The organism is Paenibacillus sp. GbtcB18 (assembly GCF_019091125.1).
Lineage (GTDB): Bacteria > Bacillota > Bacilli > Paenibacillales > NBRC-103111 > Paenibacillus_F > Paenibacillus_F chitinolyticus.
Genome location: NZ_JAGXJX010000007.1, coordinates 1 through 57,671, shown reverse-complemented (window position 1 = coordinate 57,671; position 57,671 = coordinate 1). Strand labels below are relative to the sequence as shown.

The 57,671-nt window shown below is 46.0% G+C and carries 60 protein-coding genes and 1 pseudogene; 19 read left to right on the top strand and 42 right to left on the bottom strand.

What is annotated here, in order from left to right; genetic code table 11:
* Positions 1 to 142: 142 nt before the first annotated feature.
* Both deoD and KVT34_RS19970 read left to right on the top strand, forming a co-directional pair.
* Positions 143 to 859 carry a purine-nucleoside phosphorylase gene (deoD, locus tag KVT34_RS19975; RefSeq protein WP_217560589.1) on the top strand — a complete coding sequence of 239 codons (717 nt, stop codon included), beginning with the start codon at positions 143 to 145 and terminating at the stop codon, positions 857 to 859.
* A gap of 30 nt (positions 860 to 889) precedes the next feature.
* Positions 890 to 2,227, top strand: coding sequence for an MFS transporter (locus KVT34_RS19970; RefSeq protein ID WP_217560588.1), 1,338 nt, complete (start codon positions 890 to 892; stop codon positions 2,225 to 2,227).
* 172 nt (positions 2,228 to 2,399) lie between these two features.
* On the opposite strand, the gene KVT34_RS19965 is transcribed toward KVT34_RS19970, so the two are convergent.
* Complete coding sequence (locus KVT34_RS19965) at positions 2,400 to 3,608, bottom strand: hypothetical protein (RefSeq protein WP_217560587.1); 1,209 nt, start codon at positions 3,606 to 3,608, stop codon at positions 2,400 to 2,402.
* A gap of 186 nt (positions 3,609 to 3,794) precedes the next feature.
* Here KVT34_RS19965 and KVT34_RS19960 point away from each other — a divergent pair, with 186 nt between their 5' ends.
* The gene (locus KVT34_RS19960; protein WP_217560586.1) at positions 3,795 to 4,361 is read left to right on the top strand and encodes a DUF4062 domain-containing protein; all 567 of its coding nucleotides are present in this window, start codon (positions 3,795 to 3,797) and stop codon (positions 4,359 to 4,361) included.
* A gap of 76 nt (positions 4,362 to 4,437) precedes the next feature.
* On the opposite strand, the gene KVT34_RS19955 is transcribed toward KVT34_RS19960, so the two are convergent.
* The 8 genes from KVT34_RS19955 to KVT34_RS19920 form a co-directional block, all read right to left on the bottom strand.
* A complete protein-coding gene (locus KVT34_RS19955; protein ID WP_217560585.1) occupies positions 4,438 to 6,144 on the bottom strand; it encodes a S41 family peptidase in 1,707 nt (568 codons plus the stop codon).
* Positions 6,145 to 6,240: 96 nt separating this feature from the next.
* On the bottom strand, positions 6,241 to 7,608 hold the full coding sequence (locus KVT34_RS19950) for a HAMP domain-containing sensor histidine kinase (RefSeq protein ID WP_217560583.1): 1,368 nt from the start codon (positions 7,606 to 7,608) through the stop codon (positions 6,241 to 6,243).
* On the bottom strand, positions 7,605 to 8,282 hold the full coding sequence (locus KVT34_RS19945) for a response regulator transcription factor (protein WP_217560582.1): 678 nt from the start codon (positions 8,280 to 8,282) through the stop codon (positions 7,605 to 7,607). Before KVT34_RS19945 ends, KVT34_RS19950 begins: the two co-directional genes overlap by 4 nt.
* A 147-nt stretch (positions 8,283 to 8,429) precedes the next feature.
* On the bottom strand, positions 8,430 to 9,089 hold the full coding sequence (locus KVT34_RS19940; RefSeq protein ID WP_217560581.1) for a DUF4386 domain-containing protein: 660 nt from the start codon (positions 9,087 to 9,089) through the stop codon (positions 8,430 to 8,432).
* A 68-nt stretch (positions 9,090 to 9,157) separates the two neighbouring features.
* Positions 9,158 to 11,203, bottom strand: a complete 2,046-nt coding sequence (locus KVT34_RS19935; RefSeq protein ID WP_254635024.1) for a winged helix-turn-helix domain-containing protein — start codon at positions 11,201 to 11,203, stop codon at positions 9,158 to 9,160.
* A 385-nt stretch (positions 11,204 to 11,588) separates the two neighbouring features.
* On the bottom strand, positions 11,589 to 11,999 hold the full coding sequence (locus KVT34_RS19930) for an EVE domain-containing protein (RefSeq protein WP_309244119.1): 411 nt from the start codon (positions 11,997 to 11,999) through the stop codon (positions 11,589 to 11,591).
* A 169-nt stretch (positions 12,000 to 12,168) separates the two neighbouring features.
* Positions 12,169 to 12,765: a DinB family protein gene (locus KVT34_RS19925; RefSeq protein ID WP_217560579.1), complete on the bottom strand. Its 597-nt coding sequence runs from the start codon at positions 12,763 to 12,765 to the stop codon at positions 12,169 to 12,171.
* A gap of 211 nt (positions 12,766 to 12,976) precedes the next feature.
* Positions 12,977 to 13,171 carry a hypothetical protein gene (locus KVT34_RS19920; RefSeq protein ID WP_217560578.1) on the bottom strand — a complete coding sequence of 65 codons (195 nt, stop codon included), beginning with the start codon at positions 13,169 to 13,171 and terminating at the stop codon, positions 12,977 to 12,979.
* Positions 13,172 to 13,190: 19 nt separating this feature from the next.
* On the opposite strand from KVT34_RS19920, the gene KVT34_RS19915 reads away from it, so the two are divergent.
* A complete protein-coding gene (locus KVT34_RS19915; protein WP_217560577.1) occupies positions 13,191 to 13,517 on the top strand; it encodes a nitroreductase family protein in 327 nt (108 codons plus the stop codon).
* Positions 13,518 to 13,643: 126 nt separating this feature from the next.
* On the opposite strand, the gene KVT34_RS19910 is transcribed toward KVT34_RS19915, so the two are convergent.
* Positions 13,644 to 14,015, bottom strand: coding sequence for a winged helix-turn-helix transcriptional regulator (locus KVT34_RS19910; protein WP_217560576.1), 372 nt, complete (start codon positions 14,013 to 14,015; stop codon positions 13,644 to 13,646).
* Between the two features lie 213 nt (positions 14,016 to 14,228).
* Between KVT34_RS19910 and KVT34_RS19905 the strand changes: the two genes are divergently transcribed.
* Positions 14,229 to 14,585: a DoxX family protein gene (locus tag KVT34_RS19905; RefSeq protein WP_217560574.1), complete on the top strand. Its 357-nt coding sequence runs from the start codon at positions 14,229 to 14,231 to the stop codon at positions 14,583 to 14,585.
* Between the two features lie 120 nt (positions 14,586 to 14,705).
* On the opposite strand, the gene yeiL is transcribed toward KVT34_RS19905, so the two are convergent.
* On the bottom strand, positions 14,706 to 15,377 hold the full coding sequence (gene yeiL / locus KVT34_RS19900) for a transcriptional regulator YeiL (protein WP_217560573.1): 672 nt from the start codon (positions 15,375 to 15,377) through the stop codon (positions 14,706 to 14,708).
* Positions 15,378 to 15,458: 81 nt separating this feature from the next.
* Between yeiL and KVT34_RS19895 the strand changes: the two genes are divergently transcribed.
* On the top strand, positions 15,459 to 16,631 hold the full coding sequence (locus KVT34_RS19895) for an MFS transporter (RefSeq protein ID WP_217560572.1): 1,173 nt from the start codon (positions 15,459 to 15,461) through the stop codon (positions 16,629 to 16,631).
* A gap of 217 nt (positions 16,632 to 16,848) precedes the next feature.
* On the opposite strand, the gene KVT34_RS19890 is transcribed toward KVT34_RS19895, so the two are convergent.
* From KVT34_RS19890 to KVT34_RS19830, 13 genes are all read right to left on the bottom strand, one after another.
* On the bottom strand, positions 16,849 to 17,367 hold the full coding sequence (locus KVT34_RS19890) for a DinB family protein (protein ID WP_217560571.1): 519 nt from the start codon (positions 17,365 to 17,367) through the stop codon (positions 16,849 to 16,851).
* A 135-nt stretch (positions 17,368 to 17,502) separates the two neighbouring features.
* The gene (locus KVT34_RS19885; protein ID WP_217560570.1) at positions 17,503 to 18,474 is read right to left on the bottom strand and encodes a helix-turn-helix transcriptional regulator; all 972 of its coding nucleotides are present in this window, start codon (positions 18,472 to 18,474) and stop codon (positions 17,503 to 17,505) included.
* A 167-nt stretch (positions 18,475 to 18,641) separates the two neighbouring features.
* On the bottom strand, positions 18,642 to 19,178 hold the full coding sequence (locus KVT34_RS19880; protein ID WP_217560569.1) for a nucleotidyltransferase domain-containing protein: 537 nt from the start codon (positions 19,176 to 19,178) through the stop codon (positions 18,642 to 18,644).
* A 68-nt stretch (positions 19,179 to 19,246) separates the two neighbouring features.
* The gene (locus KVT34_RS19875; RefSeq protein ID WP_217560568.1) at positions 19,247 to 20,440 is read right to left on the bottom strand and encodes a winged helix-turn-helix domain-containing protein; all 1,194 of its coding nucleotides are present in this window, start codon (positions 20,438 to 20,440) and stop codon (positions 19,247 to 19,249) included.
* A 133-nt stretch (positions 20,441 to 20,573) separates the two neighbouring features.
* A complete protein-coding gene (locus tag KVT34_RS19870; RefSeq protein ID WP_217560567.1) occupies positions 20,574 to 21,041 on the bottom strand; it encodes a DinB family protein in 468 nt (155 codons plus the stop codon).
* 349 nt (positions 21,042 to 21,390) lie between these two features.
* Complete coding sequence (locus tag KVT34_RS19865; protein ID WP_217560565.1) at positions 21,391 to 22,209, bottom strand: M55 family metallopeptidase; 819 nt, start codon at positions 22,207 to 22,209, stop codon at positions 21,391 to 21,393.
* 4 nt (positions 22,210 to 22,213) lie between these two features.
* On the bottom strand, positions 22,214 to 22,645 hold the full coding sequence (locus KVT34_RS19860; protein WP_217560564.1) for a rhodanese-like domain-containing protein: 432 nt from the start codon (positions 22,643 to 22,645) through the stop codon (positions 22,214 to 22,216).
* Positions 22,646 to 22,738: 93 nt separating this feature from the next.
* Entirely contained in the window at positions 22,739 to 23,626 is an 888-nt protein-coding gene (locus KVT34_RS19855) for a LysR family transcriptional regulator (protein ID WP_217560563.1), read from the bottom strand.
* 262 nt (positions 23,627 to 23,888) lie between these two features.
* The gene (locus KVT34_RS19850) at positions 23,889 to 24,125 is read right to left on the bottom strand and encodes a cupin domain-containing protein (protein WP_309244118.1); all 237 of its coding nucleotides are present in this window, start codon (positions 24,123 to 24,125) and stop codon (positions 23,889 to 23,891) included.
* 216 nt (positions 24,126 to 24,341) lie between these two features.
* On the bottom strand, positions 24,342 to 25,463 hold the full coding sequence (locus tag KVT34_RS19845) for an acyltransferase family protein (RefSeq protein ID WP_309244114.1): 1,122 nt from the start codon (positions 25,461 to 25,463) through the stop codon (positions 24,342 to 24,344).
* A gap of 437 nt (positions 25,464 to 25,900) precedes the next feature.
* Complete coding sequence (locus KVT34_RS19840) at positions 25,901 to 26,209, bottom strand: DUF6022 family protein (protein ID WP_217560561.1); 309 nt, start codon at positions 26,207 to 26,209, stop codon at positions 25,901 to 25,903.
* A complete protein-coding gene (locus tag KVT34_RS19835) occupies positions 26,196 to 27,524 on the bottom strand; it encodes an SMI1/KNR4 family protein (RefSeq protein ID WP_217560560.1) in 1,329 nt (442 codons plus the stop codon). Before KVT34_RS19835 ends, KVT34_RS19840 begins: the two co-directional genes overlap by 14 nt.
* A 20-nt stretch (positions 27,525 to 27,544) precedes the next feature.
* Positions 27,545 to 28,054: an endonuclease V gene (locus tag KVT34_RS19830; RefSeq protein WP_217560559.1), complete on the bottom strand. Its 510-nt coding sequence runs from the start codon at positions 28,052 to 28,054 to the stop codon at positions 27,545 to 27,547.
* A 184-nt stretch (positions 28,055 to 28,238) separates the two neighbouring features.
* Here KVT34_RS19830 and KVT34_RS19825 point away from each other — a divergent pair, with 184 nt between their 5' ends.
* Complete coding sequence (locus tag KVT34_RS19825; RefSeq protein ID WP_217560558.1) at positions 28,239 to 28,808, top strand: RNA polymerase sigma factor; 570 nt, start codon at positions 28,239 to 28,241, stop codon at positions 28,806 to 28,808.
* Positions 28,789 to 30,480 (top strand): DUF4179 domain-containing protein, encoded by a 1,692-nt coding sequence (locus tag KVT34_RS19820; protein WP_217560871.1) that lies wholly within the window; start codon positions 28,789 to 28,791, stop codon positions 30,478 to 30,480. The genes KVT34_RS19825 and KVT34_RS19820 overlap by 20 nt, the downstream gene beginning before the upstream one ends.
* 106 nt (positions 30,481 to 30,586) lie before the next feature.
* On the opposite strand, the gene KVT34_RS19815 is transcribed toward KVT34_RS19820, so the two are convergent.
* Positions 30,587 to 31,420, bottom strand: a complete 834-nt coding sequence (locus tag KVT34_RS19815; RefSeq protein ID WP_217560557.1) for a hypothetical protein — start codon at positions 31,418 to 31,420, stop codon at positions 30,587 to 30,589.
* A 100-nt stretch (positions 31,421 to 31,520) separates the two neighbouring features.
* Here KVT34_RS19815 and KVT34_RS19810 point away from each other — a divergent pair, with 100 nt between their 5' ends.
* The gene (locus KVT34_RS19810) at positions 31,521 to 32,408 is read left to right on the top strand and encodes a nucleotidyltransferase domain-containing protein (RefSeq protein ID WP_254635022.1); all 888 of its coding nucleotides are present in this window, start codon (positions 31,521 to 31,523) and stop codon (positions 32,406 to 32,408) included.
* 12 nt (positions 32,409 to 32,420) lie between these two features.
* Complete coding sequence (locus KVT34_RS19805; RefSeq protein WP_217560555.1) at positions 32,421 to 33,038, top strand: Cap15 family cyclic dinucleotide receptor domain-containing protein; 618 nt, start codon at positions 32,421 to 32,423, stop codon at positions 33,036 to 33,038.
* A 104-nt stretch (positions 33,039 to 33,142) separates the two neighbouring features.
* Here the strand turns inward: KVT34_RS19805 and KVT34_RS19800 are convergent, their stop codons facing one another.
* The 3 genes from KVT34_RS19800 to KVT34_RS19790 all read right to left on the bottom strand — a co-directional run bounded on the left by KVT34_RS19800 (position 33,143) and on the right by KVT34_RS19790 (position 37,086).
* Complete coding sequence (locus tag KVT34_RS19800; RefSeq protein ID WP_217560554.1) at positions 33,143 to 34,180, bottom strand: NAD(P)/FAD-dependent oxidoreductase; 1,038 nt, start codon at positions 34,178 to 34,180, stop codon at positions 33,143 to 33,145.
* Between the two features lie 160 nt (positions 34,181 to 34,340).
* A complete protein-coding gene (locus KVT34_RS19795) occupies positions 34,341 to 35,930 on the bottom strand; it encodes a helix-turn-helix domain-containing protein (RefSeq protein WP_217560553.1) in 1,590 nt (529 codons plus the stop codon).
* A 151-nt stretch (positions 35,931 to 36,081) separates the two neighbouring features.
* On the bottom strand, positions 36,082 to 37,086 hold the full coding sequence (locus tag KVT34_RS19790; protein WP_217560552.1) for an ABC transporter substrate-binding protein: 1,005 nt from the start codon (positions 37,084 to 37,086) through the stop codon (positions 36,082 to 36,084).
* A gap of 349 nt (positions 37,087 to 37,435) precedes the next feature.
* Here KVT34_RS19790 and KVT34_RS19785 point away from each other — a divergent pair, with 349 nt between their 5' ends.
* On the top strand, positions 37,436 to 37,858 hold the full coding sequence (locus tag KVT34_RS19785) for a tetratricopeptide repeat protein (RefSeq protein ID WP_217560550.1): 423 nt from the start codon (positions 37,436 to 37,438) through the stop codon (positions 37,856 to 37,858).
* Between the two features lie 108 nt (positions 37,859 to 37,966).
* On the opposite strand, the gene KVT34_RS19780 is transcribed toward KVT34_RS19785, so the two are convergent.
* From KVT34_RS19780 to KVT34_RS19765, 4 genes are all read right to left on the bottom strand, one after another.
* Complete coding sequence (locus KVT34_RS19780; protein WP_217560549.1) at positions 37,967 to 38,389, bottom strand: hypothetical protein; 423 nt, start codon at positions 38,387 to 38,389, stop codon at positions 37,967 to 37,969.
* Positions 38,390 to 38,487: 98 nt separating this feature from the next.
* Complete coding sequence (locus KVT34_RS19775) at positions 38,488 to 39,129, bottom strand: hypothetical protein (RefSeq protein ID WP_217560548.1); 642 nt, start codon at positions 39,127 to 39,129, stop codon at positions 38,488 to 38,490.
* A gap of 58 nt (positions 39,130 to 39,187) precedes the next feature.
* A complete protein-coding gene (locus KVT34_RS19770) occupies positions 39,188 to 39,559 on the bottom strand; it encodes a hypothetical protein (protein ID WP_217560547.1) in 372 nt (123 codons plus the stop codon).
* A gap of 91 nt (positions 39,560 to 39,650) precedes the next feature.
* Positions 39,651 to 40,616 carry a helix-turn-helix transcriptional regulator gene (locus tag KVT34_RS19765; protein ID WP_309244113.1) on the bottom strand — a complete coding sequence of 322 codons (966 nt, stop codon included), beginning with the start codon at positions 40,614 to 40,616 and terminating at the stop codon, positions 39,651 to 39,653.
* 178 nt (positions 40,617 to 40,794) lie between these two features.
* Between KVT34_RS19765 and KVT34_RS19760 the strand changes: the two genes are divergently transcribed.
* The 5 genes and pseudogenes from KVT34_RS19760 to KVT34_RS32975 all read left to right on the top strand — a co-directional run.
* Positions 40,795 to 41,274, top strand: coding sequence for a hypothetical protein (locus KVT34_RS19760; protein WP_217560546.1), 480 nt, complete (start codon positions 40,795 to 40,797; stop codon positions 41,272 to 41,274).
* 22 nt (positions 41,275 to 41,296) lie between these two features.
* Positions 41,297 to 41,773, top strand: coding sequence for a GyrI-like domain-containing protein (locus KVT34_RS19755; RefSeq protein ID WP_217560545.1), 477 nt, complete (start codon positions 41,297 to 41,299; stop codon positions 41,771 to 41,773).
* A 217-nt stretch (positions 41,774 to 41,990) separates the two neighbouring features.
* Positions 41,991 to 42,578: a TetR/AcrR family transcriptional regulator gene (locus KVT34_RS19750; protein WP_217560867.1), complete on the top strand. Its 588-nt coding sequence runs from the start codon at positions 41,991 to 41,993 to the stop codon at positions 42,576 to 42,578.
* Between the two features lie 135 nt (positions 42,579 to 42,713).
* Entirely contained in the window at positions 42,714 to 43,880 is a 1,167-nt protein-coding gene (locus tag KVT34_RS19745; protein ID WP_217560544.1) for an MFS transporter, read from the top strand.
* A 91-nt stretch (positions 43,881 to 43,971) separates the two neighbouring features.
* Positions 43,972 to 44,082: pseudogene (locus tag KVT34_RS32975) on the top strand (tetratricopeptide repeat protein); the annotation flags it as partial.
* A gap of 267 nt (positions 44,083 to 44,349) precedes the next feature.
* On the opposite strand, the gene KVT34_RS19740 reads toward KVT34_RS32975, so the two are convergent.
* From KVT34_RS19740 to KVT34_RS19730, 3 genes are all read right to left on the bottom strand, one after another.
* Complete coding sequence (locus KVT34_RS19740) at positions 44,350 to 44,754, bottom strand: VOC family protein (protein ID WP_217560542.1); 405 nt, start codon at positions 44,752 to 44,754, stop codon at positions 44,350 to 44,352.
* 197 nt (positions 44,755 to 44,951) lie between these two features.
* Entirely contained in the window at positions 44,952 to 45,854 is a 903-nt protein-coding gene (locus tag KVT34_RS19735; RefSeq protein WP_217560540.1) for a hypothetical protein, read from the bottom strand.
* Positions 45,855 to 46,380: 526 nt separating this feature from the next.
* Positions 46,381 to 46,917 carry a hypothetical protein gene (locus KVT34_RS19730; RefSeq protein ID WP_217560538.1) on the bottom strand — a complete coding sequence of 179 codons (537 nt, stop codon included), beginning with the start codon at positions 46,915 to 46,917 and terminating at the stop codon, positions 46,381 to 46,383.
* 456 nt (positions 46,918 to 47,373) lie between these two features.
* Here KVT34_RS19730 and KVT34_RS19725 point away from each other — a divergent pair, with 456 nt between their 5' ends.
* Positions 47,374 to 48,753, top strand: coding sequence for a DJ-1/PfpI family protein (locus KVT34_RS19725; RefSeq protein WP_217560537.1), 1,380 nt, complete (start codon positions 47,374 to 47,376; stop codon positions 48,751 to 48,753).
* Positions 48,754 to 48,883: 130 nt separating this feature from the next.
* On the opposite strand, the gene KVT34_RS19720 is transcribed toward KVT34_RS19725, so the two are convergent.
* The 5 genes from KVT34_RS19720 to KVT34_RS19700 form a co-directional block, all read right to left on the bottom strand.
* The gene (locus tag KVT34_RS19720) at positions 48,884 to 51,490 is read right to left on the bottom strand and encodes an ABC transporter permease (RefSeq protein ID WP_217560536.1); all 2,607 of its coding nucleotides are present in this window, start codon (positions 51,488 to 51,490) and stop codon (positions 48,884 to 48,886) included.
* On the bottom strand, positions 51,487 to 52,170 hold the full coding sequence (locus KVT34_RS19715; RefSeq protein ID WP_217560535.1) for an ABC transporter ATP-binding protein: 684 nt from the start codon (positions 52,168 to 52,170) through the stop codon (positions 51,487 to 51,489). The genes KVT34_RS19720 and KVT34_RS19715 overlap by 4 nt, the downstream gene beginning before the upstream one ends.
* A gap of 84 nt (positions 52,171 to 52,254) precedes the next feature.
* Positions 52,255 to 53,256: a sensor histidine kinase gene (locus KVT34_RS19710; RefSeq protein WP_217560534.1), complete on the bottom strand. Its 1,002-nt coding sequence runs from the start codon at positions 53,254 to 53,256 to the stop codon at positions 52,255 to 52,257.
* Positions 53,249 to 53,935: a response regulator transcription factor gene (locus KVT34_RS19705; RefSeq protein WP_217560533.1), complete on the bottom strand. Its 687-nt coding sequence runs from the start codon at positions 53,933 to 53,935 to the stop codon at positions 53,249 to 53,251. The genes KVT34_RS19710 and KVT34_RS19705 overlap by 8 nt, the downstream gene beginning before the upstream one ends.
* A gap of 24 nt (positions 53,936 to 53,959) precedes the next feature.
* Positions 53,960 to 54,328, bottom strand: a complete 369-nt coding sequence (locus KVT34_RS19700) for a MerR family transcriptional regulator (protein WP_217560532.1) — start codon at positions 54,326 to 54,328, stop codon at positions 53,960 to 53,962.
* 131 nt (positions 54,329 to 54,459) lie between these two features.
* Here KVT34_RS19700 and KVT34_RS19695 point away from each other — a divergent pair, with 131 nt between their 5' ends.
* Entirely contained in the window at positions 54,460 to 55,098 is a 639-nt protein-coding gene (locus tag KVT34_RS19695) for a nitroreductase family protein (RefSeq protein WP_217560531.1), read from the top strand.
* A gap of 454 nt (positions 55,099 to 55,552) precedes the next feature.
* Here KVT34_RS19695 and KVT34_RS19690 read toward each other — a convergent pair whose 3' ends face one another.
* A complete protein-coding gene (locus tag KVT34_RS19690; RefSeq protein ID WP_217560529.1) occupies positions 55,553 to 56,275 on the bottom strand; it encodes a DUF4386 domain-containing protein in 723 nt (240 codons plus the stop codon).
* 90 nt (positions 56,276 to 56,365) lie between these two features.
* Here KVT34_RS19690 and KVT34_RS19685 point away from each other — a divergent pair, with 90 nt between their 5' ends.
* A complete protein-coding gene (locus KVT34_RS19685; RefSeq protein WP_217560528.1) occupies positions 56,366 to 57,235 on the top strand; it encodes a helix-turn-helix transcriptional regulator in 870 nt (289 codons plus the stop codon).
* A 239-nt stretch (positions 57,236 to 57,474) separates the two neighbouring features.
* Here KVT34_RS19685 and KVT34_RS19680 read toward each other — a convergent pair.
* A partial coding sequence (locus KVT34_RS19680) for a hypothetical protein (protein ID WP_217560527.1) occupies positions 57,475 to 57,671 on the bottom strand: 197 nt, incomplete at its 5' end.

Sequence of the window (57,671 nt, the reverse complement as noted above, 5' to 3'; positions counted from 1 at the left end):
ACGCCTAAAGGGATAGAACATTAGAAATTTATCCAGAAAAAATAAGTTGATAAAGGAATGCGATGTATGGTACTTTATCCGTGTACCAATTAGACAACTTACTATACAACTATACCAATATGTAAAGAAAAGGAGATTTAAAATGAGTACATCCCCTAAAGAAACGCCGCATATTCAACCTGGAGGAGCAGAGATCGCGGAGACGATTCTATTGCCGGGCGATCCCTTAAGAGCGAAGTTTATTGCGGAGAACTTTTTGGAGAATGTCGTCCAATTCAATGAAGTCCGCGGTATGCTGGGCTACACGGGAACTTTCAAGGGCAGAAAAATATCCGTGATGGGAACGGGAATGGGAACTCCAAGCATGAGTCTGTATTCATGGGAGCTGATTCATGTATTCGGGGTTAAGAATCTCATTCGAATCGGTTCCGCAGGGGCGATTCAAGATCATTTGAACCTGTATGACATCGTTTTCGCAATGGGTTCTGCAACCGATTCCAATTATGGGCACCAGTACAATCTCCCTGGTCACTATTCGATTACGGCCTCCTTCGAGCTGTTGGAAAAAGCCAAGAAAATAGCGGATGCACAGGGGCAGAAGGTTCATGTGGGCAATGTACTCTCCAGTGACATCTTCTATAATGCGGATCCAACGGCGCTGAAGAAATGGAGTGAAATGGGCATTCTATGCGCCGAGATGGAATCTGCGGGCCTGTATATGAACGCGGCCCATGCGGGCGTTAACGCACTGTGTATCTTGACGATCAGCGATCATATTTTCAGACATGAATCCACGACGCCCGAAGAAAGACAGACAGCTTTCACTAAAATGATGGAAATTGCACTGGAACTCGCTTAATCATTCCATTCCAAGAAAGGAATGTGGCTAATGGCTACTAGAACTGAACAAACACCGCAAACTACCCCAGCCTTTCAGCCGAAAAGGGCCGTGCCTGTCATTCTGCTCTTTTTCGTTTTTGCCTTGATCGTCGATAACTCATTCAAGCTGGTTTCGGTAGCTATAGCCGATGATCTGGGAATTTCGGCAGCAGCGGTTAGCTGGCAAGCCTCATTAGCGGGACTTGTGATTGGAATCGGCGCCGTCATCTATGCCTCTTTGGCCGACACGATCAGTATCCGAAAGCTGCTGAGTGCAGGGATTATCTTAATCTGCATCGGTTCCGTTATCGGTTTTGTTTTTCAACACTCTTATCTGCTCGTTATTATTGCCCGTATGATCCAGACAGCAGGCCTGGCCGCGGCTGAAACTCTGTATGTGATCTATGTAACGAAACACCTGCCCAAAGAGGAGCAGAAAAAGTTCCTTGGTCTCAGCACAAGCAGTTATTCGCTTTCCCTTGTTATCGGTTCCATTACGGGGGGTTACGTGTCCACCTATTTAAGCTGGTCCACGTTATTCTTAATCCCGCTGCTGTCCTTAATCCTGCTTCCCTTCATTCTTAAATATTTGCCGAAGGAACAATCCCGGAAGAGTCATGTTGATTTTATCGGTCTGCTTCTAATATCCGCGATTGCTACTTCAGTCATGATGTATTTAACGGACTTCAACTGGATCTTTATTGTTAGCTTCGCAGCCGCAGCAGGACTATTTCTTGGCTATATCACCAAGAGTAAGAAGTCGTTCATCGGCATTTCCTTTTTTCAAAATAAACGGTTTGCAGCCGTTCTTGCCATCGCCTTTGTGATTTATTCCGTTCAACTGGGCTACATCTTTATTTTCCCCTTCCTGCTTCAGAAGATGTATAATCTACAGCTCGACACGATCTCGCTGCTGCTGATACCGGGTTATGTAACGGCGATACTGGTTGGATCGCTGTCTGGAAAAATAGCAAAAGTATTGACCAATAAGCAAGCGGTTTCCATTGCTATGCTCATTATCGTATGCAGCCTGGCTTTGCCCGGCCTTATTGGAGGCTCGGTTATTGTATATGTTCTCTCCATGCTGCTGTTCTCGGGGTCTTTCGCATTCATGTACGCACCTATGCTTGATTCATGTATACGTTCCATTCCAGTAGAAAGGTCAGGAACAGCCATTGGATTCTACAACTTGGTGTTGAATGTGGCCGTTTCTATAGGCATCACCTATACCGCGTCCCTAATGGATGTAGTATCTTTTGGAACGGTGTTATGGATCCTTGCTGCAATTACCTTGTTCGCTCTATTGATGTACGGGCTGCTTGTAGGCCGACTCACTGAGCCCAAATAAGTAAAGCTCTTCTTAGCTTAAAACGCCCAAAACACCTTCTCTTTGGAGGTGTTTTGGGCGTTCTTGCGGAAGCCCGCTTTTGTCAATTTTTCCGCTAAGAGTAGCCCATCCCAAGCTCATGACCTGGCAAAGCCCTTTCCATCCATTCATGACCACTTTGTGATCATTTCAATCAGTAATTGCGCGCTGCGTCGAACCAGCTTTGAGCCATTTCTTCCGTTATCGGCTGACCAATCAGGTGATCGGACTGGCTAAGCTGCCAAACCGCTTCGCCAAGGTCTTCCCGTTCGGTGGTTTCGATGCCTTTGAGCGTATTGAAACGTAGAGTGAAAGCGGTAATAACCGCCTCGGCATCGGCAAAGCTGCGGGCCTGCGCTAAATCTGCCTGTGCAGCGTCGTAAGCTTCGTTAGCCAGCTTGGCCAGACGTTTAGGCCAGGACGAGAACGGGCGTCCGAACTCGGTCGACCACCACTCAGGCTTTCGCAATTGGCTCACTGAAACATGGCCGGTCCACGGGCGGGTTTTAGCACGTGTTTTCATTTGCTGCCTCAGACGCTTACCCGTGAACTCTTCCACATTGTATGCGATAAAACGGTCAAGCAACGGCCACACGTTCAAGGACGGGAGGTCCTCCAGATCGGGCATGAAGCGCAGCTCCAGATTCGTTAACCGGGTTTGCCGGGCCAGCAAGTCTACGTCGCAGAAATTCCCCCACAAACTCAGCGAGTTTAGGTTCGGGAACCGGTCCAGACACTCTAGCGAGATGGGTTGTCCCAGCGGCGCGTTCTGCAGCGCCAGGCTCGTCACCTGGTGCAACTCACCCAGGTCGGGCATCAAGAAGGGGGTATCATTCTTACGTCTGCCGGTGCGCGGCGCTAGTGTCAGAGAAGCGGGCATATCGCCAGTGGCCGTGAAACGTGACAGATCACCGGACACGCTCAAACGGGAAGGCCTCCTCGGAAGTCTTAAGCTTAGGTGCCCTCCGGACGGACCCAATTCGATAGTCAAGCCATGCAAAATAGATGGGCCGGCATCCACCACCGTGTCTTCAGATAGGATCGGAGCCCACGTCATCTCTTCAATGGGGCGTTTCTGCGCCCAGTCAAAGAAGCCTGCGTCACCTCCTGTATAATGCAGAAATCGCGGCCAGGGCGAGCCCGCCGGCGTGGAAAAGGCATCGAATACGGTCCAATCGATAGGCGAATCGGGCGCGACGTGAAGGTCTGCCTTCTTCCCCAAATGCGACGGTCCAATAATTAGACTGCCCACACCTTTTTGTCTGACAAGAGTGTGACTGCTCGGACCGGTCAGGTCGAGGGGATAACGGCCATCTTCTTTAATCGAACCGGCGGGAGGACGAGCGTGGTCATCATTCGGCATTTCTATCATCCTTTCTTCTAAACCCTATCAAAACGTTTTAGGTTTCCGATGCCCCCATTGTATCACTTCTATCCAATTTTCCCCTATCCTTACTTAGGATACAGTTCAAACTCCGGTTAATTTTGACAAATAAAGTGAGAGAGTAGTAGATTTTATTTATACGAATTCTTTAATTTGGGTGAGCCTATGAGAAAAAAACTACAGATTTACATATCGTCTACTTACTACGATCTTATTGAGGAAAGACATACCGCTGTTGAAGCCGTGCTTCAAGCCGGTCATATCCCTGCCGGAATCGAGCAATTTTTCAAGGAAAGTCCGGTGAACATTAGGAAGAGATGGATTGACGAGTCCGATGTATATATCCTGATTCTCGGAGGATTCTATGGTTTAACGCTTCCTGATGAATCCAAGAGCTATACGCATTGGGAGTACGAGTATGCCGGAGAAACGGGCAAACCTAGATTTGCTTTTGTTGTTACGGATGAAGCATTAAGACAAAAGCCATACGACTTCGCGGCAATTGAATACTATCAGAAGTTTCAAGAGTTTAAGCAATCGGTCATGGAACAAATCCCTATCTATTATGTTGAAGATGTGCGGCACATTAAAATGGTCCTTCGTGATCAATTGCCGGTGTATGCAGCAAGAGACGATTTGTATGGCTGGGTTTCCGGCAAGGATGTCGCGGACGTTCACAAGCTAATGGAAGAGAATGCACGATTAAAGGCGGAGTTGGAGAAAAAGAAATGAGTACCCGCGTCCACGTTCACGATAGCGGCATTGACCTCGGGTGATGACGCGGTTTTCCGCCAACTCCATGCGAAGATTATTTCTCCATCGCGTCGATCGCACACTTCAACTCGACGTCTTGCCCGTCCATCACGCTTTCTTTGAATGTTTCTTCATTTAGGGGAATCTTGATATCGGGAACGACGCCCCCCACTCCGGTTTGGTCCGCGTCTCCCTGGACCTTCTTGTTCTGATCGAGCGACCTTCCATCGGGGAACCGGATGACGTAGCCTTCCGGCATCTTAATTTCGATCGGGCTGCTCAAGAGTCCGAACGAACCGGCCGTTGAGGTGAACCCTACGATTTTGACATTGGGTAAGCCTTTTAGAACAAGAGGCATCCCTTCTCCCGAGCTTCCGGTTCTGCTGTTGATCAAGATGGCCACTGTTCCGTCGAAATAAGGCTTTGCCGGCTTGACCCTGACGACTTCATTCCGGTTCAGTTCAAACTCCCCCGTGTATCTGTTGTAATAACTGACATATTCGTAGTGTTTCGTCTCCTTGACGAAGAAGCCGGCCAGATCGGCGGCAAGCTGATCGTCCCCGCCGGGATTGTTCCTCAAGTCGATAATCAAGCTTTTTACGTGCTTATCCTGGAACAATTTCAATAGATCCGCCAGGCTTTTTTCAGGTGCGGTACCGTTTGAATTAGGGAGAAAATGCTTGATTTGCACATATCCATAGCCGTTTCCAAGGACTTTTCCCTCAATGGGGGAAGCATCCAGATCGGCTTGGGCGAGTTTGGGTTTCGTCTTCTTCAACGTCTCGAATTGATCGTCATAAGCCGTCAGCTTCGTTCGGATAGGTTCGGACTCCCCCCAATTGCGGAATTCGACTTCTACTTCTTTGCCGATGGGCGCACGCGCCATAAATCGTCCCTGATTGAGCCTCTTCACCTCATCCGTAGCCACATTGTTCTCACTCCATGTCGTCTGGCCGAAAGCTTCCCTCCCCGTTTTTCCGTCCCAGGCGACGATTTCCGCACCTGGCTTCATTCCGCTCTTGGCCGCGGGGCTGTTCTCTAAAACCAGACTTACGAGAACTTTACTGTTATCCAACTGAACGGTGCTTAATCCAAAACCGCCGCCAACTTCCTTTTTAAACACCGGATTCCCATCGTACACATTATCGTTAACGATTTTGATATGTCCGTCCCGCAGAGAAAACAGATATTCTCTTAGCGTTTTATAATACAAATCGTCGGAGTCTTTGTCTTTCTCGGCCCTTTTGAAGATGGGCTCGTACTTGCTTCGGCGCTCATTCCAGTCGATTTTCTTCCATTCCCCAAACGGATATTCACGCGACAATCTTTCATTCATGGCGACGAACGCCTTGGAGTAGCCCATGCCGCTAAAATCGCTAACCGGGTTGTACCGCAATACTCCCGCGTTTGCTAACGCAAACACAACGGGAGCAGCTCCGCATACGCAGATTACGCTCCTAACGATCCTCAATGCTTTCTTCTTCGGAGCCGTCCAGGCTTTAGGCTTTAACAGTCTCCTAATTGTGCATAAAAACACAAGTAGCGTCAGCGACTCGATGATCAGAGCCAGAAGGGTCATGTCCCCGGACAGGACATTTGCAAGAGCCGCAAGCACACCCACACCGGGTAAAAAATCAAACCATCTGTAATATCTCTTGATAGGCACCGCGAAAACCGTCAATACGAATAAATTGATGATGCACATGATCAATTCATAAACCGTCAGCCATTTTACCGAATCGATCGTCCCGATAACGCTCATTTTCCGTCTCCTCCCATTCATTTTCTCCTAGCAGCCATTGTCGCGATACATGGAGAAGAGTATGGGAGAAATATGAACGGAGCGTGAACCGGCCGGTTACGATTTGTCAGGCGGAATGGCGGGCAGATGAACGACGACTTTCGTGCCTTGTCCGACTTTGCTTTCCATATGAATATCGCCTCCGTGAAGAGCGACAATTTTTTTGACGATAGCGAGTCCGAGGCCGCTGCCGCCGCTGCGGTTCCGGGACCGGTCCGTCTTGTAAAAACGCTCGAAAACGCGGCCCAGTTGTTCAGGTGCAATACCGATCCCGGAATCGGATAAAGTCACGGAATATCCGTCCAGGCGAGTCCTTAATTGAAAATGGATGATTCCGCCTTCCGGCGTAAACTTGATGCTGTTGCCGAGCAGGTTCGTCCATACTTGATCGAGCTGATCCTTATCGGCCGTTATTCCAGCAGCCTGAGGCAGATCCAGATCGATATCCAGGTTTTTCGCTGACCATAGAGGCTCGCAGCTTACGACAACCCGTCTGATTTGTTCGTCAAGATTAAACGTGGCATACTCCAGTGGATGGTGATTGGAATCGAGGGACGCGAGCTTGAGTAAATTATCGCTGAGCCTGGATAACCGGCCGCTTTCCGCCAAGATGATATCCAGATACTGAATGCGCTCCTCTTCGGCAATTGCATTCATGTCCTTCAGCGCTTTCGCAAAACCGGATATAGACGTTAACGGAGACTGAATCTCGTGCGACACATTCGAGACAAAGTCCTGGCGCATCTGCTCCAATTGCTTAAGATCAACCGCCATTTCGTTAAAGCTCCGAGCCAAATTTCCCAGCTCGTCCTTGCGCTTCACTCCCAATTCCACGTCGAAATCGCCCTTCGCAAGCCGTTTAGTCGCGGCAGTAAGCGTCTTGATCGGTTTTACAACATAGATCGCGGCTATGAGAATGCAGATGCTTCCCGTAACCAGAACTAATGAAAGGATGGCTAGCATCAAGTGAATGAGGGTCGACTCATTTTTGGATGAGGGCCGCAAAAATAAGGCATGACGCTCACCGCCGATTTGGAACGGCAGCCCGATGAACGTCTCCTTATCCTTGGAGGAAGATCGGTATATCTCGCCTTCCCTTACTTTCCGAATGGATTCCTGCGAAATTGCAAGATCGTCCGCGTCGGAGCTGTACTTGAAGGATTTCATGGTTCCAGAGCCGGTGTATAGTTGAACGGAGTAGGAGGACAGCTTCACCATGCTTTCCATGAACCGATCCACATTTGCCGGCCCCGTCTGTTCGTAGACGCGAATGATCTCCTCGCCCGCGGCTATCAGATCGTTTTGCCCGATTCGGTCTATTTTTTCCTCGAATAGGGCGAGCCCAGCCAAAACGGAGACAAGCAGGCCTATTCCCATAGCAGCCAAAAACGTTAGCACGACGCGGACGTATAGAGACCTCGTCATTTCTTCACCTCTAGCCGGTATCCGAGACTGCGGACCGTCTCGATGCGGAAATGCTCGGCATCCTCGGCGAAACGCTCCCTAATTCTCTTAATATGGACATCGACGGTCCGGTCGTCGCCTTTGTAGTCCATCCCCCAAATTTGCACGATTAGCTGTTCTCTGGTTAATATTTGTCCAGGGTGACAAGCCAGTTTGAACAGAAGTTCAAACTCTTTTAACGGCAATAGAAGCTCTTCGCCTTCGCGGATCACTTTGTGAGCCCGCCGATCCAGCACGATTCCGCCTAATTGAACGACCTGAGAGGAAACGATTCGATAACGCTTTAGCAGCGCTTTTACTCGCATCACAAGCTCCAAGGGATCGAAAGGCTTAGTCACATAGTCATCCGTGCCGAGCTGGAAGCCTTTCACCTTTTGCCCCGATTCTCCTTTGGCCGTTACCATAAGCAGCGGAATCTCCGGATAGAGGCGGCGAATCTCCCTGCATAATTCCCATCCGTCCATATGCGGCATCATAATATCGAGAATCACCGTCTCGACGGCCTGATTCTCCATGATGGAGAGCGCCTCGATCCCATTTGCCGCCTCGACAGTGTCAAGCCCTTCATTCCGCAAATACAAGGTGATGAGCTTGCGAATATGCGCGTCGTCGTCTGCGACAAGAATTCGGGTCATCTCCGGATGCTCCCCTTTCAATCATTCACTTTACTCCCACTTGTGTCACTGTTAACCGTAACATCCTAAACAGCGAAAGAGCCCCTATAACCTAGAGCTCTTTCAAAGTTATTTTATCAATCCAGCGTCCGGGAATAATCAACCATTTTAAGTTTCCTCCGTGGGCCGATTAAATCCTTTAACGATAAGCCAGACCGGTAACACGATTTCGAATATCGCTCCGGGAATATAGAGAACGTTTCCTAAATCTAGGCCGGCGATCGACAGAGAGCTGCTTACCAACAGTCCCGTATACCCAATCAGGCCGATGATGGACAATAATCGTGGAACCAACCTTGATCGAATGAGGATATAACAAAACAACAAACTGCCTAAACTCAGTACGATCATAGCCATGTCGAATAACAGGATATGAGCTTCCACCGCTAAGTTCCCCATCATTTGCAAGTATGAATCATCGGAGGTTCCAGCGGATATCGATTTCTTGCTTAACGCAAGAAGAACAAGCGGACCGAGTAAGCTCAAAATGAGCAATGTAGACTCCATAACCCGAGAAGCGAAGTACCCCATCGTAAACGTTTCGTGATGTTTTCGTAATATCGGGTGCAGTAACATGGCAATCCCCACAACTGCCACGGCATTGATCAGCTCCAAGAGCAATCCCGTAAACACGCTGGTTCGTTCGGAATACATACTGCTGAGTAAATCAGTCCGATGCAAAATAGGATCCAATATTCCGCTTCCAATCAGGAATGCAACCGTCGACAATAAAAATAACGCCCCTGCCGCTCTTTCAGACTTTCTCATGCCTTATCCCCTTTCTTGGCTAATTTATTTGCATTATAGCTTGAAGAGGAATCGGCTCTGTAGACACTTTAGTGTGGTTTAGGGGTGTTCATGAACAAGTTTAACTCGCGGGCGCGGGCGATCGCCTCCGTGCGTCGTTTCACGTGAAGCTTTTCGAAAATCCTTCGATTGTGACCTTTCACCGTATCCAAAGCTAAGAAGAGCTTCTCGGCAATTTCCCGATTGGAGAGTCCCTTGGCTATGAGCTCCAGCACTTCGATTTCGCGTTGGCTAAGCGGCTCAATCCGGTTGCCCTTCATTTCGTCCTCGAGGACGCGGTTCATGCGCTCCAGGCCCATTTGAGCTTCTTTAATTACAGGGTGCGGTAGATCACCGGCTAGCTTCAGGGCCGATCGGTAACGCTCTGCCGCCAGATCGGGCCGCCCTTCCGCTTCCCTGATTTGAGCGATTCCAATAATGGCCATTGCAGCCATTAGTTGATGATCAATCTTTCGGCAGTTCGTTATGACTTCGTTATAGGCTTCATAAGCCTCGGCATAATTTCCCCGTTGCTGGCAAGCAACGCCTAGCATCCAAGCGGATGCCGTCCGAGCAGGCAGGTTATCCGGACGCAGATAGGCAAGCGCTCGGCGTGACTGGGCTATAACATTGTCTATTCCGTTTGTTCCTTTAGTTCCTCTTACCTCCGCATTCCGTGAAGACCCAATCAATCCGACAAGCCCTTCGGTCTTGTCTTCGAGCACCGTGTCTTGCAAAGCCGCTTCGGCTGATTGAAGATTTGATTCGGCAAGGTCGTGATTATCGGTCAACATTAAGGACGCCAGTGTAGCACGGGTGGCCGCGATCCATCCGATTAGGTCTCTGGTACGGGCGTCTTGTTCCACGCCCTCCATGGCCGCCTCTGCCGCTCGGAGCTTGTGTTCAACCCCCGTCGGCTTGCCGGCAATCAATAGAGCGGAACCATAAAACACCCATAATTCGGGTCTGGCATCCAGTTCCTTGGCAGGCAACGACTCCAGCCAGTTGAGCGTCATTCTTGCAGCCCCTCGCAGATGCAAGGGCATCCCTCTGCCTTGAAGCAGACGCGAACTTCGTTCTATATCTTCAGCTTCTATGGCATGACGGAACGCCTCAAGCTCGAATCCGCTGCCTTCGTACCATATGCTCGCTCGTTTGTGCAGTTCTGCAATTTGGTTCGCGCCGTAATATTCCACAGACCGTCTGCGAAGGATATCCGCGAACAAATGATGATACCGATACCAACGCCGTTCTTTATCCAGGGGAATGACAAACAAATTTTTACGTTCAAGATCGAGTAACATTTCCTTACCGGCAACCTTAGGATTAAGTAACAGGGCATCGCATAACGGTCCGCAAAGCCGGTCGAGTTGAGAGGTCTGCAATAAAAAAGCCTGCATGTTTTCGGGCTGCCGCTGCAGAACTTCTTCTACCAGATAATCCAGTACGAAATGGTGGTTGCCTGTGAAAGACCGAAGGAGTTGATCGGCGTCATGATCTTCCTGTATGGAGATCGCAGCCAAGCGCAGACCCGCAGCCCATCCCTCGGTGAGTGATTGAAACTCGACTATGTGGTCTGTGGAGAGATTGAGGTCCATTACATGGTTGAAAAAAGCTTCGGCTTCCGAAAACGTAAATCTAATGTCGGCAGCGCGCAGCTCGGTTATTTGGTCCAGAACCCGCAACCGCGGCAAAGAAATTGCCGGGTCTTCGCGAGTCGTTATCACTAGGTGCATCTGTTTGGGAAGGTGGTTCAGCAGGAAGCGTAGAGCTTCGTCGACCTCTTTCGAACTCGCTGCATGATAGTCGTCAAGGACAAGGATGAAAGGAGAGGAAATAGCCGTGAGTTCACTAAGAAGAGCCGTCATAGCCAACTCGGTCGGTATCAATTGAAGTGATTGAAGTACGGAAAGCACGCCTTCTCCTATATTCTCAGATAGGGTCTGAAGAGCGGAGATCAAATAAGTCAAAAAACGCGTAAGTTCGTTGTCCCCTTGTTCAAGGGAAAGCCATGCGGCCGGCCGGTCGCAGTCAGCTATCCATTCACAAACTAAAGTCGTTTTGCCGTAGCCCGCAGGGGCAGAGATAAGGGTCAATTTTCGGTGCAGGCCCCTATTTAGCCTTTCGGTTAATCTTCGGCGCAGAACCGCTTTCGACCGAGGCGCAGGGACATATAACTTGGAGGCGATTATAGGAGTTAACATAGATCTATTATAACAACTCTCAGCACGGTATGCCCTTCCCCAAGAAAATTTGCGTCATTTATGTTACGGCTCAGCTTTACGAGTCCATCGAAAAATAAGAAAGGAGCCTATCGCGGCGCGACAGCTCCTAGCAATCCAAGTATACACTAATCAAAGACGGCCATAACGAAATTCGCTCGCGGCAGCACAGACATCATGTTTCTCCCGCCAGATAAGGCGGATGACTAACCAACCCGAGAGGCGGGTACAGTTCCCGCCTGGGGAACCGGGGCCGTTCTCATCCGAAGTCCGCGTGCATGGCGTCCGCGATGGTCAAGAAATCTTCACGGTCGATCTCGAAGTGGCCGGTACGGAACGGGTACCCCCAATTCCGCTTACCGCGGGTGATGCTAAGCCGGTCCAGCAAGTCTACAATCCTCGCCTCCCGGCATGGAACATACTCGATGTTCCGGCGGAAGGGTACGAACGTCGCGGACATCGCATACTCGTATACACGATCGTCCGCTACCCGCCCGATAGCGGTGAACGCTTGCAGCGGCTCCCCGCCTCCCATCTCGGTACGAGGAGAATAGTACACAAGCCAATCCCCCGGCTGCATCCTGCGCAGCGGCGCAGATTTGCCGTGACACATCTGGGCAAATCCGCCCTGTACCCCCCGCTGCACGTGCGATGCCGAGACGACGCCGATCCAATAGCGCTGCTTTCCACTTTTCGGGTCGGCATCCCCGTCACTCGGGAATGAACAGTCCCCTGGCAGGTCCTCCTTTGGGCCAGGAGTAGACGGACTCACCCGCTCCCTCTCCACGCCGCTTAGAATAGCGTCGACATTTCCGGTCTTTCCGGCACCTTGCCTGACCTCATACATGCGCTGCCCTCCAGGCGTCATCGAGACGCTTCCTCTGTAGCAAATGATGGCGATAGTGCATTTCGATCAGATGAAACCATTCGAGCACATTCAATCCGCCGAATCGCGGATGGACAACCGTATTTCGCACGAGCTCGAAAGCCGTATCCTTTCCCGGTTCCGATGTTGCTTGGGCAACCGGATCAAACGCCGCAGCCACCATCGGTTCGATCTCGGTCATCCGACGCACCATGTCGCGCAGCCCATTCACGAGCTGTTCCTTACCTTCCGGTTGAGGCGGTGTGTATTGAGGTGATGGGGGAACCTGGACGCGATCCGGCGGAAAGCTTCCCGCCCCGAACACTTCCTCCCCCTGCTTCGTCTTTCCCGTCGAAGAAACTGCCGGGCTGCCGTTCGGCGCGAGGCACAGCGCTACATTCCGCAAATGCATGAACTGTGCGGAATTGATCAAATGCACATGCATTTGACCGAGCGACCATTCGTCTTCCGCGGGCTTCCACAGCAGCTGCTCAAGTCCGACGCCGTCCAACTCCCCGATATAGCCGCTGACCGTTTCCTCAAACTTACGCAATATTTCTTTCGTATCCATTACCGATTCCAACTCCTTGTTACTTTAGTTGGTTCCAGCATACAACAAAGCTACTGACACCAGTCTGTCAGTAGCGTTCAAGTATCTTTTCAATTTCCTCAGCGCATTCGTTCCCGCAGCGATTCCCGCTCCAGTACCACACCGCTGCGCCCCGACCGAGCGTCCATTGATGCAGCACTTCTATCCGCCGGACGCGGAACGCTGCCAGCCGTCAAAAATTTGACTCTCGTGTTTGCTCTTCGTCAAGCTTAAGAAAAGAGTGGGACGTCAGCTTGTTCATGAAATCCCGGATGAACTCCAGCTGTTCCCCTGTATACTGGGCCATCAAGTGAACCCCAGCGGCCTGGATACGTTCATCCAGCCGCTCGTGCAGCTTATAGATCGTCTCTCCCTGCGGTGTAAGCACAAAATACAGTTCCTTTTTGTTGCCCGGAACAGTCTCGAACGCGAATCAAGCCCAGCACGCCCCGCTCTTCGGCATCGCAGTCGGCGTACCCATCCAGCAGCCGCCTGAGATTAAGCCCCGCCTTCCGCTAGAAGCCGCTTGCTTCCAAAATAGTTACCCATCCGAAAGCGATTTGCGGGAACGAATCGAAGCGTACGATCATAACATGAGACACTACTACCAAACCCGCAGCGAGAATAACCGCGACGCCGGCTGGTCGCGAAGTCACATCGACCTGCTCAAATTACAATTGCCGCTCAGCAGCATGACGGAGTATTTGCATGGCAAGGGCTTAAACGTAACTTGATGGGATATGGCATGAGGATTGTGGGGGAAGAGCAAAAAAAAAGGCACCCAAGCGGGTGCCTTCTTGTATGCATCTATAATCGTTGCTTCATGCCGGGCAGCCTTTTTAATTTGCCATCAGCATAATCTATTTGTCCATTGCATCTTTTCTGTGCGTTTCCACTGAATGATTCGTACCGTATAACTCATTTAAATGCTCGACATGAGCTACTCCCCAATCGTTTAACGCCTGCAAAATGGTTGCCATACCCTTACCGTATTCGGTGATGGAGTATTCCACCTTGGGGGGAATTTGGCGATAGATCTCACGGTGAACAATATCGTGATACTCCAATTCCCGTAATTGTTGGGTCAGCATTTTTTTAGTTATATCCGGAATCGCTTTTTGAAGTTCGCTAAATCTCATGGTTCCGTTTGAAAAAAGGCGAAGCAGAATAACCGGCTTCCATTTCCCAACAAGGATCTCCAACGCCGTCTCGAATTTACAAAAGGTAGACATGAATATACCCTCCACTTCTTTACTCGCCCTAGGTTTCTTTTTGTATACTACGTTTATTTTAAGTAACTACTTCCTAAAGAAATTTCTATAGATTATTATGCACCTAGAGCTCAATAGACACAAGAGGAGGCGACTGAAGAAATAACAGGATGGATGATCGTTAGTTAGGTTGGGATATCAATAGATGAAAGTGGTAAGGAGTTGGCATCATTCATGAATGTCGTTTTATGGATCGTACAAGGAATATTAGCAGTAGGATTTATTTATTCCGGTTGGTTGAAGGCGTTTCAGTATGAAGCGGCAAAAGCGTCTTGGACATGGGTGAGTGATGTTCCAAAAGCTCTCGTTTTCTTTATCGGTTTAGCGGAATTGCTTGGAGTAATAGGTTTAATTTTGCCTCAAGCCACAAAAATCGTCCCTGTTTTGACGCCGACTGCCGCGGCCGGACTTGCTGCAATCGTTCTCTTCGGTGCCATATTCCATATTATGCGAGGCGAATATAGGCAAATTGGCGTGAACCTCATTTTCTTAGCGTTTGCCCTATTTGTTGCGATTGGCCGTTTAAAGTAGATGTAGCCGTAACTCGATAAATGCGGAGAAAATCGAAAGCAGCGGCAGCCATGGACCGGAAAATTACGTCCTAGATTGCCGCTGCTTTAACACTCATTATGAACGTGTGTGTACGCCCATTCATTTATTCTTTAACGCCTCGGCAAGTTCATATAAAGCATGGAATTGTTTAATTCGATAGCTCCGCCCCTCCTTTTGCAAGTAATCATTTTCACAAAATTTTGTGAGGACATGCAATAAGTGCCGATAAGATACACCTAAATAATCACAAACCGTTACATGCTTCTCCTTATAAATCCCTTCATCGGCAGTTTGCAAAATAAAATCCGCGAGCCGGTTTTCAAGCGGGAAAGCTTGGCTTTGTGAATACTTTGCTGCCATAAATGTAGCTTTTACACTTAAAAATTTGGTCAGTTCCCGCAGAAATTTTGCATCATCCAGCAGCTGTGTACGGTATCGGTGAACCGGAAGCGCGAAACAAATGGTTTTCGTTAATGCTTGAATCCCTTTGGTATAATACACATCATTGATTAATTCCATTTCCCCAATAAAATCATTAGCATTAATAAAATTAATTAGAGATACTTTCCCGTTTTGATGACTTACATATATTTTCGCCTTTCCTTCTATTACATAGAATAAAAAGACAGGCCTCATGCCCTCTCTAATAATCCATTCATCCCGCTGATATTCGTGCACTTCCATAAACTCTTCAACTGGAAAAGAAAATAAAGAGGCTATTGAGTTCTTCTCCAGATATAATCTTTTTTTCTCACCTTTGTAAACTTCCATATTTCACCCCCAAAATACGAGATATCTCCTATTATCCTTATTTCACACGATGATATCATACACTTAACGAGGAGGATAATAATGAACGCACACCGCTGGATGAGTACACGTTTCTTTAGTTTTTTTATGACATGGGGCGTTTTCCTGCCATTTTGGTCAGGGTGGATGATTTATACAAAAGGAATTACCGTCTCGCAAGCCAGCTTGATTATGAGCTTCGGCTTAATTGCAAGAGGCCTGTCCACCTTATTCGCATTTCCTTATTTATCAGCAAGGCTTAGCAGTAAAGTCCTATTAAATGTGGCCGGAATCGGTGCACTGGCTGCCATTCTATGTTATATTCCGGTAAGCTCTTTTACCGGTTTACTCCTAGTAACGATCCTGTTCCACCTATTTTACCCCATTCTGATGCCTGCTTTAGATAGTACGGCCAGTGTCCTTGTGCAAAGCAAACAATTAAGACACTATGGAAGAAGTCGTCAATGGGGTTCCATTGGGTTTGTCTCCATCGGCATGATTCTAACCCTTTTTACGGGGAGATTTGGAGACGAAGTGATTTATTGGGCGTTATTGCTTGGACTCCTTGTGTTTGTATGTCTCAGTTTTATGAGGGCACCTGATCGTTTAACTGAAAAGCCGCAAATCGGCCCAACCAAAAAAGCAGGCATGCTGCATTTATTCCGTATTAAACACTTTGGCTTGGTCCTACTGATTGTTATTCTGCTTCAGGCAGCCCATGCCGCTTATTACAATTACGGCTATATTTTTCTGCAGCATATCCATGCTCCAGTCTACCTGATTGGTCTCATTATTAATATTTCGGTAATTGCCGAAATCATCTTTTTCTCTATTGCAGATAAAAGTTTTAACAAATTCTCGGTAGGCTCTTTACTGACCCTATCAGCCATCGGTTCTTCCGTTCGTTGGATCTTAGTGTTTGCTTTTCCAAATGTAATTATGTTCAGTCTCGCGCAGACTTTACATGCATTCTCGTTTGCCATGGGGCATTATGCCTTTATGAAATATTTGATCAAACACATTCCACAAGATCAGATACCGAAAGCACAAGGCATATATTCAGCGCTTGCCCTTAGCTGGAGCACGGCAGTGTTTACAATCTTCGGGGGCTATTTATACGAGATTGAACCTAGATATGCCTTTATCGGGATGCTTGTTTGCACCGTGCCGGCGATGCTGATTGCACTTGTATATCAAAAGCTTGAACGTAGAAAAACAGCTTTACTACCTAGTTGAAGCATATAAGCTTCACTCTTTATTCGCCCAAACGCTTCTCCATCTTCTTCTTCAGCGCAAAAAAGGCAGCCGATCTTTATTCATCCTGATCGGCTGCCTTTAAATTAAGCTGTTATTATCGTTGCCTAGCCATTCTCAATGAGGTTGAGGCCATGTTTGCGCCGAGGTGCTTCGATGATGATATCGAGCAAATGGCAACGACATTTTCTACGCTCCGTTACTGCTGACCTTTCGACTGTTCCATCAAATAAAACATATAATCGGTCGGAACCCCGCCATAGCCCTGCTGCCTCAGCATCGCGGTCACATTGCCTCGGTGATATGTCCCGTGGTTGACCACATGCCGCAGAATATCGGAGAAGTACGTATCGAAACGGCCGTAACTCGGATGTTCGATTGTCATCGCCTTGTCCGCGTCAGGCGTCCGCCTCAGCAAATCGCGAAACTGTTCGGCAACGCCGGCGAACAGCCCCCGCATTTGGTCAACCGTTAAGCCTTGCGCCTCCTCCCTCCAACCCGGGATCTTTGGAAAAATGCCCTCGTTAGGCACCTCCGCGAGCACGGACATATAGAGCTGTTCGAACACGTACATATGCCCAAACGTTTGTGATACGGACGAGAACACACTCGTCACTTCCGCATGAAACGCCTCCTTCGGAAGTTGCTCCAGATGGGCGAACAATTGTTCATTTGCCCAAACATGATATTCGTACAATTGATGAGGGTTTTGAAGCATGGATAATCACCTATTCCTTTCTTTATTGTCTTCGTATGACGCCAGCATAAGGTTTTGGTTTCCTCCTTCATGATTGGATTCGTGTTCTATATCTTAATAATAAACAACTACACTGACAGTTACCGTCAGTGTAGTTTAATCGGTTCCGATATCGTAATGTTGTGCGATTGCCGATGCCATCTCCTGGACCCGACGCTTCAGCGCAAGCGGCTCCCGAATGTGAATAGCCGTGCCGAACGTCATCAGATACATCGGAAGGTACTTGTTCATCGTTGGGACATCGAGCAGAAACCGCGCCTCCCGATCGGTTCGTTCCGTCAAATAATGGCGCATATGCCAGTGGCCGCAAACCGCGTTCAGTGTGTCGGGCTCGCCCTCGATGCGAATGACCGTCAGCGGTCCGTCCGCCTCCCGTCCCCGCGCGGACTGGTCGCGGAAATAAGCGGACGCGGAGAAACGCTCCGGTTTTTCAAACCGTGCTTCGGTCGGCTCCAATCGCGCGATGCGATCCACGCGAAACGTCCGCACTGCCTGCGACCGATGACAGAACGCGACAGCGTACCATTCGTTTCGGTCGTAAGCGAGTCCGTACGGATCGACTTCACGTTCATCGGCCTGCTCCGCATTCGCTTTGCGATAAACGATACGCACCGTTCGCCCGTCATTAACCGCCTGCTCCAGGTCCCTGAGCAGCGGAACAACGGAAGGCGGACGCGCCGGAGAAATCACATCCAAGCCTCCCATCCCGCGAGACAGATCATCGCGCTGCTCTTCGTGCAGCCCGTTCTCCACCTTCTTCAGCGCGCTTTCCAGCTCCTCCGTATACGGATAACCAGCGCTTTGCGCAAACTTATACGCGTCCACAAGCGCTTTCAGCTCTACAGAGTTGAAGAATAAGGGTGCCTCCTGGAAGCTTTCTAGAATACGGATGCCGCCGTCATGGCCTGATTCCGCGACGACCGGCACGCCGCTGGCACATAACGCGTCGATATACCGGTACACGGTGCGGACGCTAATCTCCAAACTGTCTGCGATCTGTGCAGCAGTGAGCTTCCTTCCGGATCGCAGCATCCAAATCATGGATAGCATGTTATCCCATTTTGCCACTGGGAACACCCTCTTTTACTTATGAAATGAGACTGATTTTAGTGGTTTGCACAATGATGTATCGGGCCGTAACTACAATAGTCCCCGTGCTTTCCCAATCATATTTTCCGCTGCCGCTTATGGAAATAACTCCTCAGTTAGTGAAACTGAGCATCTTGTCCCAACAGTCAATTTAACTCTGCTATTATCCGATGCAATATATTTTTGCTATCTTCATCCTTGGGTCGAGGTTTCCTACCAATTTGTTTGTAAACCTCCTTTTCTTCCAAGAGCTGCCTTGGGCTTAAGACATGAGCCGAGATTCCGTTTAACATAAGGTTTTGCGGTAACAACGAATCATGTCGCCATACCCACTCCGGTAAGTCATTCATAATAATACTTCCATCATGGGTACTGGTTATGTAGCCAAATGTAATGTCTACGTCACCCTTATGAAAATCGGACTGTCTCCCACAAAACTGCTCTTTCACGGGAGTCTGTTCATATCCAGCTTCGGCAAGAGCGCATTCTAACTGCTCTCTGTTTTGTATCCATGTTATCAAGTCAATATCGTCATGTGGACGAGTGACCTTCCCGAGTAAAAAATCGATTGCCCATCCACCACGCAACCAGAATTTACATTCAATTGTTGCGCAAATTGTACAGATTTCACTCAACACTTTTAATTGTGACTCTGTTTGATGTTCAAACATTGGATCCCTCATGATAAACCTCTTTTACAAATGATAACCAATTAAACAACTTTATTATCTCTATACAAACACAGGAAATATTAGTTCATAGACTCTGCCGAAATCGTCTCACACCCGTTGAATACCGCAAATTTTTGGAAACAACTGTTCAAGGCTGACCGCAATTGCGCTGTTTGCTTTACACCGTACTCGTACCAGATGTTTTTAACAACGAGCGTTCCGGTTTTTCGCTCCACGATTATTTCGGCTCGCCCAATGAAGCTCTCTCCATATAATAGAGGCAGCACATAATAGCCGAATTTTCGTTTGACTGCAGGCGTGTAAATCTCCCAGGTGTAATCGAAGCCAAACAATTCGTTGATAAGTTTTCTGTCCCACATTAAATTATCCAGAGGGGCAATAAGCTCGCAACGCAATTTCGGCTCCTGATTTTGCAGAACGGCTTCAATGAGCGGTAAATCCTCCGCGAGGCAGTACAGCATATCCTTCGTTTGTTCCACGGCAACAGCAACAATGCGACCTTCATGCAATAGCTGGCGAAAAACCTCGTTGCGCTGTGCCGCTTTCAACCCCCATATATTCAGCCATGCATCTGACGCACGATTCCATAAGAGACCAACAGAGCCGATTCGACGTAGTACCCGCCACTTGTGATGCTCAAGCTCGTCCTCCAGCGGCTCCGATGCATTCAGCAGATTTGGCTGTATGTACTTCTTGGCTATATCGTAGTATTTACGCGTTCCTTTTTTATGATGAATAATCAACTCACCCGTCGAATACATCTGTTCCAGCACCGATCGAGATGAATTGGTTCCACTGCTCCAGTGGATGGCCGATCGCCAAGAGAAATCTCCATCCAATTTTAAATCATCCGAACTTAGTGCTCCGTGATCTTGGATATGAGCCCGTACTTGCGCCGTCAACGCTTCCATTTCGGGATAGCGTTTGGCATGCTGACGGGCGGCTTGCCTGTATCGCTCAAAATACGGCCAGTCCTCGACAGAGATAATGGCCAGGTTCTTATCGGGATAATCGACAAGGCTTCTATCCTCATACAGCAACTCGGCAAGCATTCCCTTGGTAAATCCTTTGATTCGCGACTGTAGCACCAATTCGGCGTTTTTCCCGCAAACATCGATGGGGTCGTATTGAATGCAGCCGACCTGCCGAGCAAAGTCCAATACGCCCTGCTTCCCACTAAATTTATATTCGCCCAGAAGTCCATGCTTCCACAACAGAAATTGCCGTGCCTGGCGGTTTGTTAATTGGATCATGTTCGCACCTGCCTCTAGTTTAGTACAGTATAAAAACGAAGGCGTGAAGGTGAATTGGTTCACGTACTCGCTGAGGGTGTTTCTTGTACTTATATTGGCTGGCTGGGTCGAATGCAATACGGAACTCTATTCGTTATTGCATTTCTTTTGTTGGACCCATCACAGGCGGTACTGGTAAGCCTGCTTGACGTAATAGCACCATCATTTGGCCGCGGTGATGTGTTTGGTGGTCAATTAAAAAACGTAATAATGCCCCTTTTGTTGCAAGACTTCCTATGCCTGTTTCTGTTAGCATGTCCTCATTTGATAGCTTGGCTCCCTCTTCCTTGACCGCCTCTGCTGCTTTTTCGTAAGCTGCTACAATTTCTCTTGCTGTCGCTGGAACTGGTTCATCTTGTCCAATCATGGGTACGGTTAAACCTGCTAAATGACCGAAATAACCTATTGTTTCTACCAAGTGCCAGCCTAACCAACCTAGTGTACTATGTCCTTCCAAAATACTTTGTTCTAATTTGTCATCTGTGACAGCTTGTAATACTTGTAATGTCTTTTTCTCAGCCACTGCCCATTCCTTTAAAAAATCATCCACTTGTCGATACATCCAAACTCCTCCTCTTTCATTCATGTCACTTTTATCATACAAAGTATTTGCTCAAAAGAAAAGGAAAATACAAACATTTGTTCTCACCAAAACAAATCCACCCACCGCATTTTACGTGGCCGCTTATCACACTTCCGAACGAATCAGGTAGAACAAAAATTCCAACTTATCCCTAATGGCCACGGTATTTCCTGTGTAAGTGATTTCTGTCTCCAGATACCCTTTCTCAAGGCCGCCTAATTTCTACCAAGAATTTGCGTCACTTATGGTAAGGTCCACCGTATCGCCTATAGAGCGAAAATGAACAGCGCCCTGGGGGCGCTGTTCACAGACAATAAAGGATTCCTTTTTATAAAAACCGAGCTGTGTTCGCCAACGTCGACATCGTCTCCATCACTCGATAAAACGAAGCGGCATCCTTCGCTATGTATGATACGACCGTGCTGTTCGGTTGCGGAGTCGTTCCGGGTATGCCCAAAGCCAATTCGGCCTGGCCGCTATGAAAAAATTCGATGCTCACTTCCGCGGGCAATGCGACCTTAAGCGGGGTGAAATCCGCGAGGCGCCCCATAGCTTCTGTCGTTCTCTCCGCGAGTTCTTTCCGGCTTTGCTCCAAAGATAAGCAACGCGCCGCGGTTCTCGATAACGTGTGCTTTACAATTGCCGTAACCACATCCGGCACGAGGAGCTTCGTTTCTTCGGCAGCTCTATCGTCACCGGCGACCAGAGCCAGCGGTACGCCCAGCATACCTGCATAAATCGCGTTGAACCCGATTTCTCCGACATCTATTCCGTTAACCGTCATATTCTTGAACCAGTACGCATGGCTTAATACGCCTGGGGTTCCATGCCGGGCATGATAGCCCACGAAAAAGACGGCCGAGAAATTGGCGTCCAGACCGGACATCATATAATGCTCTCTTGGGAAGCCCGAGATCAATGTCGCTGCGGCATGCAGGCGACTTAGCCGGAGATTGTTCCCTGAACCGTGGCTGTCGGCGACGACGATTTCGGTTGCTCCGCTTTCCCATGCGGCTTCGATTACCGCATTGACGTCGTGTTCCATCAACGAGCGTCCGTATTCGTAATTCGGCTCGCCTGGCTGGAGAAAGTCCGGGTTCGTAACCCCCGATATCCCCTCCATATCAACAGAAATGTATATTCTCATCTCTTTACCCAATCATGCATGCCGCATGTCCCAGCGTGCCTTCTACGTCGTTGCCCTCCTTGCGCCAGTACTCAATGCCTCCGAGCATCTCTTTCACTTGGAAGCCGAGGGCGGATAAGCGTGCCGCGCCTTTGGTACCTCCGTTGCAAGCCGGTCCCCAGCAATAGACGACAATGAGTTGCTCTTTGGAGAAAGTGGCGGTCGTCTCCGCGCTGATCTGGTTAGAAGGGAGGCTAATCGCGCCTGGTACATGGCATTCTCCGTAGGCAAGGGCACTGCGAACGTCGATGAGCAGGAAGTCGGCGATGCCGTTCTTCATGTCATAGCACACGTCCGAAACATCCGTTTCCACGGACAGCTTGTTTACAAAATGGCGATGCGTGTGCTCGGGAAGAGCGGCTGGCGTTTCGAGAACTAGAGAGCGAATGGTTGTCATTAGAATTACCTCCAAATAGGGATGTTATTGCCTTGACATCACTATAGCACGGCCACTTCTAATGGAGTTATCGATAGAATTCAATGGATACTATCAATCATTTTGATAATTCATGCCACCGAGGAGCTCGATAAATCCGACGAACGCATTCGACTTCCATTTTTTCTTCGGATAGATTAGTTGCGTGTAAAATTGGCATCCCGGATCGACGAAAGGAATACGGATCATTTGTTCATTCCGTATCTCTGCCGCTACCGCGATCCGTGGCAACAAAGCGATTCCCAAACCATTAATTACGCACTGCTTAATAGCCTCCAAATTGCCGAATTCGTAGGCGAGACGATAACTAATCCGGTTTTCCTTTAACATCCGAAGAAGCATCGCTCTATACGTGCAACCGTCTTCCGTCAGAATCAAGGACTCACTTTCGAGATCCCCAACACGAATTTCATTTTGTCCCGCCAACTTATGGTCCGGACAGACGATGATGTCCAAAGGTTCTTCCCTCAGAACGTGGATACCTAATTCCTCGTCCGCGAACGGCAGATCCAGAATAATGCCGAAGTCCAGTTCCCCTTCTTTGACCGCTTGGATAATCTCAGGTTCGTTCCCCGGCTGAATCATGACATTAACGTCCGGGAAATTCCTTCGATACGCACCAAGATACGGTGGAAGATAATAAGCCGCCAACGTCTCGATCGTTCCGATGGAGAGCGTTCCTTTGGATTGCCGGGACACGGCTTCTTTCGACTCTTCGTGGATTCTATGAATCTCGTTGGCGTATTGCAGAAGTGTCTCTCCGGCCAGTGTAAGCTTCATGTTCCGTCCAAAGCGCTCCATGAGAACCGCGCCATAAGACTCTTCAAGTCTCTGAATCTGCGTCGTGACGCTGGATTGAGCATATCCTAAAGCTTCCGCGGCGTGCGTATAGTTCCCCCGTTTCGCCACTTCGCGAAACGTTTTTAAGTAGGTGAGCTCCACAGGCTCCTCCTTTCAAATCCTCCGTAACGGCTAGTCGCAACAATGGCCACCAATTAATCCCGCTTCTCATTAATTATACTTGATAAGCCCCCCAACCCTCTAATTTCCCATCTTTACCTCATGCAGCTTTAAGATAAAGCCAGCTGCCGCGATAAGGAAGGACACCATCAAAAAAAGTAAGCCCAAGCACTCTATGCTCAGCTGCAAAGAAGGCCGCCGAAGTAATCGGGGACCTTAAACAGTTGGAGCATTGCTGCCTTAGTCAAAAAGGCGGAGTAGAAACTGCTATTAGCAGCGTTTCGCCTCCCCAGATATTCTTATAACTATGGGGGATTCTGGCATCATAATAGATGCTGTCCCCTTCTTCAAGCGTATAACGTTCATTGCCAAGCACAAACTCCAATCGCCCGGAGTGAACAAATAGAAATTCCTCGCCATCGCTATGGCCGACTCGGCTGTCGCCGTAAGCCGCTCCTTCGACAGCTCCTTGAAATCCAATTGATTAACGTATCCGTACTTCTTTTCGTAATCGTTTCTTGTTATTGTGTAATAATAATTGATATCTCATAAGCCGCCGTTACAAAAATGTTAGTCTTTAACATGGCCTTTCAAGGCAACCCCATATTTTTCCGAACCCCTGCGGGAGGCTATATTGTTTACAAAATGTTCGCTTCAACCCATTAAGTCCTACTTCGAAACATATGATTTACGGCTATTACAGCTTCTGTCTATCTACTTGACAGTCATCACCAGTTTGAGTGGTCCAAATCTCCTTCTTCTTATAACCCTTTCCTATGAGAAAAGGAGCAATACGATTAAAGAACTCAATAAAAATAATCGAAATAATGAAAACCATAAACACTGCAAATATTACTAAGGAAAGGCCTTCAAAATAAAAGTTAAACTTCCCAGAAAACCATTCGAAAAACTTCACATTCATAAGGAAACTAATAATTAATCCATGAAGACCGAAAACGATTAATGAATTTTTTCCAAAATAGGAGATCATCTTACTTTGTTCCAATCTTTTAGAGAGATACATATAAAAGATGAGACTTGCGATTACAGCTGCATAAAAACCAATATAGTTTTGGCCGTAATAGTTTGAAGCCATGCCAGGACGGCCGTTTAATAAGAACAATGTAAATCCTACTATAGCGGCTGAATAAGCCACAAATGGTTTGTCCAAATGGAAGAAATCAACCATTGTTTTTCCGAAGTTCCTAAACATGTAACCTAACAACATAATCGACGCGGCGTTGATTGATGCTAATGCACTCCAAGGAACCTCACCCGGGTACAGTTTGCTGGTTATGGCTCCAATAACGGATAATAAGATCCAAATGTATAAAAGATAGAAAGATTTGTCTTTACTATATTTTAACAGGAAATATAGTATAACGTGAGCCAAAAAAAGACAGGGCAGAAACCAAAGTGACATGTTCATTATACCAAGACTAGTGCCATTTCCATATAAAAAGGCTTTGATGACAACAGGGGCACTCAACATACCAACGATGCCTTTCCAGTACATCCACATAAAATATAACCATGAAACAAAATATAACGAAGCATATGGAACGAGGATTCCCTTCACTTTCGACCAAAAGAACGACCAAAACGAATCGAATTTACGATAATTAATTGTAAAACCTGCCGCAAAGAAAAAGAGAGGCATGTGAAATGAATACAAATATGAGATCATAAGGCTGGAGTCGATTTGTTTATCACCAGCAAATCCATACGGAATCAAGTGGGAGAACACAAGAAAAAATATCCCAAACCCCTTAAACGTATCTAACCATAGAATCCTTCCATTACCTTCGTATTTTGACACTAACATACACCCCTGATATTATTTTTTTTTACTTATTTTTACATCTTTTTATTTATTTGTTAATTTCTTTGATAATAAGCAATCTTTTAGGCTCAAAACGAATTACTATTCATCATAGTAACACACCATGGAAAAAAGCGGGCAATTTTCTAGTCACAAAGTATTTCTCCCTTAAACTCATGCTCTCGGAGCTGTGTAATTCTTTTATATCTACACTTGCCCATACTCCCTTTCCATACCACATCCCAATTTTTCGCCGTCACTTATGGTAAGGTTCAGCTTAACGGGACTATCGTCGAAAAATGAGCAACGATTTGGCCGCCGTACGTATATGGCCAACCTTTCAAAGGGGCATAATCAAACCTACATAACATGAACGAAAGGCCACCAAAGTAAAATGGTGGCCTGAACGAACTTGGTTCGACTATCGTTTTCCTTTAACTTAATGATGTCAACTCCTTAATTCCCCTAACTCCTTGCACGATCTTCTCCTTGAGAAACTCAGGTAGCACATAGACGACCGGTGCTGAAGGAATGTCGAATTTCAGATGGGAATGAGGAATTTCCGTAAGCAAAGTACCTGCCGGATTATCTTGCCTGTCACGAATCACGTTCCAGAATATTCTCGATTTATTATCTTCCGTGCCCCATTTCTCGAGGCCGCCGGAGTAATCGGCGGCCTTAAACAGTTGGAGCATTGCTGACTTAGTCAAAAGGTAGGCGGAGTAGCAACTATTCTTTGTCAAAATAATCTTCCGGCAAATTTAATTCCTTCAAACAACCTATAAATTTTTCCCTGAAATTAGTTTGGCTTTTATATTCCGGCCACTCATCCTTATAATAAGGCAACAACTTCTCATGTGGGATAATGCCCCAATATTGAATAGTGTTTTTCACAACCTCCTTGCCGCCACCCATGAACATCTGTTCAATGATCTCCCAACTTTCCGACTTGTCATTGCAACTGCGTGTGGCATAGATTGCGGCTGTTTGTATATTCGGGTCGGTATGGCACAAAAAGGGCGCAAAGTTTTCGAGTGTAATCGCGCCGGAGGATTCCAAAACATACCCCACATGACGTAACGTTTCGGGGTCTTGAACCCTGTCGAGTCTTTGCACTATCACTTTTATAAATTCCGATAAATCAACAGATTTACCATACCAGTTCAGAATCTGTAAAGCGTGTAATAAGTCCTCATTTCTATCGGAATGCAACAGCTCCAGAAGATAGTCTCTTCCCGCGTCAACAGAGGTTTTGCAGATTAGCTGAATGGCTGTGATGCGATCTTTTTGTCCTTGATCAGCAACGTTTTTTAAAAAATCAATGGTTGGCTGCGAGATCTTCTTAAACTTGAACATTCCCTCAAGCGCTTTTGTTTTGATTTCTTCGTTTGGGGCGTTTTGATAAACCTGTATCAACGCATTTTCATCGCCCGGCATTCTACTCCCAAACCACCCTATGTCATAATCCAGAATAATTTCGTCCAACCAGCGCTCATACCAGTCCAGAAAGTTATCTTCATAGACAAAGAAAAAGGGACAATCCGGATAAAAATCTGCAGTGTAAACGACTTTCCCCCTGTTTTCCCCTTCAAGTACGAGATACATATCGTATTCGCAGCCTTGTGTGCCAATGCACAACATGCCGCCCATCACCCTATCACGGGCCGCGTCGTATTCCAGGTCGGAGATGTCCTCATCATTGATCAACGGCTCGGTCAAATGGTTCCATTCTTCTTTTGTCATTCCGGGGCGCAGAACGCATTTTGAGGAGAGTGCATGACTATCGGTATAGGAAGTTGCCTTTTCAATCGAATAAATCCCGTAATACGGCCCGGCACCTCCATTTCCGACTTTCGTTAAAAACTGCGCATAAGGCTCCGGGAGTGTGACCTGATTCTTTGCTTGCCAGTCCGTAAGCTCTTTTGCCGGAAGCTTTTCACCAACCTTGTATTGGTGTGAGGATGCTCCAAACACCAAAAAAGCCGTATCTTTGCGCATGGCTTTTTCGAGTTTGTATCTTATTCGATCAAGCTGCGTTTCTTTCTTCCAAAACAACATATTGAATCCCCCCTGTTGAATTATAGCCGGGCTTCCTTCGTTTGCTTGTCCAGCAATTTCAGCAGATGTGGAAATCGATATTCCCCGTACATACTCTGTATATGCTCGGCAGCGACTGCTAGCTCCATTCCGATGGAGGTTATATACAAAGGCTTCGAGCTGTTGCCTCGATAAATCTTTTTGACAAAAGCCTCATTGTCGTGAAAAGCACTTTTTGCAACACCGATCACTGGAATTTTCCCTGAAAAATCTGTATAAACATAATGTCCGAGCCCCGGCTTTTTCTCATTGTTTAAGTACACATAGCCATCCACAACAATGGTATGTATTTGGTTTAGATCAGTAAGTTTCAACAGTTCCCGTATGCAAGGGAGCTCTCGTTTATAGAAAAAACCCGGTTCGTATTCGAGAGGGTTTTCCGTATAAGACATGATGACGTCCAGTGGTTTGGAATCTTCCCAGCTTTGAAAAATAACCCCCACTGATTTCGCTTGATTTTCCTCATAATACACATCGACAGCGATGATCATTAATAGCGATTCCTTCCTTTAAGCTCATTTTAAGCTGTAGATTATTTCCATTATATCACAAGGTGAAGCCTGATTTTTTTTGCGCTCTGTGAGAAAGGTTTACGGCCGGAATTCGTCATACATAAATGAACGAACCATAAGGACCCTTGCTGCGCAGCAAATCTTTTGGGATAGGAGGGTGAACATGCAGGATGACAAACAATTGATAGAACAGATTCTGCAAGGAAATAAACAAGCGTTCGGACAGATTATCGACAGGTACAAAGCAAGAGTGTTTGCCCTCCTCCAGCGGATGCTCGGGAATTCGCCGGATGTTCAGGATATAGCTCAAGAGGTTTTCATTAAAGCTTATAACCATTTACGCGATTATAAGCCGGAGCATAGCTTCTCGGCATGGCTTTATCGGATTGCCGCCAACCGATGCATCGACGAGCTTCGCAAGCGCAAACGCACTCCTCTGATGACCGGGATGGACTTCGACCCCGTCCAAACCGTTACGCCGGAGAGCGTTTTTCTGGAGAAAGAAAGGCAGCAGGCTCTGGAGTCGCATCTTATGGACCTGGACCCTAATTACCGCGACGTGTTGGTCATGCGGTATATTCAATTTCTAAGCTACCAGGAAATCGGGGAGCACCTTTGTATCCCGGTCAGCACTGTGCAGATGCGATTGTATCGCGCCCGCAAAAAATTGCGAGAGAGTTTGAAAGATCCCGAAGCGAAGGGAGCGTTTCTCTATGAAGTGCATGAAATCTAACCAGTTGATCGCCTACATGGAAAACCGACTTTCCCCTTTGGAGAGCATCTGGCTGGAGGAACATCTCGAAACCTGCAGCGAATGCCGCCGTCAATTGGGGCTTTATATGGATACTTGGGATTCGTTTGATGCCGCAATGAGCGAAGCGGATGTGCCGCCGGATTTCACCGAGCAAATTCTGGATAAAGTCACACCCTATGTCCCGGCCGCCGAACCTGCTGCGGAAGACGTAAAGGCTAACACCGCCTTTACGAAGGACTGGAAAAAAAGGAGTGTAGCTATAGTGAAAAAAATAACGATTACCGTTGCCAGCCTGGCCATAGCCGTATCGCTGGGAACTTTCGTATCACCGACCTTCGCCGATTATGTGAAGAGCTTTTTCAATAATACAGAGAAAGTGGATCAGGGCATGATTGACGCCGTACAGCAAGGCTTCGTTCACCCGCTGGATTTAAAAACGGCCGATCAGGGCATTACTCTGGAAGTCAAAGAGTTTATGGCCGATCCGGTGCGTATTGCCGTTATCGCCGAAGCCAAAGGTCCCGACGGACAGTACATCGATCCCGACGATATGAGAATGTATGTGAATTTTGTTATTAAAGATAAATCGGGCGTTCCGGTACTGGGTCCGATGGGAGGCGGCTGGACCACCAGCAAAGACAATCATTCTCTGATGGTCCAGCAGGAGCTTACGGAAGCCATCAGTAGCGGCATAGAAATCCCCGATGATTTGATCGCCGAGATTCGTTGGACAAAAATCGGCAGCACGAGCGGTAATTGGCAAATTGATATTCCGATAGATATGTCGCAAGCGAAAGCGGCAACGAAGACCGTTATGATCGACAAGCAGTATACTTCCCCTCAGGGGCTGACGGTCGGCTTGAAACGTGCGATATTCGCCCCTAGCGTCACCTTGCTGTCTTTGGACACCAGGATATCCCCGGAAGTAAAAGAGAGGATCGAGGCAGCGATCTCCAAACAGACGGACAGTACTGGTACCGGAACGCTAGATTCCTTCGTTGCCCATCAATTGAAAAGCTATCAGCTGTCCTATGAGCTTATCGATGAGCGGGGTCAAGTAGTCGCCGCATGGGATGATTTATTCGATCCCGGGCTCAGTATCGCCAAACGCTCCATCGTTAACGGGATCTCGGAAAAGGAAGACGGAGGCACCGTGACCTTGTGGCATTCGTTCTCGCCGCTGCCGTCCGATAAGTATGGCAAGCTTACGTTCAAGCTTCATTCCGTCTATACAAGTGAATGGGCCGATTTCCATGCTAAGCTGACGCCGGCTCAGTTGATTCAAAAGCCTGCGTCCCTGGAATATAACGGCAATCAATTGCAATTCAAGAAGTTCGTATGGAAGCAGGATGAAGCTAAACTGATGATCGGCGATAAGGAGGTCAGCGACCGGGGCGGCGTGCTTGAAGTAGAGGCTGCTTTTGCCAAAGGCGTCGTTAATCTGGAAGAGTGGAAGGTTAAGGATGAAAAGGGAATGGAATACGAGGCTTATCTGCAGAAAACATCTTCAAGAGACGAGAACGGTCTCGTTACTGTTCGTGGAGCGCTCATTATCCCTCAACTAGATCACCAGCCTGAGGAGCTTACGATAAGCTATAACGTCGTACAGAAGGAACATCAGGATGTGAACTGGCAAATCCCTATCGAATGAGGATTGAAAACTTCAATGAATGGAAATAGAAGGGTCCCCACAATGGGGACCCTTTCTTCATATACCTATGGATATATTTTAATCATCCATCACCCAGGTTCCAGCACTACATGGTAAATGTGCCAAGTAAAGACGGCCATACCGAGATTTTTTCGCGGCAGGACGGACATACGGTTTCCCCTGCTAAATAATGCAGTTGCGTAGCCAATGTTCGCTCCCCAATCGCTGCCGCCCGCTCCGCTAGTGCGCGTACTTCTTCATCTGCGAATGACGCTGCCGGAATGATAGGTTGCGGTTCCTGGCCCGTGTGAAAAACGGGATCATCTTGATAGGCTTGAAGAATTTCCGGATGCTCCTCATCAGGCCATAGGTACACATCTTCCTCGCAGGCCGGACACACGGTCACATACTCATCACCGTTACTAAACGTCATTAACATGTTGGCAAGGGGATAAGAGCCTCGATAGGCAGCATCTGCCACAAGAATGTAACGCTTCTCCAGCTCATCTATGGAATGTTGAGCTGTAAAGGCGAATACTTCCTTGGCAAGCGCCCTGAGCTTGTCAATTGCCTCTACATATTCACGACACAATTCCGTACAAACGGAGCTGCCTACCTCCTCAGCCAGTCCGGCCCAAGATGCCGGGAATGGCGCTTCATCCCGCCCATCGCGGCTTGCCTCGATGATACCGCAATTGATAAACAGTTCTTTGCGCACTTCCTCATCCGATGTGGAGCATGCTAGCTGCGCCAAAAACGGCATCGCCGCGTAGGTAGCCGTATAGATCGTATTTTGATGGAACAAAAACTCCTGAAAGAGTTCATCAAAAACCTCCTGGCTATATTCCTGCATTAGCCGCTGCAATAACACGGGCACGTTCTCTGCAGAACTGTAAGGTCCTGTCAGCTTTCCCCATACATCGCTATTCCATTTAAGCAAGCTTTCCCTCCGTTCCTAATCGCCTTTCATTTTTCAAACTCTATCCCATTATCAATATGGTATATTATACCTATAAATGTCGAAACAAGGGGGATTAAATTTGGGTTGGAAGGATAATTTAGAGGATACTTTTTCTCGATGGTCGAAGCGAGCAAGTGACAATGAAAAAGCCAAATGCGAGCATGCAGTGAGTATGATTAAAGCGGCGGTAAAGGAGGATGCGGGAATCAAAAACTCCGACATCTCATTCATACCGCAGGGTTCTTACCATAACAATACAAACGTGAGGCTAAACAGCGATGTGGATATTTGTGTGAAGTTAAAATCAACATTCTTTACGCAACTTCCACCTGGTACAAGCAATGCAGATTTTGGTTTATCCGGCGGTGCTTATACTTTTGCTAGCTATCTAACAGACCTTGAGCGTGCATTGGTAAACAAATTCGGCCGTGAAAATGTAAAGAAGGGTAATAAGGCTTTTGATGTGAAGTCGAATACCTATAGAGTAGAAGCCGATGTGGTAGCTTGTTTTGAACACAGAAGATACAACCCAAATGGATCATACATATCCGGAACTCAATTCTACTCAAGTACAGGCGAGAAGATAGTAAACTTCCCTGAACAACATTACACAAACGGGGTTGCAAAAAACGACACGACAGGAAGAATTTTTAAGAGAGTTGTCAGAATTATAAAGCGTCTCAAAATGCAAATGGCTAATGACGGTGTAAGAGGACTTGATAATATATCTTCATTTCTTATTGAGTGTTTGGTCTGGAATGTGCCTAACCAGTTTTTCACGAATAAAACTTACACTGAAGATGTGAAAGACGTTTTAACATTTCTGTACAATAACACATTGAATGACGATCAATGCGAGGAATGGGGTGAGGTATCGGACTTGCTTTATCTTTTTCATTCTGGTCGTAAATACACACGGAATGAAGTCAATGCATTTATCTTATCAGCCTATAGACATATATTTTAGGGGTGAATCCATGTGTATAATCAAGACAACTACACCAGAGTTTTAGTTATGTTTGGAATTGTTATCTTTTGTTTATTGTTTCTTCTTTCTGGTGTTGATTTTGAACAAATACACTCGAAAGATTTAATTAGAAGTATTTCATCCTCCACAGCCATTACATTGTTATTTCATGTTGCTTTTAAAAAATGGATTTGGAAATACCGTTGGATACCTTTTATTAACCCAATCATTGTATTAGTGCCGAATTTACATGGAACTTGGAAAGGTAAACTACAATCAAGTTGGGTTGACCCAATTTCAGGAAAAACTATTGATCCAATTTTGATAACAGCATACATAAGGCAGACCTTTACTTCTATCAGCGTAGAAGTTCATACTGATCAGATGATAAGTAAAAGCTACATTGCGGGGATAAGAACAGACTCAGATGTACAGACCCAGGAACTTTGTTACACCTACAGCAGTAAAGCTTCTGCGGATTCAATAGCCTATAACCCCTGGCACGATGGCACGGCTAAACTTGCAATTCATAATGGAACAGAATTAAGGCTGAAAGGCGACTATTGGAATTTGAGAAAAACAATTGGTACGATGGAACTTCATCGTGTCAGTAAAAAGATCAATAGATAGTTGCATTGAGAACCGAGTCGGGGAAAGTTTATCCTCCGGCTTTTTTATTCCCAGCAGGACGTGTAGAATAGATTTCTCGCCCGCCCTAATGATAGCAGACCCTGCTATTCATCGGACATGCCAATCGCTTTGTTCCGTTCTTTAAACCTCTCGTTATGCGACGATACATAAGCCATTCTCGGCGCGTCGGGATCCATGTACCGTTTGGCGCTGTTAAGCGCTAAGGCCGCATCCGTGAACGCCCCTGCAATGAGGTTGAGCTTGCTTTCGTAATTGACGAAGTCGCCGGCCCCGAAGATGCCCGGCAAGTTCGTCTCAAGTCTCGGGCTGACGAATATGTTCCAGTCGTCCATATCCAGTCCCCAATCCTTGATACCTGTAAAATCGGACTTCAGCCCGTGGTTAACGATAACCTCGTCTATTTCCAGCTCGCGCGAGTCCCCTGATTCGATATGGGTAATCGTCACCCGTTCAATCGTCTTTCCGTTGCCGCTGTATAATTGCGTGACTTCATATGGCGTAAGCACATCGGCAGAAGACTCCTTCATTCGAACAATGTTTTTCTCATGTCCGCCGAATCGGTCGCGCCTATGCACGACTGTGACCTGAGCGGCGATGGGAACCAGCTCGTTCGCCCAATCGACAGCGGAGTTTCCCCCACCCGAAATAAGGACTCGTTTCCCCCTAAAAGGCTCCAGTTCCTGCACCGTATAGTGCAGATTGGACACCTCATAGCGCTCAGCCCCTTCCAGCTCCAGCTTCGCCATTCGCAGAATGCCGCGGCCGATAGCCAGAATGACCGTGCGTGTCCAGTGCTTCTCCCCCGTTGCGGCCTCCAGAATGTACGTCGAATCCGCTTGTTTCTCCAATCCGATAATGTGCTGGCCGAATACAATTGTGGGGTCGAACGTCTTCGCCTGCTCCGACAATTGTGCGATTAACTTCTCGCATAGGATTGGCGGAACCCCTCCAACATCCCAAATCATTTTCTCGGGATAAATAAGCATCCGACCGCCCAGCTCGTCTTTCGCTTCTATTAGCTTTGTCTTTAAATCGCGCATTCCACTATAAAAAGCAGTATACATTCCCGCAGGACCACCGCCGATAATCGTCACATCGTATAATTCAAGCTGCTCAGTCAATCGATGTCCTCCTCCAGCCGGCACATGTAATGTCCATACTGTGATAATCATTCTCAACACAATTGTAGCTTCGGCAACGTGACAATCACAATGGACAAAATCGACGGTTACTTTATACAAAATAGGGGATACAGACCTTTCAATCGCAAGCAAAACCAGATTAAGCTAACGACCGCAGTATATCATCTATTTTTTTGCCGTTGGAAATAACTCCGTTATTCATCCAAGTTAGAAAGTCAACCTCGTAAACGCGGTTATTTCGTACAGCGGGCAGATCACGCCACTCTGGCTGCTCCAGCAGCTCCCTCTCCTTTCCTTCTGCCTGGCTATGCCACTTATCGAAAGTAATGAACAGATGATCCGCGTTTAACGTACGCAGGTCCTCTACAGAGAGATTGAACATGCCCGGCCTATTCGCTTTTGAAGCTATACCTACTGCGGAGTAGGAGCGCAAGCCAACATCGCCATAGAGAACAGTCGAAACAAAACCTTGCCCTTCTCCCGTATATTGGATGATGTGGTCCGCCGAGATACGCAAAAAGGCGACCGTTTCACCTTTCATAACCTGACTCAGCGTATGACTCGCTCTCCGTGCTTTGAAATCATATTTTGCGATAGCATCGTCGGCCAACTCCGTCCGACCGAAATAATTGGCGACGGTACGCAGCAGTGTACGCCAATTATTGGTCGGCTCACTCAGGATGCAGGTGTTGGATATGCGTCGGCACTGAGAATATTGCTGCTGCTCGTAACGATCCATAAGCAATATCAAATCCGGGTTATAACCGGAAAGCGCGTCAAAGTTGCCGTCGTTCTCGTCGAACGTCGGAATATGGTTTAAGCCTAGATAATCTTGTTTTCCCCATTTCGCATGCCAATACTGGACAATAGGCTGCATATCCAGCGCGACTATGAAATCCTCCAAATACGGCGCTACTACTCTAAGCTGTCCCTTGCGGCTGCGACGGTAATGTCCGGGCGATATGCCTACCGTCTGCTTGAAACGACGATTGAAATAATATTCACTGTTGAAACCTGTATTCAGCGCAATATCAAGCAGCTTGTCATCGGCGCTTGCCAGCCACTTCTTGGCTTGATTAATCCGTACTTCATTTAAGTACTGGAGCGGTACTTGACCCGTAGCCTCTTTGAACAGACGGGTATACTTCCAGCGTTCAATGCCTGCGAGGGAGGCCAGCTCCTCCACGGTCAGAAGCTCACGGTAATACTGATGAATATGCCGTATGCTAAGCTCTACCCCATGCCGCTCGATATCCGTTCCCTTACCCTCGGCCACGGGTGCATTTTGGCGGAATAGAAAGAGCAGCAGCTCTTGAAATCTCACAAATCGTTGGAACAGCTCGAGCTCGTCGCTCGCCCCGCGGAGTCCGTATAACTCATCAAGCAGCTCCATCGTCTTCGCGAAGGGTGCGCAGGCAAGCTCCTGCTTATCCGGCAGCAAGCTCGAAGCCGCATCATAGCCGCTCGCTGCGAAGCACACTCGGTAATAGCTGCAGCTCATAACCTCTTGATCGATAGATAAAGATCTTCCAGGCCCCCGCAAATAGCATTTTCCTTGTCCCGTCCCGCTCATTATAATGAGTAGTTCAAAGCTTTCCTTATCGTTTCTATCGCTGCTGTCCGAATCACTCATTTCTGCTTGCTCGCCCGCAACGATTAAGCGGATCGATCGCAGCACATAGTGGACTAAAGGAGCGGTCCCAGCTTGTTTGCGCTGTTCAATATCCATCGTTACTATCAACCGCCTTTTAATTGATATTCATTCTCAATTAATATAGTGTAAATCAAAACGAGCCGCCCCTCAACCTTCGTTGAAAAGCAGCTCTTTCCCAATTAGGACGATGAGTCCCTCCAATGAACTTAATCACTCTTATTTCCTGCTAAGAAGCCAGCAATCGAAGTAAATCATCCATCTTCAACCCGTTGGCCGTAATGGCTCCAGTCTGCCAATACGATCTCTCTACAGGATATACATGGCCGTTTTTAAATGCAGGAACGGTCTTCCATAACGGGTTTTCCTTCATTTCCTTAAGCGCCTTCGCGTTGCCCTCTTCCTCCCACGTCCCGTTGGACGGAAGCAAAATAATATGGTCCGCGTCAAGCTCCGGAATGACCTCCTTCGACAAGACGATATTGCCCTCCGTCATCGCCTTGGCGAACCCCGGCGCCTTCAGCCCAAGATCCTCATACAGGATTTGCCCGACAAACGTGTTATGAATGCCGAAAATATTAATGGATTTGTCTACGACGTTCATCCGCAGAACAACAAGCTTCTCATCGCCGATCGCCGCGTTCAACTTCGCCTTCACATCGGCAATACGGGCATCGTAATCGGCAAGAACCTGCTCAGCCTTACCGCTGATACCAAGCAAATCGGCGATTAAGGTTAATGTTTTGCGCGAATCCGCAAGTACGTCGTCCGGTAAGCGGAATGTCGGCGCAACCTTGGAATAGAGCTCGTATTGTGCTGCATCGACCTCTCCGGCGCCGATGATCAAGTCTGGATCGGACACAAGCAAACCCTCGATGCTGCCGGTCACGTCGAACAACGGCACGTCCAGCTTCAAATAATCCTGCTTGCCCCACATCGGGTTATAATATTGCACAATAGGCTTTACCCCAAGCGCAACCAAATAATCTTCACGATAAAGAGCGGAGACTCGCTTCGGATTTGTCGGAATCTTTACCTCTCCGAAGCCATCGGTTACGACACGCGTTCCTGTCTGAGGCGGAGCTCCGCCTGGAGCTGCCGTTGCCTGAGCAGGCTGATCGGTAGTCACCGTGGCCGCAGCTTGATCGCCTGTCGAGCCGCAACCTGTCACCGTAATCATAGCTGCCGTTATAAGCGATATCCATCCTGTTTTCATAAATCCCGGTCTTGCCATGATTAAATCCACTCCCATAAGTTGTATGTTTTGCAGCAAAAAAACCGCTTATTAATAATGATAATCATTATCATTTTGCTTGAGTAGATTCTACCCCATATCGAATTGCATGATCAATACACATTCTCTACGACCGGCTTTATACAAACTCGTCACTTCCGTACTGAAACCCCGAAAAATGACGATAAACTAGAACGTGCTTTCAATCTATGAACAGGCTTAAAAATTTGGTAGACTTTTCATATGAGATTGTCTGCCTGAAGTCAAAGACTGTGCCGAGCATGAAAGCCAACAAACGATCATTGGCTAAAATTCCTTAATCCAATCGAATAGAACAGGAGAGATCGCGTTGCAGCTCCCAGATTCCACTTATTCCGCAATTAGGGCTCTATGTAAACAAGGCGATGATTTAGTGAAGACAGGCGATCTTGATGCCGCCAAGCAAAATTATATAGCCGCCCTCCGTTTATTGCCTGAAAATCATCAAGAATGGGAGGCCGCTACCTGGATATATGTAGCTATTGGGGATGTCCACTATCGTATGAAGAATTACGATAAGGCCTTCAAGTGCTTTTTTAATGCCGTACAGTGTCCGCAGGGGCTGGGTAATCCGTATATTCATCTTCGGCTGGGGCAGTTATATTACGAGCAGGAAAACTTTGAAAAGGCGGCTGACGAGTTAACCCGGGCTTACATGGGCGCCGGTATTGAGATTTTTATGGAAGACGACCCCAAGTATCTTGAGTTTTTGGAGACAAACATAGAGATTTGAAAATTCAGGTTAGTTTCAGGGGCATTTAAAATACCGTTATAGGCGAAACAAACCCGGCCTTTAGAAAGGTCCGGGTTTGGTAAAAGTTATTTAATTCTCTAAGCTACTTTAAACAATTGTAGCTCTGTACCCTGTATTCTTACCTTTTTCAACTGCTTCGATATAGCCATCGAAATAATAGGGTATATCATCTTCTTTACCATTCCGAATTCGGCCTCTAACTTTATCGAAGGCAAATATAGAAATTGAATATTCAGGCTCCCCAGTAACTAACACGGGTTGGTCTCTTTCTTGTACCCAAATGTACCGTCCCCCATAATTCCTTCTTGCCACTTCAAAAATGTAACATCCAGCCATAGAAGAAACAGAATCCAATGTATCATCATCGATCTGATACTCGCATAACTCTTCTAGCAATTCGTCAAGTTTTTGTAGACTTAGCACGCTATAATCAAAATTTCCTTTATCGGAAAAATTATTTACGAAACTTTCTGCCGTAGTAATAATGTCATGCTCTAATTTACTTTTCATAATGCTTATGCTTACCCCCTTGAATAGTGAGCTTACAGTTAGAAATATCCACCCTTTAACTTTTACTACCGGTCCAGCTTAATATTTATACGGCGAAATCAAGAGAATTGCCAAAAGCCTGCTACAGGGTGTTCTATCTCGGTTGCCCCAATTATGGCGAAGATATATAGGGATCCAAAACCAAAAGGATAACTGTAGTCGTCATGAATCAACGTTTCGGGGTAACCGTCTTCATCTACTTGAAATAAAAAAGAAAATGACTCCTCCCTCAGCTTCGTAAAATAATAGTCTTCATTTTGAATAAGTCTCGGATTTCCTCCTACTTTGATCAAAAAAGACTGATCCATCGATTTCTCGTCATTGCTTAATGTCCCATCCGAAATGATGTGTTTTATAAGGCCTGGATTAGTGAACCTCTCTTTGGTGCTTTCAGTTGAAATGGGGTGTTCAATCACCTTGATCGAGCAATTGGGATATATATTATTTTCCAAATACTCCTCATAGTCTTCAGGAATGAAGATCGAAATCATGCTCTCCGGTTTAAAGGGATGGACGAGGGTCAAGTAAAAAACATATTTCTGGTTTCCTTCATGGATGAGGTCATCTTGTTCATCAAAAAAATCGGGTGCGTTTCCACCGATCCAGCCTTTTCCCTGATCTTTCCGCAGGTCAGATTCGGCATGGTAAACAATACTATCTGTTCGCTCAACTAAAACGTTTATTTTATTGTCCACAGGCATTCTACAAATCCCCTCCAAGAAACTTAATGAGGTACCCTTCAGGCCGCCAGGTCCTAGCCTACTTATTCCCCTCTTCTTGTAAGATGGCTGTCCCGCCTATTAAACAGGGAATCTCGATATCATCTATGTCCACCATCTTATCCTTCTCTTTATCATAGTACTCCCCAAACAAAAATAAGGATTCTTGTTTCCTACTCAATAAGTAGGGGATAATTTTTTCGCAAAATTCTGTAACACTTTCAAACATACTCTCCGGTGCAATCCCCGATTCATCGATAACCAACAATTCTTTATGCTCAACAAGAGCAGGATTGCGATTTAAATGGTACAGATGAAAGGAGGTCCCCTTGCGATACTCTTTATAAATTGGAACTTCTATGTTATCGATAAAATCTCCATCTGTATAATTCAAGCTAAACTTTACGGTCATTTCTATTCTCCTTTATGTGACATTTCCGATGACGATTGACTAAAATATAATGGTTAAGGCCATCCTGCAGCAGGATAGCCTTAACTTGTGCCTACGTATATTTTGTTAAAGCGTCAGCACTTCCCCTTAACCGCTCTTCCAAAATCAAGCGCAGCTCGTCAGGAATCCGTTCAAACACGACCCCTTTCCCCAAAAACAAAAGCCAATCCGCATAATACTCCAGCGTCTCAACATCGGTCACATCCAGTTGAGCATTGAAAATCCCACTCGACTGGAACATCCCTGTAAAGGACAAAATAATCCCCGGCGGGTGCAAGCGCTTAAAGCGCTGAATCCCAGTCGTATCGAGCTTTACAATCAGATTGGACTCACGTGCGCCAAGCCGTTTTTTGCTTAAAATCTCTTGCTCAGACCGCCTCATCTTCTGTTCAGAAATGGCCGAGTCCCGCAGCATCTCAACAGGCAAATAACGAAACTCATCGGTATCAAGATCGTAAACCTCAACCAGCCAATGAGCGTTTGAATTAAAAATATGAATCAAAAAAACATCCATTAACTGCGGCCACCCGGGACTCGGCTCATAAGTCAAACGCAAGTGCTTATCCCGCGCAGCAAGCGAAATCAACTGGTTCAACTCCGCAGGCGCCGCATCATCGAGTTCCAATAGATTCGGATTAGCAGGATTTGTATTTTCAAAAAGCAAGATATTATTCAGCTCGATCAACTCGTCGTGCTGGGTTTGCGAAGCGATGCCGATGAGTTTTTCAGTGATGGAACGGCGATTTTGCAAATAGGGCAGCTGCGAATTTTTCGAAGCGATAAAGCTGATAAATATCGCTTTCAGCTCTTCTGGCGTGAAACGGACGGCGGACAGATACTGATTTTGCAGGACATTGTATCCACCTCCGCGCCCAAGCTCGGTCGTCAGCGGAAAACCCATCGCCTGAATCTCGTTAATGTCACGGATCGCCGTCGCGCGGGAAATCTTGAACTCACGCTGAATCTCTGCAATCGTGAAATGCGCGCGGTTATTGATGAAGCGCATGATCAGGTTCACTCGTTCTATCTTTTTCATGATTTTATTGTATCAGAAATGTAGCATCCATATTGATTTTGAACTGATTTCGATACTGATTTTGCATTACTTTTTGATATCGGATAAAAGGTTTCGTTTTTTGATACATTTAGCGAATAGTATCAATCTTGTAAGATATGACCCTAAAGGAGAGATCAAAATGTCTACCTACTCCATCCAAACCATCTCGGAAAACTACAAAATGACTGCTTTCGGTGTTTCACTTGAGGACTACAACGACTGGGCAGGTAATGCCACCAAAACTGCAGCGAAAAAAGCTGAAATCATTGAAAACGGCAAGCTTGCCAAACTTCTCGCGCTTGCTGACGGGCAGGAATATCAAATCAACTACGCTATCAACGGCAAAGCCTGGCGCGGCTTCGGCGTGAAGGGTGAATACGACGTGGAAGACGTGGTCGTCCTCGACTTCCTCGCTGGGGATTACCTCGTGGTGCCTGACACAGGCTCTGACAAAGACCGCCTTGCTGACGAAATAACAGGCAAAGTTTTCGGTGGCCTTCTACAAGAAATCACAGACTACAAATACGTTGGTCCTGGTAACTCAACATTCGTCAAAGCAATTGAAGACGGTAAATTCTACGGGGAAATGTGGCTTCGTGTCAAAAAAGTAGTAGACTAATCTCAGTCAAAGGAGCACTCTCATGGTAAATTACACAGTTGAACATAAAAAATCATTTACATTGACCGCTTATGGTTTTTCACTTCAATCCAATTTCCAAGACGCTCCAGCTTTGCAAAAGGAAAAAGCAGAGTTTTGGGCAGGACTCAAGGCCGACGGACGTTTTGATAAGCTCAAGGCGGCCGCAAAAGATAATCGTGAATGGTCCGTCAACGAGGTTTATCAAGGCAGACCGTGGAATTACTTCGCGGTAGAAGCCAGCAAATCGGTGGCTGACGCAACACGTATCATCGAATTTCCGGAAAGCGAGTACATCGTGCTCGCAGGAACCGGTGAAAAGGAAACTTTGTTTGATCAGTTGACTTACCGCGCTTTTGGCGAAGTCTTGGCACAAATCACTGACTATGCTTACATCGGCGGTCCAAATGCGACTTATCGCAAAGAAAACGATAACGGCACTTTCTATGGCGAATTTTGGGTTCCTGTGGTTAAAAAATAGTGGGAATGGCAAGTGTATATCACCTATTTCTCGAAGATAACTCCTTTGCAAGCCAAGAAGGCTGCCCCTGAACGGGGCGGCCTATTTACTGTAGATGCAACGTTGATCCGGCTCAGCTTAACGGGTCTATCGGCGAACTCAGACGTATAATATTTGACACATCAGTACAAAATGATTATGATGTTTTTATTAGAGACTGGGAAGGGGGATGAATGAAGTGAGGAAAAGCGGAAGACCCCGAGAATTTAAGGATACTGCAGTGATCGATTCGGCTATGGAATTATTCTGGGAAGTTGGCTACGAGGCTTGCTCGACAGAAGATTTGTGTAAACAAACCGGTCTAGGAAGAGGAAGCTTATACAATGCATACGGAAGTAAGCATGAGCTTTATGAACAAGCCCTCTTGCATTACCATGAAATCGGCATCCAAGCCCAGACTGAGATTCTCCAGGGACAGGGGCCTATAAAAGACCGCTTTCGTGCTTTGTTGGATTGGGCCATCCAAGAGGACTTTGCAAACGAGAATCGAAGAGGTTGCTTATTGATCAATGCCGCAATGGAGCGTGCGCAAAGAGATCCGGTGGTCGAACGCCTATTCAAACGACACGTCGATTTGCTGGAGCAGGCTCTACAGCAAGCTATTGAGACGGGGCAGATGTCGGGAGAGATCTCGCGGACACATCAGGCTTCGGATTTAGTCCACCTCTTTCTAGGCAATTATTATGGACTCCGGGTACTCAATGCTGCTCAGAATCGTGAAAGGGCCATTCAAATGGCCAAAGCAACGTTAGAAATCGTATTTTAGCGTTGCGCTTTTTTACGGCTTATTTTGTACTGATTAATAAAAAATTAAAGGCGTCTGAGCAGATCCCTTAGAATCATGACCACGCCTTATTTTGTACTGATCATTACAATTCATTAAGAAATGGGGGTAATTGCTATGCCGTTTGCTATTTATGTACTGGGGATGATGATCTTCTCCATGACCACTGCCGAATTCACGGTGGCCGGAATTATGCCTTCGTTATCGAAGGAATTTGACGTATCCATTGCTTCCGTCGGCTACCTTATAACCGCTTATGCTGCAGGAATGATTGTGGGGGGGCCCTTGTTAGCGATTGGCTTGTCCAAAGTGTCGAAGAAGAGGGCCTTCTTATTGATTTCCGCCATATTCCTGTTCGGTCAGATTCTTGGCGCTTCAGCCAACAGTTATGAGATGATGATGGTTGCCCGGATCATTACTGGGGTTTCCTCCGCTGCCTGCTTCGGCATCTCGCTGGGTATTTGCTTTGACTTAGTCAGTCCTCAGTACCGCGGTCGTGCCGCTTCCATCGTCCTTGGCGGTTTAATGGTTGCTACCGCGCTCGGATTGCCCGCGGCGATGCTATTCAACCAATACTTCGGATGGCGGTCCAGTTTCTGGGCGGTTGTCGTACTGGTTTTGCTGTCCGGAATTTTGGGCATGAAAGTGATCCCCACCGCATCCCATTCGGAGTCCGTTAGTTTGCGCAGTGAACTGGCGAGTTTCAAAAATCCGAATCTATGGGCTGCCTTTGCGACCAGCCTTCTCATTATCGGGGCGACGTTTGCCGCATTCAGTTATTTTACACCTATCCTTACCGACCTCTCCGGCTTTGACACAACTATGGTTCCGCTTATATTAGGAATATACGGCATAGCCACCATCGCAGGAAACCTTGTTACCGGCAGAACTGCCGATCAATATATGATGCCAACCCTAACCATAGGATTGATGCTCTTAACTGCAGCGCTAATGACGTTCGGACTCTATCCACGCAATCCGTACATCTCAGTCCTTGCAGTCATTATGATCGGTCTAACGGGGGTGACCCTGAATCCCGCTATGTCGACCCGCATCACCCGCGTTGCAGGGACCGGCACGCTTGTTACGACCGTTCACGGATCGATTATTAGCCTCGGCGTCGTCGTCGGATCCTCCATCGGAGGACTGGCCATCGACAGCGGATACGGGCTCGACTCTCCGTTATGGGTCGGTTTTATTCTGGCGATCCTGGGCTTGATTTCATTGCTTCCTTACTTAAAGAGAGCTAAAGCGTCAGCCATCATGATGAAGAGCAAGTCTTAATTAGGAAGGGCAATCAGCCGCGAGCGGAGAAAATATTGTTCTGCAGCGTGGAGATACAACTGTGCAACTTGCATCCTCTCCCCTTATTATTGAAAAGGCGGCTGACGAGTTAACACGGGCTTACATAGGCGCCGGTATTGAGATTTTTATGGAAAACGACCCAAAGTATCTTGAGTTTCTGGAGACAAACATAGAGAGTTGAAATTTCAGGCTACGGCAAGAGCTGTTGGAAAAGAACGCAAGATTATAAGCGGAGTTGGAGAAAAAGAAATGAAAGAGGGGCTGGCACCACCAGCCCCTTTCTTCCGTCTCCGTCCTCATAGAAGAGATTAAGCAAAATGGGAAATTTCGCATAGGGCTGCTTCCCATACCTGGCAAGCAGCTAATATCAGAAATTTCGCCGTTACTTACGGTACGGTTCTCCGCACTGTCTGTAACGGCAAATTTGAAGGCCATCTTTTACTGCCCGTCAATGCCTACCTTCGAACCGTTTAATCGCATCCTCGGTCACCGGCTCGAAGAGGTTAAGAAGGTTGCCGTCGGGATCGCGGAACAGCATAGAGCGATTCCCCCACGGCATCGTGGTCGGTTCCATTACCCAATTATCGACAAATGGCTTCAAGCGCACATATTCGGCCTCGACATCGTCGACTCGGAATTCAATAATGACAGTGCGATTATTAGCCCCCACTACGGAACCAGCGCCGAATAGCTGCGTCGTCTGGGAGTGGCCGATTGCAAGGGTGCATGATGGCACAACGAGTTCGGCAAATACGGGCGCGGGACGCTCCGCCGAAACCCCCATGACTTTTTCATAGAACTCGACGAGACGATCCACGTCGTCAGTAATGATGCGTACAGAAGCGAAATTCACAAGATATCTTCCTTCCTGATAATAATAGGTTGGGCTGTGTCCCACAGCCGTTGCAAAACATACTTTTAACTTATCTATCTCCTTTACGTTTGCATGTCCATTATAAAAAAGCGCTACTGACAACATTGTGTCAGTAGCGTTTTAGAATTTTTTGGGCTTCCTCACAAATCCGTCTAACGAGCACGAGGTCTGCTTTTCTAAGACGCTCTCTCTTTCTCGTTGTTGACTGAAAAGATATGAAGGGGTCGATTCGGCGGAATATCGACCTCAAGGGGAATGTTCAGCTTCCTTGCGGCTATATGCAAATTTTGCAGCAGCGTGAACCATTCTGCGTCCGAGCATGCATAATTTTTCGTTTTGATGGTAAAGTTCCTGCCATCCTGCTGCCAGAATGTGATCTTTCTGCCTCCGACATTTTCCAAACTTACCTTGCAATCTACGACGATTTTCCTGATTTGGTCTGCGGGCAGTTGATTTCTTTCGGAAAAAATAATTCGGTTTTGCTCAAAATCTACGACGATCCGCTGGGTCTTTATTGTGCTGTAAGTAAGTGTTAGTCGAGTCGCGGGGGATATGGAAGAATCTGTACTTGCTTGTAACTGCGCCGTTGCTTCAAGCGCCTCCAATTTCCGATTATTCAGCTGTTCATTTTTTTGCAACAACCGATCCTCCACTTTATAATGGCCCTCGATAGATCTAATAGGCAGTTTGATGACCTGCTCGGGCGTATAAAGAATGTATTCTTGCAGCCAGAAAAAACTAAAACGTGCGATTCTGAATTTTTGCTCGACCCCGATCAGTTCCTCGAATGCCACATCGTAGCGGCGGCCCCATTTCGAGAATTGAATCCGATCATGCGACATTACGATGGAATACGGTGGCCGCAAGTAGCCGGATAGCGCTGTTCCGCTTATGAATAAAAAAATGCCCAGACACACAGCTGAGCCATTGATCGCCAGCATTTTCAGATCTTCCGACAGAAAGGACAACCATCCCATGCGGGGAAATTTGACCGAAAGGATCAGAACCGAAAATACTCCAATTAAAAGAAGGGACACAAAAAGCGAGACCACTGCAGCAAATCCAAGAGATTTAAACAACGATTCCCGCCTGTATTTCCGTTGGCGCTTTGTTCTCTTGCTCCCATTGCTTCTGTTTACGCTGATGTTTCGTGTTTATTTGTTTATTCATAGTTAAACTATAACACTTCCTCCAGTACATATTAAACATGCCTGCAGTACGAAATAGAGAGATACGGCCAAGGAATTACGGAAAAATCCGCTTGCTCCAAAAGAGGAAGAAGCTATGTGATCACTCCTACCGTGAGCACAGATGCCAATAATACAGAATACGTTAAGTACGATGTCCCTAGCATTAAGGATTATATGTCAGAAATTTCGCCGTCACTTAGGGTACGGTTCAGATTAACGGGTCTATCCGCGAAAAATGCGAAAAGGAGCTGTCGTGGCCAGCTCCCTTGTACTGTAATCAATCCAATTCGGCGCGAGAGAATAAATCCCTGATTGCTCTTGTTTGACATACGACCCGCTATAAAAATGAAACTATTGCCGCAGCTATAGCTTTTTATTGTTTTATCCCAAGCAAATCAGGGCTAAGACATCCTGGTTACGGAAAATCCAGCTCATCATCGATGACACGGAATATCTCCCTACTCCGCACCGGATACCGGACATCCAGTTCCTCCCACTGCCGCTTCGGTAAAATCAAAAAGTCGTGCGTATCGGAAAGATACGAGGCCTCAAATAGTCGAATTTCGTATTTGTCCCGGATCAGCTCCTGAAAGCCGCGAATCGTGATATAGCGATCATTTCCGGTAAAGGTAAGCGCAATCGAATGCAGTTGTCCATTGTAGGTAACGTCCAGTCCTTTGTCCGTAGACGTCACCTCGACTGTTTCATCTGGAAGCCGTTTACCGAACAATCGGACGATCTCCTCGTCATCCTCTCCCCAATCTATAGTGACGCTGTATACAAAAGCAAACACAATCGGAATTTGCTTCTTGATCGCGAGCTCGTCCGCCAATTCATCATCCATCAATTGATAGCGCTTGAGTTTTTCATGATGCTTCTCAATAAATTGTTGAAGCTGTCGTCCATCTCCCTCGAATAGCAATGTCAGCTCGCTGTCGCTTGGCATTCTCATCCCCGTTATCCTCCCTGTGTTCACTCAATCCATATACTCCCGTCATACGAAGAAATCCCGCAAAAATTGCAATATATTCGAACTGTAGACGGTAAATCGATACCTCATTTTTCCATATGTTAGACGTAATGATTAATCAAATAGTTGCATTATTCTGCCCATTAGCTGAACGCCCTCTCTCTACTACCGATAACGGTTAAAGCCCAAAAGACCAAATATGGGAATCATGGCCTGTTTCTTATCATTAAACGATGCTCATTTCCGAGCAGCGCATTTGTCACCGTTTTGTTAACATTATAGCCCTATCGAGTCATGCCGCAAAAAGAATACAGACCAAGGTCCAGTGGTCGCTCAAACTTTAGGAGGGCCCCTCTACCGAACCACAGACAGAGGATAGGTTCATCTTGTTTTGTTAAGCTTTACGGGTAAGCAATCTAGCTGGGAGGAGCGCAGCAAGTGAAAACTTTATTACGCATCATTATCTATCTCATCGTTTTTGTCGTCGTCGTAGGGGGGACAGGCGCCATCGGGTACGTCAATACAATGAATGCCGGAATGTCGGTTTACGATAAAGCCACCCCTTCATTGACGGATGTGAAGGTACCGAAATATGACGCGAACAAACCGACAGTGGCCGTGCTGCTGGCGAACGAAGTGACGGAAGTGTTCGATTTTCTCGTCCCGTACGAGATGTTTGCGATGACTGAAGCTTACAATGTATACGGCGTTGCCCCCAATCGCGAAATTAAATCACTAACTGGCGGACTCGATGTCGTGCCGCATTATTCATTTGATGAGATGGATGTGATGCTCGCCAAAAGCCCGGACATTATCGTCATTCCGTTTATGCCGATTTTGGACGAGAAAAAATATGCGCCTGTCCGTGAATGGATTCGGAAGCACTCGGGCACCAAGACGACATTGATCTCCATTTGCAATGGGGCTGAAAACCTGGCGGATACCGGCTTGCTGAACGGCAAATCGGCTGCGACGCACTGGGGAGACATCGACCGGCTCATTAAAAACTATCCGGAAATCCAGTGGGTGAAAGATCGGCGCTACGTCCCACAAGGCAATCTTGTATCTTCTGCCGGTCTGACATCGGGAATCGACGCTGTGCTATACGTCATCTCCCAGCAATTGGGCGAGGCGGCGGCGAAGAAAGTGGCGGGAGAGATGAACTATCCCTCTTACGATTATGTGACAAACCCGCAAATGAAACCGTTCGTTGCCGGGCTGAGCGATATAACGTACGTACTGAATAACGCCTTTCAATGGAACAAAGTAAAGGCGGGTGTGCTGCTATATAACGGCGCCGATGAACTGGATTTGTCCGCCGCATTCGATACGTACGCCGCTTCCGGTACGACAACGACGTTGACTGTCTCCAGCGCGAACGAACCGATCGTAACGAAGCACGGCCTGAACCTAGTCGCGCGTTATCAGATAAAAGACGTGCCGAAGCTGTCGAAAATGATTGTTGTCGGTGCCGATGCCGAGTCTACAGCCGCCCAAGACCTCAACCAATGGAAGAACAGCGGCAACAGCGCGAAACTGCTGTTCCTGCACCGCGACGCGGCGGATCGGTTTGCAATGGATCCCGCATTCGAGGATTTGGCCGGGCAGGAGGATATCCAGACGGCGAAATTTGCCGCCAAGCGGCTCGAATATCGCGCAACTGACCACCTGAAGCTGGAGGGCAGCTCCTTCTCTTTTGAAGCGTTTGGCGTACCGGTTTTGCTCGGCGTCCTGTCCTTGCCCATCGCTTTTTTCATCGATCGGCGCTTCATCCGTAGGAAAAAGGGATCATCCGCAGATATAAGCGCTTCGAGGTAACCCTTGCTACAAGATCCAACCTTACGGCCATGTTTCTATAAACAACAAACAGCGGAAAGGACTACCTGCATCCTCTCCGCTGTTTATGTTGTTCCTTAAACCAGGTAGTACTATCTGCAACTTAAATGATCTAAGAATTTTCGCTCTTCAGTGATTCAACAATGTTTTGTTCTTTTTGTTTTCTATTCGCATATAGTATGGTCGTCCCCACAATGAAAAACACACCCATTCCTGCAAGTAAGAAAGCATCCCAAGGTAAAGTAAAAGTAAATGAAAAATTGCGGCTAAGGATTTTGTAAATGATAAAGATCACGCATAGACTTACGGGTAAACCATATATCAGTGACTTCATTCCATAAAACAATCCTTCATAGCGTATCATTCGTTTCATGCTTTTTGGAGTCATGCCAATAGAAGCTAACATCGCAAATTCACGTTTTCTTAAGGCCATTCCTGTCGAAATCGTATTGATTATATTTGCCGTACAAATAAGTCCAATTAGAATCACAAAACCATATAGGAAAACGGATATGACTGTAGCCCGATCCTTTTCATTCTGACGAATCTCAATCAGGTTGGTAGTATAGGCATCTACATTTGGATATTCGTTAAGAATAGATATTGTTTCTTTTTCCAATTCAGCAGATTGTACTGTAGTAAATTGCACCTCACTGGCAATTAGACTAGACAACTTATCGTTATTTAGTTCTTGACGCAGCTTGTCAAACCCTTGTTCTGAAACAATAAGTGTCACAGTAGAAGGGGTTTCCTGATAGCGAAACATATTCGGTGGACGTTTATCCGTGATCGATGCAATTCCAACTTTTCCTTGTGTCTTGGTTCCATCAAGCGGATTTACGTTGAAGGGTAATTCTGTTCCTTCTGTAACTGTGAGCTGGGAGATATCCGTAAAAATATGTTTTTCTTTCAAAGTGAATCGATTTACAAGTACCGCTGAAACGGTATCACCCACTTCGAGTTTCTTTTCATTAATTCCCGCTGATTGTAGATAAGAAGTAAAAGATGCGTCATCAAGCGAAATAATGTTCGCACTCATTTGGTAAGTACCCTGATAAGGCGATAAGCGACTGGTAATGTCCGTGGTGACTTCGTTTTCTTTGAGACTTAGCTCAGCAGTAAAAATTTGGGTTTTCACTTTTGTAGTAGCGTTTTTTACAGACATCAGTTCGTTCGTTAATGACTTCATGTTTTCTGGATCGGCCCCATTTACCGAGACTGATACATCGTATGGTATCGGTGCCTGTGCCATGTTAAAGGATTTTTCCAAATACATCGAAAAAGAAGAGGCGGATAAATACAAGATTACACTGATCGCAAGGGAAAAAACGGTTGCACGATAGTGATGTTTATTCCTTTTTAGATTTTTCAATCCAAGTACAGCTTCAAACCCAAACAACCTACGGGTGATTTTAGATGTGCGTATATCTTTTCCTTTAATTTCAATATCCTTTGTCTGACGGATAGCATTTATCGGAGTAATCCTTGATGCTCTTACGGCTGGTAACCAAGCCGAAATCAGTAGTGTCAAAATAGAAAATAAGATGACAGCAATAATGTCGAACGGCTTTATCACCAAACGCATCTGCTCACTGACAGAAAACATTTTTTGAATGAACGGATTGAGTAGATGAAGAGTAACACCAATACCCAAAGACCCTAAAAGTATACCAGTAGGTATAGCGGTGATTCCGATCACAGCAGCTTCAAAAAATACAGAAGCCCTCTTTTGCTGTTTGGTCGCCCCCACGCTGGATAACATCCCCAAAGTTCGACTGCGCTCTGAAAGTGAGATTGCAAACGCGTTGTAGATAAGCGATATAGATCCAATTAGAATGACGGATCCAATGGTAAATACCGTCAAATACATAGTCTTAACAAACCGAGAATCATTCGAAATCCCGGAATAGAGCAAAAGATTTTTGTTATACTCAATTTTCACTTCGTTTGATTTAACTTGTCTTACTTTGTTAGCGATCGTTTTACTAGTACCATAGATGTTATTCCCTAATTCTTTATAATCCATATATTCTACGCTTACTGTGTAGGGAGAACCGGATCTCAAATTTTCCTTGGAAAGACCGCTGAATGCACGGTATGCAGCAGCTGCATCCTGCTCTCTAGCAGGTGCTTGAACAATCCCAGAAATGGTGTATGTTTTAGTGGTTTTCGGCGTAAAGAATTCCTCTGCTTGATAAGCATAATTATTAGCCAATGACATTTTCTTGCCATCCACAGTTCCGCTACGCTCTCCATATTCCAATGTGATTACATCACCAACCTGCCAGTGGACACCGGAAGTCTCTACAAATTGCGATGAAAGCACCAGTTCATGTTCATTCTGAGGCAAGCGGCCATTGATTAGACTCACCCCTATCACATCAAGATTACTGTGTTCAGAAACATACAAATAGGGCTTCTTGCCGTTTTTAGAATTAGGGAGTCGTGCAAAACCGAGTTGGTGCTCGATATCATATCTTTCAATCACTTCTGTATTCGTAATGTTCGTTACATCTTCCCCAGCAACATCTTTAAAAGCTGCTTGCCATTTACCCGTGTAGGCAATGGTGCTTCTCTGCATCATATCCATGAAAGAACCGCTGATTGTAAAAACTGCTGTTAGCATCGCGACCGAAATCACAGCACCGATGATCGTAACAAGTGTACGACTCTTATTTTGCTTCATATAACGCAAGGTGAGCTGATTGACGATATTCATCGCCGGTTCACCTCATCTCTTGAAATTCTGCCATCCTGGATAGAAATAATCCGATCCGCTTGCAACGCAATGTTTTCATCATGTGTAATAATGATCAGTGTTTGATCCCGTTCTCTATGGAATCGTTTAAAGAGCTTTACAATCTCCTCACTGTTTTTGGTATCCAGATTCCCCGTAGGCTCATCAGCCAATACAATAGCGGGACTGTTAATTAACGCACGACCTATTGAAACACGCTGTTGCTGTCCACCAGATAGTTGATTTGGCAAATGCTTTAATCGATGCCCTAGACCTAAAACCTCTACGATACTATTTAAGTTATCATGATTTTCTTCTCTCCCATCCAACAGTAAAGGTAAGGTAATGTTTTCTTTCACATTAAGGACAGGAATGAGATTGTAAAATTGATAGATAAGTCCAATCTGTCTGCGTCTAAAAATTGCCAGTCTTGTTTCATCCATATCATATATATCTGTTTGGTCAACAATCACCTTACCAGATGTAGGTGTGTCTACGCCGCCTAAAATATGCAACAGTGTAGACTTGCCTGAACCAGACGGACCAATAATCGCTACAAACTCTCCTTTTTGTACGGAAAAAGAAATATCATCAAGTGCTGTAACAGCCGCTTCGCCTTTGCCGTATGTCTTTGTCAGGTGCTCTACTCGTAAAATCTCCATATTAAACCTCCTAGATTGATTCATACGTATTAAATTACCTGACAAAGATGTCTTGTCGGTGACTTTTTTCTTACAGATTAGTCACTAAATAATTTGCTTGAAAAATTTAATAATAAACTTTGTTCCTATACCGAGCTGACTTTCCATTCCTATATCGTAGCCTTGACTTTGTAAGATTGTTTTGGACATAGCTAGGCCTATTCCAATGCTGTCAGGGCCAGCATTTTTTCCTTTATAAAATCGTTCAAAAATGTGTGGTGCATCTTCTGGACTGATTCCCTCACCACTATCTGCAATTATAATTTGCGTATACAAAGGTGTTTCCTTACACGAAATGGCTATTTCTCCTCCAACTGGTGTATGCTCTATCCCGTTTTTAATCACATTTAAGATCGATTCAATCGTCCAGTTTTCATCTACAGTCACAAAAAGATTTTCATCACAAGATATAGAAAGCTGTTGATTTTTCAATTCCATCGGGATAAGAAGTGGTTCTAAAGCTTTGTTTAACATTTTTTTGACAGATACGATTTCCTTTTTGAAAGCTACACTATGGACATCAATTTTGGATAGCTTGAGCAATGAGGTCACGAGCCATTCAATACGATTTAATTGATTCATGATATTGACTAAAAACTCTTCCCTTTTGTCTTGAGGCAGACTAGGACTATTCAACAAATCTGCCATGACAAACATTGAAGTAAGTGGTGTTCTTAGTTGATGAGAGATGTTTGAAAGTGTCTCTGCTAAATATAATTTGTCTTTTTTTAGAAGCATAGACTGCTCTGATAAAGTTAAAGTGACTTTATAAATATCATTTTTCAAAATGCTCAATTCACCTTCAACGTTATCCCGAATATCCATGGTGGGTTGACCTGAATAAACGGAGGCTAAATAATCAGATAGCTTTTTAATATCTTGATAGCGTTTTCGAGTAAATAAGAAAAAACATGAAAAGAGAAGGAGTAGTATAAGAATGGCTACAACCCCTGCTTTCCAATCAATCATCCAAATAATTGCCATTCCGATAGCTGAAATGAGTGTACTACTCATATATAATAGCTTTACGTCTTTGTTTTTAACCATGACTGCCACCCATACGATATCCAAGTCCGCGTACGGTTTCAATGATTTTAGGATTCTGGCTATCGTCCTCCAGCTTTTCTCGCAGACGTTTAATATATACAGAAAGCGTATTGTTATTAATAAAGTTTCCCTCTAGATCCCATATGCCCTCTAACAGCTGATTTCTGGACAAAACTTGACCTTTATTATTTATAAATGCTAACAGCATACGGTATTCTAACGAGGTTAGCACCACTTCCTCTGTTCCTTTATACACTTTAGCCAGTTTTGTATTTACGGCAATATTTCCAATCTTCATAATATCAGTCGAAGATAATTCTTTTTGATAATGCTTAAGTGATGATTTCATTCGGCTAATCAGCTCACGAATGCGTAATGGTTTTGTTATATAATCGTCCGCTCCCATATCTAAACCTCGAACTACATGGATCTCATCATCACACGCAGTCAAGAAAATGACAGGAGCATTCTGATTTTCTTTTACATATTCGCAAATCTCATAACCACTACCGTCCGGTAAAGTAAGGTCGAGTAAATAGATGTCAAAACTCTTTTGTCTGATTGTGTCTAATGCCTTTTGCTTATTTTCACAAATCGAAACCTCATATCCCTCGCTGTAAAGCGAATAATGCAGTCCGTCTGCAATGGTTTTGTCATCTTCTACAACTAGAACTTTCATCTTTCACTCCCCTAATTTTAAATATCACGTTGCATGCTTAGATTTGCATCCGGTCTGAAAATTCGCCTTGCCCTTTAACACATCCTTTAAGAATGTTTTTGATGCTTCCAATTTTGCTTCCAGCTCCTGAATATGTTCAATTTTATACTTCACCAATGCTTTCTTCTCCGTATGGGAACTCTCATTTATGAGTAAAATTAATTCCTGAATCGTAAAACCCAACGTGAGCAGCATTCTCAAATCCTGCAAATATTTAACCACTTCTTCATCATATACGCGGTAATTGTTTTCATCCCTTGATATAAACTGCTCCGGGATCAACTGTTTGCGTTCATAGAATCGCAAGGTGGATATGGGTAGCTCCGTCAGTCTGGATACTTCATTCGCTTTCATAACCTAACCCCTTCTGCATGTAGAATAATTAATTTTGCTATAAACCAAGGTTCATAGTTTATGCTAACAACATGATAACCAGTGACATCACTACTGTCAAAACAACTGGTCACATCAAAAGGAGAGATATCATGCTGGAACATATCCAAAATAACGATTTTGTCAACATTATTACTAGCCGGCGCTCCATACGACTTTACGATGAAAACGTCAAAATTTCACAGGAAGAATTGCACGCTATCATTCAAAAAGCAAGTTTAGCGCCCTCTTCCGCGAATATGCAGCCATGGCGCGTTATCGTCGTTCATTCCCCTGAAGGGAAAAACAAACTCCGGCCTCTTGTACAGTTCAATACACGACAAAATGATACATCTGCGGCGATGCTCATTATTTTGGGTGATACTCAGAGTGAGTTATATGTAGAGGAGATTTATAATACTGCTGTGGAACAAGGGAAAATGCCTAAGGATGTACGCGACAAGCAGGTCACACAAATTATGAGTATGTACCCTCAAATACCTAGAGAATTAAAGGTCGAAATTGCCAAAATTGATGCAAGTTTATTTGCCATGCAACTAATGCTGGTAGCCCGTGCGCATGGGTATGACACCAATCCTATGGCAGGCTTTGAACGTGATAAGGTTGTTAGCACATTTGATCTGGACGACGGAAGGTACGTACCGGTCATGATCCTCTCAATCGGAAAAGCGAAAGACGAGGGCCATGAATCTGTGCGCTTGCATAGTGAACAAATTACCTTTTGGCGCTAGTAGGAATTTGCATTCCCCATTAGACAGAGAAAGCCGGACCGGTTACCGGTCGGGCTTTCCTCTACTGTATGCCAATCCTATGCTAAAAACCTTAGTATGCCACAATCCATTTACCGTTTCGGCCGATTCATATGTTGTCGTGCAATCCCTAACGATATTTGTCATATAATGCCGTAAGTACTGTTCATGATGCTGCTGCAGGGGTATCGCTATTCTCGACCCCAATGGGTCTTCCAAGCGTTTCCAAGGCTGCTATCGGAATGCGAAAGGAGCGGCCGCGGCGCAGCGTTGCCAACCGCTTCACTTTAGCTGCTCCCAATTCTGTTCACTTTCGTATACGTCAAACATATTGAATATAAAAAACATCTAATAATGGCGACTTCATTTCGTATAAAAATAAATCTATGAGTTGAATCATCATCACCTCTTAATCTCCTGATCAAAAAATTTTCGATTATTTCGCTATAGACGAAGAGGCTATTTTTACTCGTAACTTTGCAAGGTTCTCCCTATGAAATCCCTTTACCATTAACCAGACTGCCAAGCTCATCTCGTAAACGCCCACAGGCAGTGCGATAAGCCCTTTTGCCGCCGAATATGGCCCTACGATACCAAACATTTGCAATAAGCCAGCTATAAACACCATAACAGCTGTAGCCATACCGAATATCGCTAGCGGTTTAGGCACATAGCCTGCTCGATAAAGCAAATAACTATACAGACCAGTATTTATGCCCAACATGAAATTTGGACCTAGCATAGCAGTCCAGTGGTAAATATCCTGCAGCAGTAACCCTATAGGCTCAAGGTTGGTTCCACTTGCCGAGCTGGCTACATCATAATACACACTAAGCCGTAATAAGCCTAATATACATACGATGCCGATCACAATAAAAACGGCTTCCATAAATCGAAAGCAAAGGTACCCTAATGCAAGATGCTCATTCCAATGCCGAACGTAGGGAAACAGCATGACTGCTGTTCCAACAGCGGACACCACAAGCAAAAGGTCATTTAATACACCGATTAAGACCTTCGTTTCCGATCCATTTGCCACGGCCATCTGCCATTGATCTGACAAAATCGGCCCATACAAAACAACCGCTATGATTGACGTCATTGCAGCAAGGATATAAAAAATCCCCAGTATCCTTGCATTCCTTCGGTCTCGCATCATCTTTTTTGCCTCCTAAGATAGTAAATTTATTTGCTGATGGACGTATGGTATACTTACCTTACCTGCAAACACTTGATATAAGGAGTTATTATGGACCATAACGAAGTCATCGAACGTGCTTTGATCCATATCGAGGGCCATTTTCAACAATCCTTAACCGTAGAATCCGTTGCCAATACCTTCAATTTGTCTAAATACTATTTTCATCGGCTGTTTTCTGCTATGATGGGCTGTTCGTTAAACCAATACATCCTATCCAGAAGATTGAATGCATCTTTAACCTTTATTCAAAACAAAAACAAATCATTAACCGATATTGCTTATCAGCTCAACTTCGGTACACAAGCCTCATTCACTCGTGCTTTCAAACGACAATACGGTATATCTCCAAGTTCTTTAAAAACAGGAATTACAACTATCTCCCCGGTCCCCATACCTACTGTAGTGAAAAGACCCGTTAAAAACATTAACGGTGATATCGTCACGGATTTCACCCTGACCGAATTCAAGGAGACCCGAATCAGTGGGATCGCCTTTGAAGTGAATTTAGCCAATGATGATTACAAGGAGAAGATTCGCGCACATTCAGAAATGCTGTTAAGTCACATTGATGAAACCATAAATGGTCCCTGTTATGTCATTTATTCAAACTGTCAACCCGATTCAACTCGGTTTAAGGTTCTGTTTGGGATCCCAAGCAGCATTGAAATTGGTAAACCTTATTATTTCACGGTTGATGTGCCGCAGATTTTTTGTGCCAGATTCAACTATTGTGGTGAACTACTTGACATTGGGGATGTACTGAAAAGCGACTATGCCAGATTTTTAAAGATCTCCAGGCAGGAAACGGCAGAAACCGATATTGAACTCATTCAAGCTTTTGATGACATCCACCATCTGGATTCGACCTACCATATCTATGCACCTATCAAAAAACTCCCTACCGATTCTGATTTGTAAATCGCGGCTCGCCTGTCATTCTGTCTGCTCCTTTCTTTTCTCGAATTTGATCATTCCTTTTCTACAAAGAAAATAACATAACGGGTTTCGCTCGGCTTTCCACATCTTGCTGTAATTTAGAGACGAAAAAATGCATCTCTCTCGAGATGCACCCTGTTCGACTATAAGATTATTTTATTGAAAGAAAGGACAAGTGATTGAGAATAATGCCTTGACTTCTTGTTAACTGACAGGAGCAATCAACCCATCAGCGATTTATTAGTACGGTTCTTCTTCACGCCATAACTGCAAAAAATTTCGCCGTCACTTATGATAAGGCTCAGCTTAACGGGGCTATCGGCGAAAAATGTGAAAGGAACAGCCGTGGCGCATAGTCTCCTACATTTTCCGCTTGGCCCAAGAGCTATGATTATGCCTTTATAAACATGCAAAGAAG

Bases quoted from the DNA above. Each gene is read 5' to 3' on its own strand.
- deoD (WP_217560589.1), top strand. From the start codon at position 143: ATGAGTACATCCCCTAAAGAAACGCCGCATATTCAACCTGGAGGAGCA.
- KVT34_RS19970 (WP_217560588.1), top strand. From the start codon at position 890: ATGGCTACTAGAACTGAACAAACACCGCAAACTACCCCAGCCTTTCAG.
- KVT34_RS19965 (WP_217560587.1), bottom strand. From the start codon at position 3,608: ATGCCGAATGATGACCACGCTCGTCCTCCCGCCGGTTCGATTAAAGAA.
- KVT34_RS19960 (WP_217560586.1), top strand. From the start codon at position 3,795: ATGAGAAAAAAACTACAGATTTACATATCGTCTACTTACTACGATCTT.
- KVT34_RS19955 (WP_217560585.1), bottom strand. From the start codon at position 6,144: ATGAGCGTTATCGGGACGATCGATTCGGTAAAATGGCTGACGGTTTAT.
- KVT34_RS19950 (WP_217560583.1), bottom strand. From the start codon at position 7,608: ATGACGAGGTCTCTATACGTCCGCGTCGTGCTAACGTTTTTGGCTGCT.
- KVT34_RS19945 (WP_217560582.1), bottom strand. From the start codon at position 8,282: ATGACCCGAATTCTTGTCGCAGACGACGACGCGCATATTCGCAAGCTC.
- KVT34_RS19940 (WP_217560581.1), bottom strand. From the start codon at position 9,089: ATGAGAAAGTCTGAAAGAGCGGCAGGGGCGTTATTTTTATTGTCGACG.
- KVT34_RS19925 (WP_217560579.1), bottom strand. From the start codon at position 12,765: ATGGATACGAAAGAAATATTGCGTAAGTTTGAGGAAACGGTCAGCGGC.
- KVT34_RS19910 (WP_217560576.1), bottom strand. From the start codon at position 14,015: ATGTCTACCTTTTGTAAATTCGAGACGGCGTTGGAGATCCTTGTTGGG.
- KVT34_RS19905 (WP_217560574.1), top strand. From the start codon at position 14,229: ATGAATGTCGTTTTATGGATCGTACAAGGAATATTAGCAGTAGGATTT.
- yeiL (WP_217560573.1), bottom strand. From the start codon at position 15,377: ATGGAAGTTTACAAAGGTGAGAAAAAAAGATTATATCTGGAGAAGAAC.
- KVT34_RS19895 (WP_217560572.1), top strand. From the start codon at position 15,459: ATGAACGCACACCGCTGGATGAGTACACGTTTCTTTAGTTTTTTTATG.
- KVT34_RS19890 (WP_217560571.1), bottom strand. From the start codon at position 17,367: ATGCTTCAAAACCCTCATCAATTGTACGAATATCATGTTTGGGCAAAT.
- KVT34_RS19880 (WP_217560569.1), bottom strand. From the start codon at position 19,178: ATGAGGGATCCAATGTTTGAACATCAAACAGAGTCACAATTAAAAGTG.
- KVT34_RS19875 (WP_217560568.1), bottom strand. From the start codon at position 20,440: ATGATCCAATTAACAAACCGCCAGGCACGGCAATTTCTGTTGTGGAAG.
- KVT34_RS19870 (WP_217560567.1), bottom strand. From the start codon at position 21,041: ATGTATCGACAAGTGGATGATTTTTTAAAGGAATGGGCAGTGGCTGAG.
- KVT34_RS19865 (WP_217560565.1), bottom strand. From the start codon at position 22,209: ATGAGAATATACATTTCTGTTGATATGGAGGGGATATCGGGGGTTACG.
- KVT34_RS19860 (WP_217560564.1), bottom strand. From the start codon at position 22,645: ATGACAACCATTCGCTCTCTAGTTCTCGAAACGCCAGCCGCTCTTCCC.
- KVT34_RS19835 (WP_217560560.1), bottom strand. From the start codon at position 27,524: ATGTTGTTTTGGAAGAAAGAAACGCAGCTTGATCGAATAAGATACAAA.
- KVT34_RS19830 (WP_217560559.1), bottom strand. From the start codon at position 28,054: ATGATCATCGCTGTCGATGTGTATTATGAGGAAAATCAAGCGAAATCA.
- KVT34_RS19825 (WP_217560558.1), top strand. From the start codon at position 28,239: ATGCAGGATGACAAACAATTGATAGAACAGATTCTGCAAGGAAATAAA.
- KVT34_RS19820 (WP_217560871.1), top strand. From the start codon at position 28,789: ATGAAGTGCATGAAATCTAACCAGTTGATCGCCTACATGGAAAACCGA.
- KVT34_RS19795 (WP_217560553.1), bottom strand. From the start codon at position 35,930: ATGGATATTGAACAGCGCAAACAAGCTGGGACCGCTCCTTTAGTCCAC.
- KVT34_RS19790 (WP_217560552.1), bottom strand. From the start codon at position 37,086: ATGGCAAGACCGGGATTTATGAAAACAGGATGGATATCGCTTATAACG.
- KVT34_RS19780 (WP_217560549.1), bottom strand. From the start codon at position 38,389: ATGAAAAGTAAATTAGAGCATGACATTATTACTACGGCAGAAAGTTTC.
- KVT34_RS19775 (WP_217560548.1), bottom strand. From the start codon at position 39,129: ATGCCTGTGGACAATAAAATAAACGTTTTAGTTGAGCGAACAGATAGT.
- KVT34_RS19770 (WP_217560547.1), bottom strand. From the start codon at position 39,559: ATGACCGTAAAGTTTAGCTTGAATTATACAGATGGAGATTTTATCGAT.
- KVT34_RS19760 (WP_217560546.1), top strand. From the start codon at position 40,795: ATGTCTACCTACTCCATCCAAACCATCTCGGAAAACTACAAAATGACT.
- KVT34_RS19755 (WP_217560545.1), top strand. From the start codon at position 41,297: ATGGTAAATTACACAGTTGAACATAAAAAATCATTTACATTGACCGCT.
- KVT34_RS19745 (WP_217560544.1), top strand. From the start codon at position 42,714: ATGCCGTTTGCTATTTATGTACTGGGGATGATGATCTTCTCCATGACC.
- KVT34_RS19730 (WP_217560538.1), bottom strand. From the start codon at position 46,917: ATGAGAATGCCAAGCGACAGCGAGCTGACATTGCTATTCGAGGGAGAT.
- KVT34_RS19720 (WP_217560536.1), bottom strand. From the start codon at position 51,490: ATGAATATCGTCAATCAGCTCACCTTGCGTTATATGAAGCAAAATAAG.
- KVT34_RS19715 (WP_217560535.1), bottom strand. From the start codon at position 52,170: ATGGAGATTTTACGAGTAGAGCACCTGACAAAGACATACGGCAAAGGC.
- KVT34_RS19710 (WP_217560534.1), bottom strand. From the start codon at position 53,256: ATGGTTAAAAACAAAGACGTAAAGCTATTATATATGAGTAGTACACTC.
- KVT34_RS19705 (WP_217560533.1), bottom strand. From the start codon at position 53,935: ATGAAAGTTCTAGTTGTAGAAGATGACAAAACCATTGCAGACGGACTG.
- KVT34_RS19700 (WP_217560532.1), bottom strand. From the start codon at position 54,328: ATGAAAGCGAATGAAGTATCCAGACTGACGGAGCTACCCATATCCACC.
- KVT34_RS19695 (WP_217560531.1), top strand. From the start codon at position 54,460: ATGCTGGAACATATCCAAAATAACGATTTTGTCAACATTATTACTAGC.
- KVT34_RS19690 (WP_217560529.1), bottom strand. From the start codon at position 56,275: ATGATGCGAGACCGAAGGAATGCAAGGATACTGGGGATTTTTTATATC.
- KVT34_RS19685 (WP_217560528.1), top strand. From the start codon at position 56,366: ATGGACCATAACGAAGTCATCGAACGTGCTTTGATCCATATCGAGGGC.